The organism is Pseudomonas sp. P7779, from assembly GCF_013386315.1.
Lineage (GTDB): Bacteria > Pseudomonadota > Gammaproteobacteria > Pseudomonadales > Pseudomonadaceae > Aquipseudomonas.
This window is the reverse complement of sequence record NZ_JACARZ010000056.1, coordinates 1-57,495: the sequence shown is the minus strand read 5'-3', so window position 1 is coordinate 57,495 and position 57,495 is coordinate 1. Positions and strand designations below refer to the sequence as shown.

Genomic DNA, 57,495 nt, shown 5'->3' with positions numbered 1-57,495 from the left:
ATGACCCGCAGAACCTGCTGCTGACCCAGGCCGGGGAAGAAGTCCTGCGGGATGAGCTGGATATTCGTCGCCTGGAAGAGACCTTGCGCCACCTGTCTGGGTTGAAGCTGGACCTGCATCGCATCAAACGGCCTACGCCGTTGGCCTTTCCGCTGCTGGTGGAACGTTTTCGGGAAAGCCTGAGCTCGGAAAAACTCTCGGAGCGGATTGCGCGGATGGTCAAGGATCTGGAAAAAGTCGCCGATAACGGGAAGCCCTGATGCCCGCTCATTACCCGATACATCTGGCGGAAGAAGCGCTGTGGTTGCTGGCGGACAAGGCGGTGTACTGGCCTGCGAGAAAGTGCCTGCTGATCGCCGACGCGCATTTTGGCAAGGCGTCGGCCTATCGCAGCCTGGGCCAGCCAGTGCCACAGGGCACGACGACGGCCAACCTGCAGCGCCTGGACCGGTTGTTGGCGGCTTTCCCCGGCGCGCAGGTGATCTTTCTCGGCGACTTTCTCCACGGGCCCGGCTCTCACGCCAGCGGCACCCTGAACGCCCTGAGAGCCTGGCGTGAGCGTCATGCAGGCGTGGCGCTCACGCTGATTCGCGGCAACCACGACAAACGCGCTGGCGACCCGCCCGGCGATCTGAACATTGAGGTGGTGACCGAACCCTTGCTGATGGGCCCGTTTGCCTTGCAGCACGAGCCCGCCCCCCATGCCAGCCACCATGTGCTGGCCGGGCACGTGCATCCGGTGTATCGCCTGCGGGGCAAGGGCCGGCAAAGCTTGCGCCTGCCGTGCTTCCTGATCGGCAACCAAGTCAGCCTGCTACCGGCGTTCGGCGCTTTTACCGGGGGTTATTCAGTGACGCAGGAAGAAGGCGGCCGGATCTTCGTGATCGGAGACCAGGAAGTATGGCCAGTGCGTTGAGCAACTGACCATTGGCGACACGTGCAGGAAGTCAGGCCACAGGGGCGGGAGGCGGTTCGTCAGGGAGAGTGGGTTCGCCAGGCTCTTCAGGCTGGTTGGGCCAGGGATCATCGGGACCTGGCTGGCCGGGAATGCCGCCTGCGGCGGGATCGGCCATCAAGGACCAGGCCATCACACCAATCTGGTTGGGTTCAAGCCGGGCGAGTTCGGCGCTGATTCGCGGATCGAGCTTCATAGGGGACTCCTCAAGCGTGGCCCGGCGCGTTGTGCACGCGTCGGGGCAGTACACCCAATAGAGTGCATGCCCGCTGACAAATTCCCTTAGCCTGTAAGACGATTCGATCAAGTGCGTGGGAGAGTGACGCCGCGCTGGCCCTGATACTTGCCGCCACGGTCCTTATAGGACACTTCGCACTCTTCGTCGGATTCGAAGAACAGCATCTGCGCCACGCCTTCGTTGGCGTAGATTTTTGCCGGCAAGGTGGTGGTGTTGGAGAACTCCAGGGTGACGTGCCCTTCCCATTCCGGCTCCAGCGGCGTCACGTTGACGATGATGCCGCAGCGCGCGTAGGTGCTTTTGCCCAGGCAGATAGTCAGGACATTACGCGGGATACGGAAGAATTCGACGGTGCGCGCCAGGGCAAAGGAGTTTGGCGGGATGATGCAGACGTCGCTCTTGACGTCGACGAAGCTTTTTTCGTCGAAGTTTTTCGGATCGACGGTTGCCGAGTTGATGTTGGTGAACACCTTGAACTCATCGGCGCAGCGTACGTCGTAGCCGTAGCTGGAAACCCCGAACGAGATCAGCCGCTCAGCGCCTTCGCCACGCATCTGGCGCTCCACGAAGGGCTCGATCATGCCGTGCTCTTGCGCCATGCGGCGAATCCACTTGTCCGATTTGATGCTCATGGCGGGTGTCCTGAATAGCGAGGTGAAAAAATTCTGTTGGGCATCTTACCGGGGCTGGCCCCGTGGTTCAAAGGGGCGGCTGTTTTTCTTGGCGCCGCGCAGCCCCTGCTGGGCGGGGCGCACCTTCAATTGTGGGGTGTTGGTGCGGTATCAGGGTGCCGCCAGTCACGAAAATAGAGAAACCTTCGGAAATACCATTGGCACGTTCCGGAAAAAGGGTTAAGGTGGCGCCACTGTGCTGCTTGTGTCACTGAGAATCTCTACACGATATGTTGAATTTCGATCCAACCATCTCCAAGAATTTTTCCTGCTCTTTGCACTCAGTCTCGGCCAGGGCTTTTCCTGAGTCGCAGTTAACTTTGTCCAAGGAGATACACCATGTCTAATCGCCAAACTGGTACCGTTAAGTGGTTCAACGATGAAAAAGGCTTCGGCTTCATCACTCCACAATCCGGTGACGACCTGTTCGTTCACTTCAAAGCTATCCAATCCGACGGCTTCAAAAGCCTGAAAGAAGGCCAACAGGTTTCTTTCATCGCTACCCGCGGTCAGAAAGGCATGCAAGCTGAAGAAGTTCAAGTTATCTAACTTGTACTGATTTAGTCGAAAAGCCCCGCCCTCAAAAGCGGGGCTTTTTTTGTGCTCGGGATTTGCCAATCACACGATGTAATTCCATGCACAAAAAAATGTGGGAGCGGGCTTGCTCGCGAAAGCGGTGAATCAGTCGCCAGATAGGCTGACTGAAACACCGTATTCGCGAGCAAGCCCGCTCCCACATTTCATCCTGCGTCGCTTATTGAAACAACGACTCACTCGACAAGCCATTCTTCTCGAGGATCTCGCGCAAGCGCTTGAGGCCCTCGACCTGGATCTGCCGCACCCGCTCACGGGTCAAGCCAATCTCCAGGCCAACATCTTCCAGGGTGCTGCTTTCGTGGCCGCGCAGCCCGAAGCGGCGAATCACCACCTCACGCTGTTTGTCCGTCAGCTCCGAAAGCCACTGGTCGATGCTTTGCGACAGATCGTCGTCCTGCAGCAACTCACATGGGTCCGTAGGACGATCATCGGTCAGGGTGTCCAGCAGGGTTTTATCCGAATCCGGACCCAGCGAGACATCGACGGAAGACACCCGCTCATTGAGACCGAGCATGCGCTTGACCTCTCCCACCGGTTTTTCCAGCAGGTTGGCGATTTCTTCAGGCGAAGGTTCATGATCGAGTTTCTGTGTCAGCTCACGCGCCGCCCGCAGGTAGACGTTGAGCTCCTTGACCACATGGATCGGCAACCGGATCGTACGGGTCTGATTCATGATCGCCCGTTCGATGGTCTGACGAATCCACCAGGTGGCGTAGGTCGAAAAGCGGAAGCCCCGCTCAGGGTCGAACTTTTCCACCGCCCGGATCAGGCCGAGATTGCCCTCTTCGATCAAGTCCAACAGGGACAGCCCACGATTGACGTAGCGTCGGGCGATTTTCACCACCAGTCGCAGGTTGCTTTCAATCATGCGCTTGCGCCCAGCCGGATCGCCCTTTTGCGACAAGCGCGCAAAATGGACTTCTTCTTCGGGAGTGAGCAGAGGGGAAAAGCCGATTTCATTGAGGTACAACTGAGTCGCGTCGAGCGCCCGTGTGTAATCAATGTACTTGTGTTGCTTTAACGCGGTGGAGTTCTTGGATTTGGTGCGAACTGAAGGTACAGCAGGTCCCTCATTCGACATCGATTCCGTATCGATGACAGTCTCCATAAGGAGAACCTCATCGTCGATGTCAAACTCCGGCGCTTCTTTACTGAGAGCCATTGTTATAGTCCTTTGGTGAGTTCGACCTCAAGCTCAAGCGACGCCTTTATCCTTGGCAACGCTGGAGCCTGTTCCTACTACGTGAGGAACAGGCTGTGCAACACATCAACGACGGGGAAGGAATTGCAGCGGATCAACAGGCTTCCCTTGGCGGCGAATCTCAAAGTGCAGTTTCACCCGGTCTGTACCAGTTGACCCCATTTCGGCAATTGTCTGTCCGACTTTGACCTGCTGCCCCTCCCGAACCAACAGCCTGCGGTTGTGACCGTAGGCACTGACGTAGGTATCGCTGTGTTTGATGATGACCAGCTCGCCGTAGCCCCGTAAACCACTCCCGGCGTATACCACTGTCCCATCAGACGCAGCTAAAACAGGCTGTCCCAAATCCCCGGCGATATCAATGCCTTTATTCAAACTACCGTTTGAAGAGAATTTTCCAATAAGGATGCCATTTGAGGGCCATCCCCAGCCGGTCGGTGCGGGCCCCGCCGGCGGCATCGGCGCAGGTGCCGGCTTGCTCGCAACGCTAGGTGCGGCGGTGCCTGCAGGCCGGGTGATGATGGTGGTCTTGCTCGAAGACGACGGCGAAGAAGCCGTGTTTGTGACTACCGCGGTCGGTGTTGAACCGGTTCGTCCATCGAAACGAATGGTCTGACCTGGATGTATCGTGTATGGCACAGGGATGTTGTTACGGGCGGCGAGCGCCTTGTAATCCCAGCCATAACGAAAGGCGATCGAGAACATCGTATCGCCCTTGCGCACGACGTATTGGCCTGTGGTAACGGTAGGTTTCTGCGGTACCGCGTTATTGCGGTCGACCACCCGCGCACCACCGGATGGCGTGCTTGAACAAGCCGCCAGCAAGGAACTCAAGACAAGGCCAATCACCAGTCGCTGAAAGCTTGTTTGACTCATACGCTGTGCAATGACCGTGAGACTCACCCGCCGCTCCCTTTGTGGTGGCTGACTATGAACGCCTGTATCAGGCTTGAAATATGACGCAAGTATAACTGGCCGTTGGGTTTTTACTGGAAACACGATTCTAAAGAAAATTTCATCATGTTTAGCTCCTACGGCTGATCATGTGGACTCAACAGACCCCGCTGTAAGACACATACCCGGCAATAGAATTCAGTACGCAGAAATAATTGATCAGGCCAGCGGACCGTTGAGCAGCGGGACAAAACGCACGGCGCCGAGCACATGCCGGGAAAAGCCCTCTTCCTCGCGAATGATCAACATTAATTGTTGCACTTCGCCGGAGCCCACCGGAATCACCAGGCGCCCGCCGGGAGCCAGTTGATCGAGCAAGGCCTGGGGCACGTCGGTCGCCACCGCGGTGACGATAATGCCGTTGTATGGCGCCAGTGCCGGCCAGCCTTCCCAGCCATCACCCCAACGGAACACCACGTTGCGCAGGTTCAACTCCACCAGGCGTTCCTTGGCCCGGTCTTGCAACACCTTGATGCGCTCCACGGAAAACACCCGCTCCACCAGCTGCGACAACACGGCCGTCTGGTAGCCGGAGCCGGTGCCGATTTCCAGCACCTTGTCCAGCGGGCCCGCCGCCAGCAGCAACTCACTCATCCGCGCCACCATATAGGGCTGGGAGATGGTCTGGTTGTGGCCGATGGGCAAGGCTGTGTCTTCATAGGCGCGGTGCGCCAGGGCTTCATCGACAAACAGATGCCGCGGGGTACGCCGGATGACTTCCAGCACCTGGGCATTGGACAGCCCTTCTTCATACAGGCGCTGGATCAATCGCTCGCGGGTGCGCTGGGAGGTCATCCCGATGCCCCGGCGCAGCAGGTCGTCTTGTTCACGAGCCATCAGCGCAGCCCCTCCAGCCAGCCATCGAGGCTACTGAAGGCATCACTGAAGGTGCGATCGAGTTGCAACGGGGTAATCGAGACATAACCTTGCATCACCGCATGAAAGTCCGTGCCCTCGCCACCGTCCTCGGCATCGCCGGCAGCGGCAATCCAGTACCCTTCCCTGCCACGCGGGTCGACCACCTTCAGCGGCGCTGCCGCACGGGCACGGTGGCCGAGGCGGGTCAGCTGGATACCGCGAATGTGGTCCAGGGGCAGATTGGGAATATTGACGTTGAGCACCGTGCGCGGCGGCAGGACCAGGGTGTCATGGGCCTCCACCAGCTTGCGGGCGAAATACGCCGCAGTCGCCAGGTTGTCCAATTGACGGGACGCAAACGAAAAAGCGAACGAGGTCCGACCGAGGAAGCGCCCTTCAAGGGCTGCCGCCACCGTACCGGAATACAGCACGTCGTCACCCAGGTTGGCGCCCAGGTTGATCCCGGAAACCACCAGGTCCGGCTCGCGGTCCAGCAGGCTGTTGATCGCCAGGTGCACGCAGTCGGTCGGCGTGCCATTCACGCTGATAAAGCCGTTGGGCAACGTCTGTGTATGCAACGGACGGTCGAGCGTCAGCGAGCTGCTGGCGCCGCTTTTGTCCTGGTCCGGGGCAACCACCACGCACTCGGCGTAATCCGCCAGCGCAGCATGAAGCGCGGCAAGGCCGGGTGCAGTGACCCCGTCGTCGTTAGATATCAGAATACGCATGGGCTGTCCGTCTGCCCCACCGGCACCAGATCTACAAGCTCGCGCACCAAGACAGTGGCGAAGCATCCAGCCGGCAGGACGAATTCCAATTGCAGAATGTCAGGTTCGGGATAATGCCACGTCAACCCGCCAATGGGCAGTCGAAGAATGCGACGTTCCTGGCTCATGCCGGCATTCACCAGCCAATCCCGCAGTTCGGCTTCACCGTCGGCAATCGCCTGTTCCAGCGCGAAGGTTGCTCCCGCCGCCGGCGAATCACCTTCGCCCCACTGCGGGCCGGTGGGATGCAGATCGAGGATTGCCAGGCGCGGGTCGCTGCATTCAGCCTCCCCCGCCGGGAAAAAGCTGCGGCTGTCGGTAAACGCCAGCAAGTCACCGACCTGGGCGCGCTGCCAGGAACCGTCGGCCACCCGCGCCGCCAGCACTTTATTGAACAGGAAGCTGCGGGCCGTCGAGAGCAGGCGCGAACGCACATTGCGCTGCTCCGGCAAGGCCTTGCGCGCCGCCCAGTCACGGGCATCGACGACGTTGCCGCCGTTATGGCCGAAACGCTGGGCGCCGAAATAGTTGGGAATGCCTTGCCGGGCGATCAGTTGCAGGCGGGCGTCGATGGCCGCCGCATCCCCGGCAAACTGGGTCAGGCGCAAGGTAAAGCCGTTGGCCGAATGCGCGCCGCGCTGCAGCTTGCGCTTGTGACGGCCGGTCTTGAGGATCTTCAGGGTGTCGTTTTCAGCCGCGCTCAGGTCCGGGTCCGCCTTGCCCGGCAACTGCACGCTGAACCACTGGCGTGTCAGCGCCTGGCGGTCCTTGAGCCCGGCGTAGCTGACGGTACGCAACGGCACGCCCGCCGCCTTGGCAATCCGCCGCGCCGCCTCTTCGGTATTCAGGCCGCGCTTTTCCACCCACAACCACAGGTGTTCACCCTCGCCGGTCAGCGGGATATCCAGCACTTCATCCACCTGGAAGTCTTCAGCGGTGGCCTTTAGAACAGCGCTGCCCAAGGCCTCGCCATAGGCACGCGGGCCCAGCAGTTGCAGATCATTCATGCGCGCAGCAACAAGGCAACGGAGTGCACGGCAATGCCCTCTTCGCGACCGGTAAACCCGAGCTTTTCGGTGGTGGTGGCTTTTACGTTCACTTGATCCAACTCAACTTGAAGATCCGCGGCAATCAGCGCGCGCATCGTTTCGATATGCGGGGCCATCTTGGGCGCCTGGGCGACGATGGTGTTGTCGACGTTGCCGACCTTCCAGCCCTTGGCATGGATCAAGCCGACCACGTGACGCAACAGCACACGGCTGTCCGCGCCCTTGAAGGTCGGGTCGGTGTCCGGAAAGTGCTTGCCGATGTCGCCCAACGCAGCTGCGCCGAGCAAGGCATCGCTCAAGGCATGCAGCACCACGTCGCCGTCGGAATGAGCCAGCAACCCGTGGTGGTGCGCGATCCGCACGCCGCCCAGGGTGATGAAATCGCCTTCGGCGAAACGGTGCACATCATAGCCGTGGCCAATACGCATAAAAAAACGCCCCGATTTAATTCAGGGCGTGATTCTACCTACTTTTGCCTCACATTAACCGAGCAAAGCGCGCGCGTGATGGCGTAAATGGTCTTCGATGAAGCTGGCGATAAAGAAGTAGCTGTGGTCATAGCCCGGTTGCAGGCGCAGCTCCAGCGGATGGTTCGCCGCCCTGGCCGCTTGTTGCAACGCTTCAGGCTTGAGCTGCACCGCGAGGAAATCGTCGCGGTCGCCCTGGTCCACCAGCAATGGCAGCTTTTCCGAGGCTTCGCTGATCAACACGCAGGCATCCCATTCGCGCCATTTCGAGCGCTCTTCGCCGAGGTAGCGGGAGAATGCCTTCTGGCCCCACGGGCAATCCATCGGGTTGTTGATCGGCGAGAACGCCGACACCGACTGATAACGCCCCGGGTTGCGCAAGGCACACACCAGCGCGCCGTGGCCGCCCATGGAGTGGCCGCTGATCCCGCGTTTGGCCGACGCCGGGAAATGCGCCTCGACCAATGCAGGCAACTCCTGCACCACGTAGTCATGCATCCGATAGTGCTGGGCCCAGGGCTCCTGGGTGGCGTTCAGGTAGAAACCGGCGCCCAGGCCAAAGTCCCAGGCGTTGTCCGGATCACCCGGCACACCGGGGCCGCGCGGGCTGGTGTCCGGCGCAACAATGATCAACCCCAGCTCGGCTGCCATGCGTTGCGCGCCGGCCTTCTGCATGAAGTTCTCATCGGTGCAGGTCAGGCCCGATAGCCAGTACAGCACCGGCAATTTGCCGCCCTGCTCCGCTTGCGGCGGCAGGTACACGGCGAAGGTCATGTCGCAACCCAGCACGTCGGAATGATGCTTGTAGCGTTTATGCCAGCCGCCGAAGCTTTTCTGGCACGACAGGTTTTCCAGACTCATGGCCGACCTCAGAAGTGAATGACGGTGCGGATGCTCTTGCCTTCATGCATCAGGTCAAACGCCTTGTTGATATCTTCCAGGCCCATAGTGTGGGTGATGAACGTATCCAGCGGGATTTCACCGGTCTGGGCCATTTCCACATAGCTTGGCAACTCGCTGCGACCGCGCACGCCGCCGAACGCCGAACCGCGCCAGACGCGGCCGGTGACCAGTTGGAACGGACGGGTCGCGATTTCCTGGCCGGCACCGGCCACACCGATGATCACCGACTCGCCCCACCCCTTGTGGCAGCACTCAAGGGCCGCACGCATCAGCTGGACATTGCCGATGCACTCGAAGGAAAAGTCGACGCCGCCATCGGTCAAATCGACGATCACGTCCTGGATCGGGCGGTCGTAGTCTTTCGGGTTGATGCAGTCGGTGGCACCCAGCTGCCTGGCGATTTCAAACTTGGCCGGGTTGATGTCGATGGCAATGATGCGGCCGGCCTTGGCTTTCACCGCGCCGATCACCGCCGACAGGCCGATGCCGCCCAGGCCGAAGATGGCCACGGTGTCGCCTGGCTTGACCTTGGCGGTGTTGATCACTGCACCGATACCGGTGGTGACGCCACAGCCCAGCAGGCAGACTTTTTCCAGCGGCGCTTCTTTGGGAATCTTCGCTACGGAGATTTCCGGCAGCACGGTGTATTCGGAGAAGGTCGAAGTGCCCATGTAGTGGAAAATCGGCTGGCCCTTGTAGGAAAAGCGCGAAGTACCGTCGGGCATCAGGCCTTTGCCCTGGGTGGCGCGAATCGCCTGGCAGAGGTTGGTCTTGCCCGACAGGCAGAATTTGCACTTGCCGCATTCCGGGGTGTACAGCGGGATCACGTGGTCGCCCACCGCCACCGAGGTCACGCCTTCGCCGATGGCTTCAACCACGGCGCCGCCTTCGTGGCCGAGGATCGACGGGAAAATGCCTTCCGGGTCCGCGCCCGACAGGGTGTAGGCATCGGTATGGCACACACCGGACGCCACCACCCGCAACAGCACCTCGCCCGCCTTGGGCATGGCCACATCCACTTCAACGATCTCGAGGGGTTTCTTGGCTTCGAAGGCTACGGCCGCGCGGGACTTGATCATCCGGTTTCTCCATCGGGTTAAAAACGTAAGGCCGGCAGTGTAAAACATGCTCATCTGATTAATAATCCAGACAAAAGCAAAACATTATTGCCGTACAGGGACAATCAGCATGCTGGAAAACCGCTGGGAGGGCATCGACGAGTTCGTCGCCGTGGCCGAATGCAGCCAATTCACCGCGGCCGCCGAGCGCCTGGGCGTGTCGTCGTCCCATATCAGCCGCCAGGTCGCGCGACTGGAAGAGCGCCTGCAAACACGCTTGCTGTATCGCAGCACGCGCAAGGTGACACTGACCGAAGCCGGCCAGACCTTCCTGCAACATTGCCAGCGATTGCAGGACGGTCGCGAAGAAGCCTTGCGCGCCGTGGGCGACCTGGCCAGCGAGCCCAAGGGAATGTTGCGCATGACCTGCGCAGTGGCTTACGGCGAGCGTTTTATCGTGCCGCTGGTGACGCGGTTCATGGCGCTTTATCCGCAATTGCGCGTGGACGTGGAATTGACCAACCGCCAGCTGGACCTGGTGCACGAAGGCCTGGACCTGGCGATTCGCCTCGGGCGCCTGGCGGATTCGCGCATGGTTGCCAGCCGCCTCGCGCCGCGGCGTATGTACCTGTGCGCGTCACCGTCCTACCTGGCCAGGTACGGGCGGCCACATAGCTTGTCGGAGTTAAGCCGGCATAACTGCCTGATCGGCAGCTCGGATATTTGGCAACTGGCCCAGGACGGGCGCGAATTTTCCCAGCGGGTACAGGGAAACTGGCGCTGCAACAGCGGGCAAGCGGTGCTGGATGCGGCCCTGCAAGGTGTCGGTCTTTGCCAGTTGCCGGACTATTACGTGCTGGAGCATTTGCACAGCGGCGCACTGGTGTCGTTACTCGAAGCCCATCAACCGCCCAACACCGCGGTTTGGGCGCTGTACCCACAACAACGCCACCTTTCGCCCAAGGTGCGAAAACTGGTGGACTTTCTCAAGGAGGGCCTGGGCAACCATCCCGTCTACCTGCGATAGACAGCTACCGCCCATGCAGCGCCTGAGTGCCGGTAAATAGCCTTTTTTACTGCGTAACCAGGCACCCCCATGATAACCAACGGCCCGCAACTCCAGCGCATCAGTCATTTCGTTCGCAAGGTCCTGGCGGATTTCCCCGTACCTTCGCAAATCGCCGCCCAGTTGATCCGCGAGCGGGTACAGCCCCTCAGCCAGGTCGAGTTCGACCCGGATACCACCCTCCTCGCCACCCTCGAATACAACACCGACAATCCCAATGCGGCCTTCACCGCCGTGGTGATCCAGTCGATGTCGCTGACCGAGGCCATGATCTGCAATGCGCCCCAGCCCCCGGGCGGCATGCTCAATACCACCGGGTTTTCCACCACTGCACCTTATTTCAATATTGTCAGCGAGCTGCCGCGCTTGATGGATAACCGGATTCCGGCAATGTTCAACGAAGAGTTCATCGTCTCGGGCTGGATCCCGCCAAGGCGTTATGAGGCGCTGTATCTGCAAAGCCAGCCCCAGGTTTACGACCCGAGCACGCAGCTGCAGATTTCACCAAAAACCTTCAGGCTCATCGTTAACTCAAGCCATTTCGAACAAACCTACGACGAGGCGATCGGCAAGTTCTGGAACAACCACCGGGAAAACTACAACACCCTGATGCGCATCGCGTTCACCAAAGCCTATCTGGAACAGTTCCATGAGTTCACCCTGACCGTGGCAGAGAGACAGCTGGCGGCACGGGCGGCGGGAATCGGCATGGACAAGAACCACGACAACCTCACCCTGGAGGATTTCCAGGAGCCCTATCGCCTCGACCCAAACCTGTCCCTGCGGCTATTGCGCGTTCACAACAGCGAATCCACCGACATCCTGACCATCACCGATAACCAAAGCCAGGTGACCCTGCTCTATATCCCGGGCAACTCCTCGCCCTTCCATGGGTTCAATAACCCGGCAGACATGCGCAGTTGGCTGGTGGAAACGGCAAGGGACGCCACTCAACGCAAGGCGCTGACCCAACACTTCGACGAGGACGCCATCGACTCCGGCCTGATCTACAGCGGCGTGGAGGAGGCACTGGTGGGGATGGCGGTGTTTCCGAAGCCGGCAACCTCCCCGGGTTTGTTCAACAGCCTGCGGGCCGATAACTACTGGGATCCCGAGCAGTACATCAATAACCCGATGTATCCGGCACTGGGCAGTAACCCGTTTGAGTTCATCGCCCGGCAGATCAGGGTACGCCTTGCAAAAGTAGCGGCGCGAAGCTTTATTTCGCCCCTGGATACGCTCAAGGCCGACACCCTGGATGCCCTGGAAAAAGCCTGCATCCTGGCGGTTCCCGTAGCACTGGCCATGGGCAACGCACTACTGGCGGAATTTTGCTTCCTGACCTCCGGCGCGACTGAAATGGTGGTGGGTGCCGACGACATGCTGCGCGGCAAACCCCACGCGAAGGAGCGCATTGTATTCGGCGCCCTTAACGCGCTGCCGGTGGTCGCCCATGGCGTGTCCAAGGGGCTCAAGGGCCTCGAAAGCCTGCGCCCCACCCTGGGCCCGGCAGTACGCCAGGATGCGGGCCGGATCAGCGTCAGCGCCATCAACGAAACCTCCATGGCGGCCAACACCGAGACGCGCACCCTGAGCCCACGGATGACTCCCGGCGGCCTGCAGACCATCCGGATTCACGGCGACCTGTACCTGACCTACAAGACCCCCAATGAATCAGGCTTCTTCGAACTGTTCGTAATGGCTCCCAACGCGCCAAACACGCTGCAATCCACCGGCCTGTATGCCATCCAGAGCGCCGACCTGAAGTGGCGCACGGCCGGGCTGGCCGGCGGAGGCGCATTTCGCAATGCCTGGCAAAGGGTCTACACGCTGTTCGGCGGCCCGCAACACTCGACGTTCTACAGTGCCTACGAGATGCCACCCCCCGCACGCGAGACCGTTTCGGAGATGCTCACCGACACCAGTTCGTTTTCGGAAAACCTTGAACCCGTGGGCAGCGGTGCCCAGCCGGTGAAAGACACCCGCAAGTTGTTTTTCGAGAAAAGAACCAAGCTGTCTGAAGATGCCACGATATTCTTTGCCAACTTGTCGTTTTCACCGATGCGGCCGGTGCTTCCAAGGCTCAGCCTGAATGAATCGCAGCCGACCATCATTCAAAAACTGCTGCACGCCAGCGACGGCCTGGTGATCGGCGAAAGCCATGGAGCCCTGTCGAGCAAGGCGTTCCTGATCAACAACATGCCGCTGTTGGCCAGCGAGGGGGTCAAACGCCTCTATTTCGAGCATCTGCTGACGGATGTACACATGCCCTTGCTCAAGGCGTTCTACCGTACCCGAAGCGCGGTGATGCCCGAGGAACTCAAGGGCTTCCTCAACAACATCTACCCGCCGTTGCGCGACCGGCACTACTCGTTCGTCAACATCGTCATCGCAGCCCGTGACGCCGGGATCAAAATCCAGCCGATCGACTGCACTGTCAGCTACATGCTGCGCGACCTGCCCGACACCGCCGACAACTTGCGCCAGCGCATGATGAACTACTACGCCACCGAGGTGATTCAATGGATCCAGACCACCAAGCCGCGCCCGGGAAAATGGGTCGCACTGGTGGGTGACAGCCATACCAATACCTACAAAGGGATTCCGGGGATCGCCGAACTCACCGGCAGCATCGGCCTGCGGATCGAGGATGCAGCGGCTGGCGGGCACCTCGGCGTCGAAGTGGACACGGGACGCACCGCCAGCCTGGGCATCGGCAAGGGTGAGGGAACGGTCAAGGCCAACCTGGTCCTGCGGGTGGACCGCGCCAGCTTGCAACGCCCGGCGCAACCGGCGCCCGCCCCCTCCCAGCCCCAGGCCAGGACGCCACAGACGCTGCTGACCAAGCCAGGCCAGTTCATGCTGACCCCGGCCACCGTCACGACACCGGCACACCTTCACTACCGTTCACGGCGAGGCGACGTACGCCATTTCAGGATCGATCAACAGGGCGGCCGATACGCCATCAGCGCGCCCGGTTGGGCCGTGGACGGCAAACCGTTCGACAGCATTCAGGCACTGGTGGATGAGTTCAAGACCCCGGCCGGGGTTGAACAGATGACGGTGTGAGCGTCAGGAAGACTGGAAAGTCCGACGCTGGCGCAGCCATTCAAGGTCTTCCGGGCGCGTGACCTTGAGGTTGTCGGAACGGCCTTCGATCAGGCGAGGCGCATGCCCGGCCCATTCCATGGCCGAGGCTTCGTCGGTGATGACCACGTCCGAGACCAGGCTGTCGGCCAAGGCCCGGTGCAGCGCGCCAAGGTGGAACATCTGCGGGGTGTAGGCCTGCCAGATCGGCGTGCGATCAACCGTTTCCAACACACGCCCGTGTTTGTCGGCGCGCTTGAGGGTGTCCCGCGCCGGCACGGCCAGCAGCCCACCCACGCTGTCGTCGGCCAGTTCAAAGAGCAACTTGTCCAGGTCATCGCGGCTGAGGTTCGGCCGGGCGGCGTCATGCACCAGCACCCAATCGTCATCGCTCGCGCCCTGGCCGTGCAGGTAAAGCAAGGCATTGAGGACCGAACCCGAGCGCTCTTCGCCGCCGTCAACGCGCACAATGCGTGGGTCGGTGGCGCAAGCCAGGGTCGGCCAGTAAGGGTCATCCATCGCAACGCTGACCACCAGCCCCTTGAGGCCCGGATGATCGAGGAAACAGCCAAGGCTGTGTTCGAGAATAGTGCGCCCACCCAATTGCAAGTACTGCTTGGGACGGTCCGCAGCCATACGGGCCCCCACGCCCGCGGCAGGAATCACGGCCCAGAAGGCCGGTGACGAAATGCTCATTGGGCCAACTGGTAGAGGGTTTCGCCCTCCTTGACCATGCCCAACTCATGGCGAGCCCGCTCTTCAACGGTCTCCATGCCTTTCTTCAATTCAAGTACTTCGGCATCGAGCACGCGATTGCGCTCCAGCAACACCTCGTTTTCGGCGTGCTGTGCGGCAATTTGCTGGGTCAGTTCGGTGACCTGCGCCAAGCTGCCATTCCCCACCCAAAGGCGGTACTGCAGGCCAGCCAGCAGCAAGAGCAAGACGAGGAACAACCAATTGGGACTGCGCATCGAATATCGGGTATCCAGTGAAAAAAGACAGCCATGCAAAACTTTTGCAGCAACTGATAGCACGAAGCCTGGAAAAACCAGGCTTGTGCTTGTTAGTCATGAGATTAGCGCCGAAATTCACGCTGCCGTGATTTTTCCGACGTAATCCGCTGACCTTTTACCATTTAACAATCAGCCGCGAAACTCGCTGCGACCGTTGTACTTGGCTTTGCCGCCCAGTTGCTCTTCGATACGCAGCAATTGGTTGTACTTGGAAACGCGATCGGAACGGCACAGGGAACCGGTCTTGATCTGCCCAGCCGAAGTGCCCACGGCCAGGTCGGCAATGGTCGAGTCTTCGGTTTCGCCGGAACGGTGGGAGATCACGGCGGTGTAGCCCGCAGCCTTGGCCATCTGGATGGCTTCCAGGGTTTCTGTCAGGGTGCCGATCTGGTTGAACTTGATCAGGATCGAGTTGGCGATCTTTTTGTCGATGCCTTCTTTCAGGATCTTGGTGTTGGTCACGAACAGGTCGTCGCCCACCAGCTGGATCTTCTCGCCGATCTTGTCGGTCAACACTTTCCAGCCAGCCCAGTCGGACTCGTCCAGGCCGTCTTCGATCGAGATGATCGGGTAGCGCTCGGTCAGGCCCTTGAGGTAGTCAGCAAAACCTTCCGAGGTGAACACGTGGCCTTCGCCGGACAGGTTGTACTTGCCGTCTTCGTAGAATTCGCTGGCCGCGCAGTCCAGGGCCAGGGTCACGTCGGTGCCCAGCTTGTAGCCAGCGTTGGCCACGGCTTCGGAGATCACTTTCAGTGCGTCTTCGTTGGACGCCAGGTTCGGCGCGAAACCACCTTCGTCACCCACTGCAGTGCTCAGGCCACGGGCCTTCAGCACAGCCTTGAGGTGATGGAAAATCTCGGTGCCCATGCGCAGGCCTTCGGAGAAGGTCTTGGCGCCAACCGGCTGCACCATGAATTCCTGGATGTCGACGTTGTTATCAGCGTGCTCGCCACCGTTGATGATGTTCATCATCGGAACCGGCATCGAGTAGACACCCGGAGTGCCGTTCAGGTTGGCGATGTGGGCGTACAGCGGCAGGTCCTGGTCCTGTGCAGCGGCCTTGGCAGCGGCCAGGGACACGGCGAGGATGGCGTTGGCGCCCAGGCTGCCTTTGTTTTCGGTACCGTCGAGCTTGATCATCGCGTGATCGAGGGCTTTCTGGTCAAGTGGATCCTTGCCCAGCAGCAGGTCGCGGATCGGGCCATTGATGTTGGCCACCGCCTTGAGTACACCCTTGCCCAGGTAACGGCTCTTGTCGCCATCACGCAGTTCCAGTGCTTCGCGGGAACCTGTGGAAGCACCGGACGGCGCGCAGGCGCTGCCGATGATGCCGTTATCGAGAAGCACGTCGGCTTCGACGGTAGGGTTGCCACGGGAGTCGAGAACTTCACGACCTTTGATGTCGACGATTTTTGCCATTGTTGTAAACACTCCAAAGTTGACGAAAACGACGCAGCTGAAGGAAATCTTTTGACCGACCGCAAGGGTGGAACAACGGGCAGGCTTGCAGGCGACAAGGCTCAGGCCTGCGGGCCTGAGCGTAAAGCGAGGGAAAGTCTACCGGAGAAATGGCGCTTACGCGGTCTCTACCGTCGGAAAACTCTTGACCAGGTCGTCCAACTGCTTCAACTGGGCCAGGAATGGCTCCAGCTTGTCCAGGCGCAGGGCGCATGGGCCGTCGCACTTGGCGTTGTCCGGGTCCGGGTGGGCTTCCAGGAACAAACCTGCCAGGGACTGGCTGATGCCGGCCTTGGCCAGGTCCAGTACCTGGGCACGGCGCCCGCCAGCGGAATCGGCGCGACCACCGGGCATTTGCAGCGCGTGGGTCACGTCGAAGAACACTGGGTATTCGAACTGTTTCATGATGCCGAAACCGAGCATGTCCACCACGAGGTTGTTGTAGCCGAAGCTCGAACCACGCTCGCAGAGGATCAACTGGTCGTTACCCGCTTCCACGCACTTGTTCAGGATATGTTTCATTTCCTGAGGCGCGAGGAACTGGGCTTTCTTGATATTGATCACAGCGCCGGTCTTGGCCATCGCGACCACGAGGTCGGTCTGGCGCGACAGGAAGGCCGGCAACTGGATGATGTCGCACACCTCGGCAACCACGGCAGCCTGCTCAGGCTCGTGGACGTCGGTGATGATCGGCACGCCGAAGGCTTGCTTGATGTCCTGGAAGATCCGCATGCCTTCTTCAAGGCCCGGGCCGCGGTAGGAGGTCACGGACGAACGGTTGGCCTTGTCGAAGCTGGCCTTGAATACGTAGGGGATACCGAGTTTCTCGGTCACCTTCACGTACTCTTCACAGACCTGCATCGCCATGTCGCGGCTTTCCAGCACGTTCATGCCGCCGAACAGCACCATGGGCTTGTCGTTGGCAATCTCGATGTCGCCTACGCGAATGATCTTCTGGGCCATCAGGTTTACGCCTTCTTCTGATGTTGCGTCAGTGCTGCTTTAACGAAGCCGCTGAACAACGGGTGACCGTCGCGCGGGGTCGAGGTGAACTCCGGGTGGAACTGGCAAGCCACGAACCATGGATGATCCGGTGCTTCAACCACTTCAACCAGCGCGCCATCACCGGAACGACCGGAGATTTTCAGGCCGGCTTCCATGATTTTCGGCAGCAGGTTGTTGTTCACTTCGTAGCGGTGACGGTGACGCTCGACAATCACGTCCTTGCCGTAGCAATCGTGAACCAGGGACCCCGGCTCCAGCAGGCAATCCTGCGCGCCGAGGCGCATGGTGCCGCCCAGGTCGGAGGCTTCGGTACGGGTTTCGACGGCGCCGGTGGCATCTTCCCACTCGGTGATCAGGCCCACGACCGGATGGCCGCTGGTGCGATCGAACTCGGTGGAGTTGGCGTCTTTCCAGCCCATTACGTTACGGGCGAACTCGATGACCGCCACTTGCATGCCCAGGCAGATACCCAGGTACGGCACCTTGTTCTCACGAGCGTACTGGACGGCAGTGATCTTGCCTTCCACGCCACGCAGACCGAAGCCGCCCGGAACCAGGATGGCATCAACGCCTTCCAGCAGCGCGGTGCCCTGGTTCTCGATGTCTTCGGAGTCGATGTAGCGCAGGTTGACCTTGGTACGGTTGCTGATGCCCGCGTGGCTCATCGCCTCGATCAGCGACTTGTAGGCGTCCAGCAGCTCCATGTACTTGCCGACCATGGCGATGGTGACTTCATGCTCAGGGTTGAGCTTGGCGTCGACCACGGCTTCCCACTCGGACAGATCGGCGCCGCCACATTGCAGGCCGAAGCGCTCGACGACAAAATCATCCAGGCCCTGGGAATGCAGGATGCCCGGGATCTTGTAGATGGTGTCGGCGTCTTCCAGGGCGATTACCGCACGTTCTTCAACGTTGGTGAACTGGGCGATCTTGCGACGGGACGCGATGTCGATCGCGTGGTCGGAGCGGCACACCAGCACGTCCGGCTGCAGGCCGATGGAACGCAGTTCCTTGACCGAGTGCTGGGTAGGCTTGGTTTTGGTTTCGCCGGCGGTGGCGATGTACGGCACCAGCGTCAGGTGCATCAGCATCGCGCGCTTGGCGCCGACTTCGAAACGCAACTGGCGGATGGCTTCGAGGAACGGCTGGGATTCGATGTCACCCACGGTGCCACCGATCTCGACCATTGCCACGTCGGCATCGCCTGCACCCTTGATGATGCGGCGCTTGATTTCGTCGGTGATGTGCGGGATCACCTGGATGGTTGCACCCAGGTAGTCACCACGGCGCTCCTTGCGCAGCACGTGCTCGTAGACACGGCCGGTGGTGAAGTTGTTGTTCTGGGTCATGGTCGTGCGGATGAACCGCTCGTAGTGGCCCAGGTCCAGGTCGGTCTCGGCGCCGTCGTGGGTGACGAACACCTCACCGTGCTGGAACGGGCTCATGGTGCCCGGGTCAACGTTGATGTACGGGTCCAGCTTGAGCATGGTGACCTTAAGTCCCCGCGCCTCCAGGATGGCCGCCAATGAAGCGGAGGCAATGCCTTTCCCCAATGAAGAAACAACACCGCCCGTGACGAATATGTAGCGCGTCATGAAAAACCCTAGAAGTCTGCGTTAAAGCGGTCCGAGCCGCCGGGGAAAGCGAAGGAAGGCCGAAGCCCCCGATCACCTGCATTAATCACAGTGCACCTTTCAAAAAAACCGCCGCGTTGTGACAGACCAGCAATGAAACACCGGTACGTTGATCGCTACACATTTTTTGGAATCGCCCAGCAAAGACTGCTTGGTAATCGGCAACTGCTGCGATTCAGGCGAATCCACAGAAGTTGTATCAAGAAGGGAGCGTAGTCTACCGGAAAGGCTCTATCAGCTCAAACCTTGATCGCAGGTTGGTGGCATCCAATGTAATTGCCAGCCGGTACCGCCACCCGCCGCAAGCCCCGGCAGGTTGGCCACAGCCAGCAATTGCTGGCCCTGATACAGCAGCGGCAATCTGCCACGGATGAAACCTGGCACCGCACTTTCGTTAAGCAAGCGCTTCAGGTCGCGCCGGCCCCGGCCTGGCAATTCCATGATTTCACCGCCCTGGCGATAACGGATGCTCAGGGGGCCTTCGGGTGCACTGCCGCTGAAGCGCACTTGGCCGTTACCGGGTAACTGTAGTGGGTTTTGCGGGTGCGGCCAGCTCACCGATGCGTCAGAAAATTCCGACCAACTGGCAGGTAACCACCAGATAAGCCCACCACAACGGTGCAATTGACCGTCGGCCAGGCGCCACAGTGGCTGTGCATCGTGTTTGGCGTCGCGCAAGGTCGCCCAGCCGGTCCAGTGGTCGCTGTCGGGCAAGCGTGTCAACGGTGTCAGCCAGTGCCTAAGTGCGTTGCGCTGGCGGGCATCGGAGAGCGCGGCAAGCGGTTCAAGGGTCAGCGAAGGCAATGCCAGCCAGGGAAACACCGGGTGCTGGCTGGCGGCCAGCAGGTCCATCTGCGCCAGTTCGTCGAGCAGCCCCTGGGCTTCGCTCAAATGTTCAGCGCCACGGGCCATGGTGCTGACGGCCTGGGGCCACCGCTCGGTCAACTGCGGGAAAACATGGTGGCGCAGGTAATTGCGGGAGAAACGCGGATCAGCGTTCGACGGGTCTTCGATCCAGGTCAATTGATGTTCACGGGCGTAGGCTTCAAGCTCGGCGCGAGACACATCCAGCAAGGGTCGCACCAGATAGCCATCTGCCAAAGGGCGCTGCGCGGGCATTGCCGCCAGGCCACGCACGCCAGCCCCACGCAACAGCCGAAACAGTAAGGTTTCTGCCTGATCGTCACGGTGCTGGCCCGTGACCAGCAACTCCCCTGCCCCGGTGACCTCGGCAAACGCCTGATACCGCGCGTCACGGGCCGCGCGCTCCAGGCTTGCACCTTGTTGCACTTGCACGCGGATCACCCGCAGAGGCACGCACAATGCGTCGCACACGGACTGGCAATGGGCCGGCCACGCATCCGCCGCAGCTTGCAGCCCATGATGAACATGAATAGCGCTGAGTGGCGGAAGCTTGTCGGTTTTGGCCAGAGTGGCCAGGAGGTGCAGCAAGACGGTGGAGTCGAGGCCGCCGGAGAAGGCGATGTGCCAGGCCGGGGCGTTGCGCCAGGGGGCGAGGATTTGCAGGAGCTTGGCGGTTAAGGTGGGCTTCATAGCAAAGTACGCCATCAAACTGGAATGCGGTAACCAGCATACACAAGGCAAATGTGGGAGCGGGCTTGCTCGCGAATGCAGTGTGTCAGTCGCCAACTATCTTGACTGAATCACCGCCTTCGCGAGCAAGCCCGCTCCCACACAAGCCAGCTCCCGCATTTAGTAACGCGTCGGCTTAGAGACCGTAGCTCATCAGGCGCTCGTAACGACGGGCCAGCAGCGCCTCGTTGTCGAACTTCTTGAGCATCGCCAGCTGCGAGCTGAGTTCGGCACGAATGGTCGCGGCAGCGGCAGCCGGGTCACGGTGGGCGCCGCCCAATGGCTCGGCGATCACTTTATCCACGATACCCAGGCCTTTCAGGCGATCGGCAGTGATGCCCATGGCTTCCGCGGCATCCGGTGCCTTCTCGGCGGTTTTCCACAGGATCGAGGCGCAACCTTCCGGCGAGATCACCGCGTAGGTGGAATATTGCAGCATGTTCAGCTGGTCGCAGACGCCAATCGCCAATGCGCCGCCGGAACCGCCTTCGCCGATCACGGTAGCGATGATTGGCGTCTTCAGGCGAGCCATCACCCGCAGGTTCCAGGCAATCGCTTCGCTCTGGTTGCGCTCTTCAGCGTCGATACCCGGGTAGGCGCCCGGGGTGTCGATGAAGGTCAGGATCGGCATCTTGAAGCGCTCGGCCATTTCCATCAGGCGACAGGCCTTGCGGTAGCCTTCAGGGCGCGGCATGCCGAAGTTGCGGCGGACTTTCTCGCGCACTTCACGGCCTTTCTGGTGACCGATGACCATCACTGGCTGGTCGTCCAGGCGAGCGATACCGCCCACGATGGCGGCGTCGTCGGAGAAGTGACGGTCGCCGTGCAGCTCATCGAACTCGGTAAAGATATGGTCGATGTAGTCCAGGGTGTACGGACGGCGCGGGTGGCGGGCCAGGCGCGCGATCTGCCAGCTGGTCAGCTTGCCGAAGATGTCTTCGGTAAGCGTGCTGCTCTTGTCTTGCAGGCGAGCGATTTCATCGCCGATATTCAGCGAATTGTCATTGCCGACCAGGCGCAGCTCTTCGATCTTGGCTTGCAGGTCAGCGATCGGCTGTTCGAAATCAAGAAAATTCGGGTTCATAAGCGTCCGTCTTGGGTCGACGGCCAAGGAGTGCCTGGCCAGCCGGTTGTCTATTCGCGCCCTACCTTAAGGGAGAGGCGCGGTTAGGTCGAGATTAAATGTTCGGTCGAGATCAGGCGTTCTTTGTACTGCCTGACCGTCAACGGTATTGGAGGAAGACGTTGTCACGCCCGAACTGGTCACGCAATGCTTGAATCAAGCCATCGGCGGGGTCAATTCGCCACGTCTCACCAAACTGCAACATCGCCTTGGCGTCGTTGCCGGTGTACTCCATGGTCACCGGGCAGGCGCCACGGTGGCGTTTAAGCAAGTCACCCAACCAGCGTAGCTGATCACCTTTGAGCGCATCGGTCTTGACCTTCAGGCGCAGGCTTTCGGCCAGGTTGGTACGAGCATCTTCCATGCTCATCACGCGCTTGATCCGCAGGCGCAGGCCGCCGGAGAAGTCGTCGTTGCTGACCTCCCCTTCCACCACCACCATCGCGTCGGTCTGCAACAGCGACTGGGCGGAATGGAAGGCATCGGCAAACAGCGAGGCTTCGATCCGGCCCGAGCGGTCGTCGAGGGTGATGAAACCCATCTTGTCGCCCTTTTTATTCTTCATCACCCGCAGCGCGATGATCATGCCTGCGACGGTCTGGGTATCCCGCGCCGGCTTCAGGTCGATGATGCGCTGGCGGGCGAAACGCCGGATTTCACGTTCATATTCGTCAATCGGGTGACCGGTGAGGTACAGGCCCAGGGTGTCTTTCTCACCCTTGAGGCGCTCCTTGAGGGTCAGGTCCTTGGCCTTGCGATGGTTGGCGTAGACGTCGGCATCTTCTTCGACGAACAGCCCGCCAAACAGGTCGGCGTGGCCGCTGTCGTGGGTGCGTGCGGTCTGCTCGGCGGCCTTGATCGCTTCTTCCATGGCGGTCAGCAATACCGCGCGGTTGCGGTCGATATTGGCCTGGTACGCCTTCGGCTCATCGTGGAAGTACGGGCCCAGGCGATCCAGGGCGCCGCTGCGGATCAAGCCATCCAGAGTACGTTTGTTGATGCGCTTGAGGTCGACCCGGGCGCAGAAATCGAACAGGTCCTTGAACGGCCCGTCCTGACGCGCTTCGGTAATCGCCTCCACCGGGCCTTCGCCCACGCCCTTGATCGCGCCGAGGCCATAGATGATGCGGCCTTCGTCGTTCACCGTGAACTTGAACTCGGAAGTGTTCACGTCCGGCGCGTCGAGGCGCAGCTTCATGGTGCGCACTTCCTCGATCAAGGTCACGACCTTGTCGGTGTTGTGCATATCCGCAGACAGTACCGCCGCCATGAACGGCGCCGGGTAGTGAGCCTTCAGCCACGCAGTCTGGTAAGACACCAGGCCATAGGCGGCAGAGTGGGATTTGTTGAAGCCGTAACCGGCGAACTTTTCCACCAGGTCGAAGATGTTACCGGCCAGGTCGGCATCGATGTTGTTGGTGGCGCAACCTTCAATGAAGCCACCGCGCTGCTTGGCCATTTCCTCGGGCTTTTTCTTACCCATGGCTCGACGCAGCATGTCCGCGCCGCCGAGGGTATAGCCGGCCATGACCTGGGCAATCTGCATCACCTGTTCTTGATACAGGATGATGCCGTAGGTCGGTGCCAGTACCGGCTTGAGACCTTCGTACTGGTAGTCGGAGTGCGGGTAAGCCAGCTCGGCACGCCCGTGCTTACGGTTGATGAAGTCATCCACCATGCCCGATTGCAGCGGGCCCGGACGGAACAGGGCCACCAGTGCGATCAAGTCTTCCAGGCAGTCGGGCTTGAGCTTTTTGATCAGCTCTTTCATGCCGCGGGATTCAAGCTGGAACACGGCCGTGGTTTCGGCTTTTTGCAGCAGGCTGTAGGTCGGCTTGTCATCCAGCGGGATAAACGCGATATCCAGCGGTGGCTCATTGACCTTGGCGCGGTCGCGGTTGATGGTCTTCAGCGCCCAGTCGATGATCGTCAGGGTACGCAGGCCGAGGAAGTCGAACTTCACCAGGCCGGCCGCCTCCACGTCGTCCTTGTCGAACTGGGTTACCAGGCCGTCGCCTTCTTCGTCGCAATAGATCGGCGAAAAGTCGGTCAGCTTGGTAGGCGCGATTACTACACCACCGGCGTGTTTACCGACGTTACGCACCACGCCTTCGAGCTTGCGCGCCATGTCCCAGATTTCAGCCGCTTCTTCATCGACCTTGATGAAGTCCCGCAGGATTTCTTCCTGCTCGTAGGCTTTTTCCAGGGTCATGCCGACTTCAAACGGAATCATCTTCGACAGGCGGTCAGCCAGGCCGTAGGACTTGCCCTGTACCCGGGCCACGTCGCGAATTACCGCTTTCGCCGCCATGGAACCGAAGGTGATGATCTGGCTTACCGCGTTACGGCCGTATTTCTCGGCCACGTACTCAATAACTCGGTCGCGACCATCCATGCAGAAGTCGACGTCGAAGTCGGGCATCGATACCCGTTCCGGGTTAAGGAAACGTTCGAACAGCAGGTCGTATTCCAGCGGGTCGAGGTCGGTGATCTTCTGCACATAGGCCACCAGCGACCCGGCACCCGATCCACGGCCAGGCCCCACCGGCACGCCGTTGCTTTTGGCCCACTGGATAAAGTCCATTACGATCAGGAAGTAACCGGGGAACCCCATCTGGATAATGATATCCAGCTCGAAATTCAGGCGGTCGACGTAGACCTGGCGCTTGGCTTCATAATCTTCAGTGGTGTCCTTGGGCAGCAGGACGCTCAGGCGTTCCTCCAAACCGTCGAACGAGACCTTGCGGAAATACTCGTCGATGGTCATGCCATCGGGAATCGGGAAGTTGGGCAGGAAGTGCTTGCCCAGCTTCACTTCAATATTGCAGCGCTTGGCAATTTCGACGGAGTTTTCCAGGGCCTCGGGCAGGTCACTGAACAGCTCGGCCATTTCATCGGCGCTTTTGAGGTACTGCTCTTCGCTGTAGTTTTTCGAGCGGCGCGGATCGTCCAGCGCCCGGCCTTCGCCGATGCATACGCGGGTTTCGTGGGCCTCGAAGTCTTCCTTCTTGATAAAGCGCACATCGTTGGTCGCGACCAGCGGCGCGCCAAGCTTTTCAGCCAGGGCCACAGCGGCGTGCAACTGCTCTTCATCGTTGGGGCGGTTGGTGCGCTGGATTTCCAGGTAGAAACGGTTGGGGAACACCTCCATCCACTCACGGGCGAGCACTTCAGCCTCATGAGGATTGCCGCCCAACAGCGCGATACCGATTTCACCCTCTTTGGCCGCCGAGAGCATGATCAGCCCTTCGCTGGCTTCGGCCACCCACTCGCGCTCGATGATGATCGAGCCATTGCGCTGGCCATCGATAAAGCCACGGGAAATCAGTTCGGTGAGGTTGCGATAACCCACGCCGTTCATCGCCAACAGGCTGATGCGGCTCAGTGGGTTATCCGGGTCCTTGTTCGACAGCCACAGGTCGGCACCGCAGATCGGCTTGATGCCGGCGCCCATGGTGGCCTTGTAGAACTTGACCAGGGAACACATGTTGTTCTGGTCGGTCACCGCCACGGCAGGCATGTTCATGCCCACCAGCGTTTTGACCAGGGGTTTGATCCGTACCAGGCCGTCGACCAGGGAGTATTCAGTGTGCAGGCGCAGGTGAACGAATGAAGCCGGCATAGTGATCCTGTACAAAACGTGGAGACAACAAGGCCCGGATTGTACCGGGCCTTGGCAAAAACATCAGCCTTGCTGCTAAACCTCGATCAGGCTTTCCCGAGCCTCGAAAGCCTGGCGAACCGGGGCAAACGAGCGGCGGTGGATCGGGGTCGGGCCCAGGCGAGCCAAAGCTTCCAGATGAACGGGCGTTGGATAGCCTTTGTGCCCGCCGATGCCGTAGCCGGGATAGATCAATTCGAAAGCCGCCATTTCACGGTCACGGCTGACCTTGGCCAGGATCGATGCAGCGGCAATCGCCGGCACTTTGCTATCACCCTTGACCACCGCTTCTGCGGGCATCGTCAGCTTCGGGCAGCGGTTGCCGTCGATCATCGCCATTTTTGGCGTGATATGCAGGCCTTCAATGGCGCGCTGCATGGCCAGCATGGTGGCGTGCAGGATGTTCAGTTTGTCGATCTCTTCGACTTCAGCGCGGGCGATGTGCCAACTCAGGGCTTTCTCGCAGATCTCGTCGTAGAGTTTTTCGCGACGGGCTTCGGTGAGTTTCTTCGAATCGTTGAGGCCAAGGATCGGACGGTTTGGATCGAGAATCACCGCGGCGGTGACGACTGCGCCGCACAGCGGGCCGCGTCCGACTTCGTCAACACCGGCAACCAGGTCAAGGGCATCGGCGACCAGGCTGAAATCCAGGCCCATTTGCGTCTTCATAGGGCTTCCTGCTTATGACCGATCAACGTCAGCACGGCATCCGCCGCCTGGTTCGACGCATCACGGCGCAAGGTGCGGTGAATTTCGTCGAAACCACGGGTCTGCTCTTCGCCACCGTCGATCAACGGGAAAAGGGTTTGCGCCAGGGCTTCAGGCGTCGCATCGTCCTGCAACAACTCGGGCACCAACAGACGCTGGGCCAGCAAATTCGGCAGGGAGATGTAGGGGCTTTTGACCATACGCTTGAGAATCCAGTAGGTCAGCGGCGCCAGGCGATAGGCCACGACCATCGGGCGCTTGTAGAGCAAGGCCTCCAGGGTCGCAGTGCCGGAGGCGATCAGCACCGCATCGCACGCCGCCAGTGCCAGGTGCGAGCCGCCGTCGAGCAGGGTCAACGGCAAGTCGCGCCCTACCAGCAGCTCTTCAATTTGTGCACGGCGCTGAGGGCTGGCACATGGCAATACGAAGCGCACACCCGGCTTCAGCGCCTGCAGGCGTTCGGCAGCATCAAAAAACAGCGCGCCGAGACGACCGACTTCGCCGCCACGACTGCCCGGCATCAAGGCCACCAGCGGACCTTCGGGCAAACCCAGTTCGGCACGCGCGGCAGCACGGTCGGCCTGCAGAGGAATGGTATCGGCCAGGGTGTGCCCGACAAACCGCACCGGCACGCCCTTCTCTTCGTAGAACCTGGCCTCGAAGGGCAGCAGGGTCAGCATCAGGTCGCAGCCTTCGCGAATCTTGAGCACGCGCTTTTGCCGCCACGCCCACACTGACGGGCTGACGTAATGCACGGTCTTGATCCCGGCCTGACGCAATTTGAGTTCGATATTGAGGGTGAAGTCCGGCGCGTCGATTCCGATAAAGACGTCGGGCTTTTCTTCGATCAGGGTCTGGATCAGCTTTTTGCGACGGGCCAGCAGCTCGCGCAAACGGCCCAGCACCTCCACCAGCCCCATGACCGACAAGCGTTCCATAGGGAAGTAGGACGTCAGGCCTTCAGCCTGCATCAACGGACCGCCGACACCGATGAATTCAACCGCCGGATGCTGGAGCTTGAGGGCCCGCATCAGGCCTGCACCGAGAATATCGCCGGAAGCTTCTCCGGCCACCAACGCTATACGCAGCCTGGCCATGATCAGCGGGTGATGCCGCGAGTCGACGACTGGATAGAGTCACGGAATATCGCGACTTCCGGAAACAATGCGGCTGGCTCCGTCAGCTCGATCAAGGCCTGGTCGACCGTCAGCCCCTGGCGGTAAACCACCTTGTAGGCGCGGCGCAGGGCGTGGATCGCGTCTTCGCTGAAGCCCCGACGGCGCATGCCTTCGAAGTTCATGCTGCGGGCCTCGGCCGGGTTGCCGAACACGGTGACGAACGCCGGAACGTCCTTGCCGATGGCGGTACCCATGCCGGAAAAGCTGTGGGCGCCGATATGGCAGTACTGATGCACCAGGGTAAAGCCGGACAGGATCGCCCAATCGTCAACGTGCACATGGCCGGCCAACGCAGTGTTGTTGACCAGGATGCAATGGTTGCCGATTACGCTGTCATGACCGATATGCGCATAAGCCATCACCAGGTTGTGGTCACCCAGGGTGGTCTCGGCACGGTCCTGGACAGTACCGCGGTGAATGGTCACGCCTTCACGGATGATGTTGTGATCACCGATTACCAGACGTGTTTCTTCACCCTTGTACTTCATGTCCGGGGTGTCTTCGCCTATCGATGAGAACTGATAGATACGATTGTGTTTGCCAATCCTCGTCGGGCCTTTGAGGATCACATGCGGCCCGATGACTGTCCCCTCGCCGATTTCCACACCTGCGCCGACGATCGACCAAGGGCCGACCTCAACGTCGGCGGCCAGTACGGCCGTCGGATCGATGATTGCGCGAGGGTCAATCAAACTCATAGTTTGCGTTCCGCACAGATGATTTCAGCCGAGCACACCGGCTTGCCGTCGACCGAGGCCTGGCATTCGAACTTCCAGATCTGGCGCTTGCAGCTGATGAACTTGGCTTCAAGGATCAACTGGTCACCCGGAGTTACCGGGTTGCGGAAGCGCAGTTTGTCAGAGCCCACGAAATAGTAGAGCGTGCCATCGGCAGGCTTCAGGTCGAGCATTTTGAAACCAAGGATACCGGCAGCCTGGGCCATCGCTTCGATGATCAATACGCCTGGCATGATGGGATGCGCAGGGAAGTGACCGTTGAAGAACGGTTCGTTGATGCTGACATTCTTGTAGGCACGAATGCGCTTTTCCTCAACATTGAGGTCCGTGACCCGGTCCACCAGCAGGAACGGGTAACGGTGAGGCAGGTATTCGCGAATCTCGTTGATGTCCATCATTTCGGGGGGAAGCCTGTAATAAAGATTGGGAGCGTGCGGACTAAGGCACGCCCCTCTAGCAAATCAAGGAGGCAGTCTAGCGGCTGTGCACACTTGATATGGAAATGGTATCAGCCATCTGATGAAGCATTACCGTCAGGGGTCACGTCCCCAACACGCTTTTCCAGATGTTTCAGGCGCCGAGCGATATCGTCGAGCTGCCTCAGACGCGCCGCGCTCTTGCGCCATTCGGCCGCAGGCTGCATGGCCGTACCGGATGAGTAGGACCCAGGCTCGGTAATCGAATGGGTCACCATGGTCATGCCGGTGATGAATACGTTGTCGCACACTTCGATATGGCCCACCAGGCCAACACCCCCGGCGAGCATGCAATGCTTGCCGATCCTGGTGCTGCCGGAGATCCCCACGCAGGCGGCCATGGCGGTGTGATCGCCAATCTGCACGTTGTGGGCGATCTGAATCTGGTTATCCAGCTTCACGCCGTTACCAATGACGGTATCGGCCAGGGCCCCGCGGTCAACGGCAGTGTTGACGCCAATTTCAACGTCATCGCCGATCAACACGCCGCCCACTTGGGCAATCTTGTGCCAGACACCCTTCGAGTTGGCGAAGCCGAAGCCCTCGCCGCCAATCACGGCACCGGACTGAATCACCACACGCTCACCGATACGCACATCGTGGTACAGGGTCACACGCGGAGCCAGCCAGCCACCGGCACCAATCTCGCTGCGCGCGCCGATAAAACACTGGGCACCCAGCGTTACACCCGCCCCGATGCGTGCACCGCTTTCAATCACCACAAAAGCACCGATGCTCGCGGCAGGGTCAACCTGAGCGTCATCGGCGATCACCGCCGTCGGATGGATACCGGCGGGGGCCTTGGGTTTCGGATCGAACAGGTGCGACACCCGGGCATACGCCAGGTACGGATCGGCAACAACCAGCGCGTCCCCGGCAAAACCTTCGGCGTCAGCGGCCTTCAGCAGCACGGCTGCGGCGCGGCTTTCGCCCAGGTATTTACGGTATTGGGGGTTTGCCAGGAAGCTCAACTGAGCTGGGCCAGCCTCCTGCAAGGTGGCTAGCCCAGTGATTTCCTTCTCCGCGGAGCCACGCAAGGTGGCTCCCAGGAACTCGGCCAATTGGCCGAGCTTGATAGTCGCAGTCATGGCTTACTTCAGCTGATTCATGCGCTCGATCACCTGACGGGTGATGTCGTACTGAGGTTTAACGTCGATGACTGCACCGCGTTCGAATACCAGGTCAAAGGCACCTTTCTTGATGACTTCTTCCACAGCGCTGTCGAGTTTCGGCTTCAGCTGCTTGAGCATTTCGCGGTCGGCAACAGCCTTGGCTTCGTTCAGTTCCTTGGACTGGAACTGGTAGTCACGGGCCTTTTGCTTGAATTCAAGCTCCAGACGCTCGCGCTCGCCTTGCTGCATCTTGTCGCCACCGGCTACCAGACGATCCTGGATGCCCTTGGCGCTGCTTTCCAGCGTCTTGAGCTTGGTCAGTTGAGGACCGAATTTCTTCTCGGCATCTACGGCATATTTCTTGGCCGCATCGGATTCCAGCAGCGCCATCTGATAGTTCAGAACGGCAATTTTCATTTCGGCAAAGGCCGGGGTCGCTACCAGGACAGTCGCCAGGAGAACCAATTGAGTCAACTTACGCACGATGCACTCCTACAGAATCCGTTGTCGTTATCTTGGGTCAGACGCTTAGAACGTCTGGCCGAGGGAGAATTGGAAAATCTGGGTTTCAGCGTTATCCGGTTTCTTGACCGGCATGGCCAGAGCAAAGCTCAATGGGCCAAGCGCGGTAACCCAGGTCACACCGACACCGACAGAGCTTGCCAGGTTGCTGAAGCTCACGTCGTTGCACTGCGTGTTGGACTTCGAGCCATTCGGGTTGGTGACCTGTTCGCACTTGGAGTCGAATACGTTACCCACATCCCAGAAGACCGAAGTACGCAGGGAACGTTGATCTTTAACGAATGGCAGCGGGAACAGAATCTCAGCACCACCCTGGATCAGCACGTTACCACCGAATGGCAGCGGGTCGTTGTCCGAGTCAGCCACAGTCCCCTGGTTACCGGTCACACCCACGCCACGGCTTGGGGTACCACGAGGACCCAAGGTGCTGTCCTTGAAACCACGTACCGAGTTGAAACCACCCGCATAGTAGTTCTCATAGAACGGCAAGCCGCTGGTCGAACCGTAACCGTCGCCATAACCCAGCTCGGTGTGCAGGCGCATGGTGTAGTTTTCGCTCAAAGGCTGGAACAACTGGCCACGGTAGTCGAGTTTGAAGAACGACAGGTCGCTGCCCGGCGTGGTGGCTTCCAGGGTCAGGCTCTGGGAATGGCCGCGGGTCGCGAGTACGCCTTTGTTCAGGGTCGATTCCGACCAACCGGCCGAAGCCTTGAAGTTCAGGAACTGGTCGCCTTCTTTACGCACGAAGTTGAAGATCTCATCCACGGTGTACACACCGGTCTTGATCTTGTCCTGCTGCGCGGTCAGGCCGAAGGTCAGACGCGAGGTCTCACTGATCGGGTAACCAATGTTGGCACCAACACCGAAGCTGTCGATTGCATAGCTTGCAACGTCAACGTCGAGGTCTTTGTAGTCGGTTGTGCGATAGAAGGCGTTGTAGCCCAGGCTCACGCCGTCAGCAGTCCAGTAGGGGTCGACATAACCGAAGTTATAGCGGCTCTGGTATTCGCTTCGGGTCAGGCCGATGGAAACCTTGTTACCGGTACCGAGGAAGTTGTTCTGGGTGATCGAACCACCGAGGATCAGGCCGGCACTCTGGGCGAAACCGACACTGGCGGTAATCGAACCGGAGGCTTGCTCTTCTACGGCGTAGTTCACGTCAACCTGGTCATCCACACCCGGTACAGCCGGGGTTTCAACGTTGACTTCCTTAAAGAAGCCCAGGCGCTCGAGGCGAACCTTGGACTGGTCGATCAGGTAAGTCGACGCCCAGCCACCTTCCATCTGACGCATTTCGCGGCGCAGCACTTCGTCGGCAGACTTGGTGTTGCCACGGAAGTTGATGCGGTTCACGTAGGCACGCTTGCCCGGGTCTACAACGAAGGTGATGTCCACGGTGTGGTCTTCGTCGTGCGGGGTCGGTACGCCGTTGACGTTGGCGAAGGTATAGCCTTCGTTACCCAGGCGACGGGTGATCAGCTCGGAGGTGGTGGTCATCAGCTTGCGCGAGAACACCTGGTCCTTCTGCACCAGCAACAGGGACTTGACCTGGTCTTCAGGCACTTTCAAGTCGCCGCTGAGCTTGACGTCACGAACCTTGTACTTCTCGCCTTCGTTGACGTTGACAGTGATATAGACGTGCTTCTTGTCCGGGGTGATGGACACCTGGGTCGAAGCGATATCCATGTTGATATAGCCGCGGTCCAGGTAGTAGGAACGCAGGCGCTCCAGGTCACCGGAGAGTTTTTCACGGGCATACTTGTCATCGTTCTTGAAGAACGACAGCCAGTTGGTGGTCTTGAGTTCGAACAGGTCGATCAGGTCGTCATCAGCAAACTTGGTGTTACCCACCACGTTGATGTGCTGGATGGCCGCCACGGTGCCTTCGTTGATGTTGACCTTCAGGCCGACGCGGTTACGCGGTTGCGGCACCACTTCGGTCTCGACGGTAGCCGAGTAACGACCCTGGGCAACGTACTGGCGTTGCAGTTCGTTACGCACGCCTTCGAGGGTGGCACGCTGGAAGATCTCGCCTTCGGCAAGGCCGGATTGCTTGAGGCCTTTCATCAAGTCTTCAGTGGAGATCGCCTTGTTGCCTTCGATCTCGATACTGGCGACAGAAGGTCGCTCGACGACAGTAATGACGAGGACGTTACCTTCGCGACCCAGTTGGATATCTTGAAAGAACCCGGTTTTGAACAGCGCACGAGTGGATTCCACCAGGCGACGGTCATCAGCCTGTTCCCCGACGTTCAACGGCAAGGCACCAAAGACGCTACCCGCGGAAACCCGCTGGAGGCCGTTGACGCGAATATCGGAGATGGTGAAGGACTCGGCGTGAACTTCGGCGATCATCAATACGGTGAGAACCGCAGTTAGCAGCAGACGTTTCATGAAGTCCTTTCTTATTCCAACTGGCAATAAACAAACTGCCGCAAAATGCGGCAGATTCGCAATTCAGCGAAGCGTTACAGTCGTCCCAGATCGTTGACCAGGGCTAATAACATCACCCCGACCACCAAACTGATACCGATCTGTATCCCCCAACCCTGCACCCGATCCGACAAGGGGCGACCACGCGCCCACTCGACCAGATAAAACAACAGATGCCCCCCATCCAATACTGGAATGGGCAACAAATTCAGAACCCCAAGGCTAATACTCAGATAAGCCAGGAAATTCAGGAAATCTACAACGCCCGACTGGGCAGAAGCGCCCGCCACTTTAGCAATGGTTATCGGTCCACTCAAGTTTTTTACCGAGAGCTCGCCGAACAACATTTTCTTGAGGGAATCGAGGGTCAGCACACTCATGGTCCAGGTGCGTCTCGCACCCTCGCCAATCGCTGCCAACGGCCCGAAGCTGACCTCTCGAACCATCGAAGGTGGCCAATCGACACCTTTGACGCCGGCCCCCAGGTAACCCCCGGCCGCCTTGGCTTCCCCACGAACCGCCAGGGTCACAGGGACGTCGATTTGAGCACCATCGCGCTCAACTTTCAGCACAATTTTGGTATCAGGGCGTACACGCACTAGGTCGACCACCTGCTGCCAGTCACTCAGCGCCTGGCCATCGAGGGCCAGCAGGCGATCACCGGTTTTCAGACCCGCGGCCTGGGCCGGCCCCTTCGGATCCAGCTCCGCCAGCACCGGCGGCAAGGCCGGACGCCATGGGCGAATGCCCAGGGATTTGATCGGGTCAGGCTCATCGGAGCCTTTCAGCCAGTGGTCCAGGGCCAGCTCGCGCGAGGTTTCGGTGGTGGAATCCTGATCGCGCACCACCAGTTTTACGATGCCGCTTTCACCCAGGCGACGCACCAACTGCAAATTGACGGCACCCCAGCCGGTGGTTGGCTCGCCATCAACTGCAACAATTTCTTGCCCGGCAGTCAGGCCGGCCTTCGCCGCCATGCTGTCGGCCTCGACGGCACCGATCACCGGACGCACCTGCTGGCTACCCAACATGGCCAGGACCCAGAAGAACACCATCGCCAACAGGAAATTCGCGATCGGGCCTGCCGCGACGATGGCGATGCGCTGACGAACGGTCTTGCGGTTGAAGGATTGATCCAACTGATCAGCCGGCACTTCGCCTTCGCGCTCGTCGAGCATCTTGACGTAGCCGCCCAATGGAATGGCCGCAATTACGAACTCGGTGCCACGACGGTCGTGCCAGCGCAGCAACGGCATGCCGAAGCCTACGGAAAAGCGCAGTACCTTGACGCCGCAACGACGCGCGACCCAGAAATGGCCGAACTCGTGGAAGGTAACCAGCACACCCAGAGCAACCAGGGTGCCGACAATCATGTAGAGCGCACTCATCTAATTTCTCCGCATTTCAATCCAGTGCCTGAAGGCTTGAACACACCCAGAGGCTAACGCGTATTGCGGCTCAACCACTGCTCGGTCAAGGCCCGGGCCTTTGCATCCGCTTCGAACACCGCGCCCAGATCATTCACCGGGACGACGGGCTCAAGGCTCAAAACGTCCTCGATGATACCCGCGATCTGCGGAAAGCGGATGCGCCGGTCCAGAAACGCCGCCACAGCCACTTCATTGGCCGCATTCAGCATCGCCGGGGCACTGTTACCCGCCTCCGCAGCTTGCCGCGCAAGACGCAGGCAAGGGAAGCGTTGCTCGTCGGGCGCTTCGAAGTCCAGACGGGCAATGGCAAACAGATCCAGCGGCGCAACACCCGAGTCAATCCGCTCAGGCCATGCCAGGGCATTGGCGATCGGCGTACGCATGTCCGGATTGCCCAGTTGGGCCAATACCGAGCCATCCACATAGTCCACCAGGGAATGAATCACACTTTGCGGGTGGATCACCACCTCGACCTGGTCCGGCCGGGCATCGAACAACCAGCAGGCCTCAATCAGCTCCAGGCCCTTGTTCATCATGCTCGCTGAATCCACCGAGATCTTGCGCCCCATGGACCAGTTCGGGTGAGCGCACGCCTGATCGGGAGAAACATGTTCCAGATCGGCCAGCGGCGTCTGCCGGAACGGGCCACCGGAGGCTGTCAGCAGAATCCGGCGCACGCCGACCTGGCTCAACCCGCGGGCGAAATCACCCGGCATGCATTGGAAAATCGCGTTGTGCTCGCTGTCGAGCGGCAACAGCACGGCGCCGCTCTTGCGCACCGCCTGCATGAAGAGTGCCCCGGACATCACCAGGGCTTCTTTGTTGGCCAGCAGAATCTTCTTGCCCGCATCAACGGCCGCCAGGGTCGGGCGCAAGCCGGCAGCGCCGACAATCGCCGCAACCACGGTGTCGACCTCAGGGTCTGCCGAAACCTGGCACAACCCCTCCTCCCCCACCAATACCTGAGTCGCCAGGCCCGCAGCGCGCAAGTCATCCTGCAAACCACGTGCAACTGCCGCTTCGGGCACTACTGCGTATTGCGGCGCGTGCCGCACACACAGTGCCAGCAGTTCACTCAGGCGACTGAAACCGGTCAAGGCGAATACTTGATAACGCTCGGGATGACGGGCAATCACATCCAGGGTGCTTAGCCCCACCGAGCCGGTAGCGCCCAGCACGGTTACCTGTTGCAGGCGGCTCACGAGGCAGCCATCCACAGCAATACGGCAAAGATCGGGATCGCGGCAGTCAGGCTGTCGATACGGTCCAGCACGCCACCGTGACCCGGCAGCAGGTTACTGCTGTCCTTGATCCCGGCCTGGCGCTTGAACATGCTTTCGGTCAGGTCACCGACCACCGAGATGAACACCACCACGGCTGCGCCCACCAGGCCCAGTAGCATTTCCTTGACGGTCCAGCCACGCACCACACCGACCACCACGGTAATCACCAGGGTCAACGCCAGGCCGCCATACACGCCTTCCCAGCTTTTGCCCGGACTGACCGCCGGCGCCAGCTTGCGCTTGCCGAAGGCACGCCCGGAGAAATAGGCGCCGATATCGGCACCCCACACCAGAACCATCACCGCCATGATCAGCCAGTTACCCAGTTGCATGTGCTTGATGTAGACCAGGCCCTGCCAGGCAGGCAACAGAATCAAAAGGCCAATCACCAGCTTGCAGGCAACACTGGACCAGTGACTGCTGGTGCCCGGATAGGTCAGCACCAGATAGGTCGCCAACGCCCACCACAACACCGCCGCACCCAGCACCCAGGGCGCCACGTCCGGCAGGATGTACATCAGGAACATCAACAACGCCACGACAGCGGCATACATCACACGAGGCAACTGCGCGGCGAAACCCGCCAGGCGCGCCCATTCCCAGGCACCCAGGGTCACAACCAGGCCGATGAACAGCGCGAAGTTCGCACCTTCAAGCAGGAAAAACCCGCACAGGGCAATAGGCAGCAGGATCAGCGCCGTGATGATTCGTTGTTTAAGCATTAAACCCGGGCTCCAGCTTCGATCTGCTCGCTCGTTTTACCGAAGCGACGCTGACGGGAAGCGAAATCGGCCAGCGCATTGCGCATGGCATCGTGTTTGAAGTCCGGCCAGAACAGGTCGGAGAAGTACAGTTCGGTATAGGCCAACTGCCACAACAGGAAGTTGCTGATGCGATGGTCGCCACCGGTACGAATGCACAGGTCCGGCAACGGCAGGTCGCCGGTCACCAGGCAGGTTTGCAAGAGTTCGGGGGTGATGTCTTCCGGGCGCAGATGGCCGGCCTGCACTTCCCGCGCTAGACGCTGCGCGGCCTGGGCAATATCCCACTGGCCGCCGTAGTTGGCTGCGATCTGCAGCACAAAACGGTTGCTGCCGGCAGTGATCGCCTCGGCTTCGCGCATGGCCGCCTGCAGCTCCGGATGAAACCGCGAACGGTCACCGATGATACGCAGGCTGATGTTGTTCTCGTTCAGGCGCTTGGCCTCGCGGCGCAGGGCCTTGAAGAACAGGTCCATCAAGGCACTGACCTCCTCGGCCGGGCGCTGCCAGTTTTCACTGGAGAACGCGAACAGGGTCAATACTTCGACCTTGGCCTCGGCGCACACCTCAATCACGGCTCGTACAGCGTCGACACCCGCCTTATGCCCGGCAACGCCCGGCATAAAGCGCTTCTTCGCCCAGCGATTATTCCCGTCCATGATGATCGCGACATGGCGCGGCACCACGGAGGGCACAGTCTGCTTGGTCTTTTCCATGAAGGCGTCCTGACCCCTTATACGGCCATCAGGTCCTTTTCTTTATCTTCCGTGGCCTTGGTGATCTGGGCCTCGGCATCTTTAGTCAGCTTGTCGATATCAGCAACGGCACGGCGCTCTTCGTCTTCGCTGATTTCCTTGTCCTTGACCAGCTTCTTCAGGTCACCCAAGGCATCACGACGGATGTTGCGCACGGCAACACGTGCGTCTTCCGCTGCACTGCGCGCCTGCTTGGTGAAGCCCTTGCGGGTTTCTTCGGTCAGGGCAGGCATGGAGATCAGCAGCAATTCGCCCAGGTTGGTCGGATTGAGGTTCAAACCGGCGCTCTGGATGGCCTTGTCGACGGCGCCGAGCATGTTGCGCTCGAAAGCAACGACTTGCAGGGTGCGCGAATCTTTTACAGTGATGTTGGCCACTTGGGTGATCGAGGTATCAGCGCCGTAGTAAGGCACCATCACGCTACCCAGGATGCTTGGGTGGGCCTTGCCGGTACGAATCTGGCCAAACGCATGGTTCAGGGATTCCAGGGATTTTTGCATGCGCTCTTGAGCGTCTTTTTTGATTTCGTTGATCATTGTTCGATTTCCTCGATCAGAGTCCCTTCCGCGCCGCCGTGTACGATGTTCAGCAGGGCGCCGGGCTTGTTCATGTTAAATACGCGCAGCGGCATCTTGTGGTCGCGGCACAAGCAAATTGCCGTCAGGTCCATCACGCCCAGCTTGCGATCCAGTACTTCATCATAAGTCAGATGATCGAACTTCTCGGCATGCGGGTCTTTGAATGGGTCTGCAGTGTAGACACCGTCAACCTTGGTGGCCTTGAGCACCACGTCCGCGTTGATCTCGATACCACGCAGGCAAGCTGCCGAATCGGTGGTAAAGAATGGGTTGCCGGTACCGGCCGCAAAAATCACGACTTCCTTGGCATCCAGGTGACGCATGGCCTTGCGACGATCATAGTGATCCGTTACGCCAACCATGGAAATAGCCGACATCACGATCGCGGTGATATTGGCGCGCTCCAGCGCATCACGCATGGCCAGGGCGTTCATCACAGTGGCCAGCATGCCCATGTGGTCGCCTGTCACCCGATCCATGCCGGCAGCGCTGAGTGCCGCGCCACGGAACAGGTTGCCGCCGCCGATCACCAGACCGACCTGGACACCGATACCGACCAGTTGGCCGACTTCCAGCGCCATGCGATCGAGTACTTTGGGATCGATCCCAAACTCTTCCGAGCCCATCAGGGCCTCGCCGCTAAGCTTGAGTAGAATGCGTTTATAGCGAGCCTGATGACCACTGCCCTGCTGAGCCATTGCGAATCTCTCCTGCGGCGTATTTTTTGAAAATTCTTGGCAAGCCGTTTACGGCCTGCGTTCACTCTAGCTTGACGCTGTCACAGCGCCATCGGAACACGGCTTTGTAAGCCAGTTCCAAAGGGAAACCAATAAAAATCGATCACCCCATTTGAAAAGAGGCTGCGCGCGTAAGCGGGCAGCCTCTTTTGGGCGACAGTTAAAAACTGTCTTACTTCTTGGTGGCAGCCAGCTGGGCAGCAACTTCTTCAGCGAAGTTGTCGACCGGCTTCTCGATGCCGTCGCCTACTTTGTAGTAGGTGAAGGAAACGATTTCAGCACCGGCTTTCTTGGCCAATTCGCCAACCTTGATTTCAGGGTTCTTGACGAACGCCTGCTCAACCAGGGAAGCCTCAGCCAGGAACTTGCTGATACGGCCCTTGACCATGTTTTCAACGATGTTTTCAGGCTTGCCTTTGATTTTCTCTTCGTTCAGCTGCAGGAACACGGCTTTCTCGCGTTCGATGGCTTCAGCAGAAACTTCCGATGGCAGCAGGAATTCAGGGTTGCTGGCCGCTACGTGCATAGCGATGTCTTTGGCCAGTTCAACGTTGCCGCCTTTCAGGGCAACCACAACACCGATCTTGTTGCCGTGCAGGTAAGCACCCACAACGTCACCTTCAACGCGGGTCAGGCGACGAATGTTAACGTTCTCGCCTACTTTACCCACCAGAACCAGACGATCAGCTTCTTGAGCTTCGATCAGCGGAGCGGCGTCGGTCAGCTTGTCAGCGAATGCTTTTTCAACGCTGGCAGCGACGAAGTTCTTGAAGTCGTCTTGCAGGGCCAGGAAGTCGGTCTGCGAGTTAACTTCCAGGATAACGGCCGATTTGCCGTCTTCCTTGATTGCGATGGCGCCTTCAGCAGCGACGTTGCCTGCTTTCTTGGCAGCCTTGATGGCGCCCGAAGCACGCATGTCATCAATGGCTTTTTCGATGTCGCCGCCGGCCTTGGTCAAGGCCTTTTTGCAATCCATCATGCCTTCGCCGGTACGCTCACGCAGTTCTTTAACCAACGCTGCAGTAATCTCTGCCATTTTCAAAATCCTCTTGGATAGGTTTTCAACCATTCCACCCGATTGAACGGGCGATCAATTCTTCCCGAACCACCCTTGTAGGCCGCTGCACGTTACAAATGTTGTAGCTGCGCTGCCGACAAATGGTTTTCGAGGTGGCAAAAAGGGGGCCAAGCCCCCTTTTTGCTTACTGAGTCAACGCCAAGGCGTCAGTTACTCAGCTGCAGCTACCGGAGCTTCTTCAACGAACTGCTCGGTACCGCCAGCAACGTGGTTGCGACCACGGATTACAGCGTCAGCCATCGAACCCATGTACAGCTGGATAGCGCGGATTGCGTCATCGTTGCCTGGGATGATGTAGTCAACGCCTTCCGGGCTGCTGTTGGTATCGACTACGCCGATAACCGGGATGCCCAGCTTGTTGGCTTCGGTGATCGCGATGCGCTCGTGATCAACGTCGATAACGAACAGTGCGTCAGGCAGACCGCCCATGTCCTTGATACCACCCAGGGAACGATCGAGCTTTTCCAGGTCGCGAGTGCGCATCAGCGCCTCTTTCTTGGTCAGCTTGGCGAAAGTACCGTCTTCGGCTTGCACTTCAAGGTCACGCAGACGCTTGATGGAAGCACGGATGGTTTTGAAGTTGGTCAGCATGCCGCCCAACCAGCGGTGATCGACGTACGGCGAACCGCAACGTGCTGCTTCTTCAGCAACGATCTTGCCAGCGGAACGCTTGGTGCCGACGAACAGAATCTTGTTTTTGCCCTGGGCCAGGCGCTCTACGAAAGTCAGAGCTTCGTTGAACATTGGCAGGGTTTTTTCAAGGTTGATGATGTGGATCTTGTTACGCGCGCCGAAAATGTATTTACCCATTTTCGGGTTCCAGTAACGGGTCTGGTGACCGAAGTGCACACCGGCCTTCAGCATATCGCGCATGTTGACTTGGGACATGATAGTTCCTTAATAAGTCGGGTTTGGCCTCCACGTATCCCAATGACCAACCAGCGGCATTCGCCTCCGGCACCCAGGTCATCGTGTCGACACGTGTGTGGATTTAAGCTTTGCGGGGTATCCCCGGAAAGCGGCGCATTTTATACCACAGAGCTTGCAAAAACGAAACCCGCAATCACATTTGCCGTCAGTCGCTTTTGCCTAAGCCTTTGAATAGAGCCAGAATGCCCCCATCCTTATAGACAGAAGCGATCGCCAGACGCTCATGGTTTCACCCTTGCGTCTGCTAGAATCGCGTTTTTTGGGCTTGTGCGAATTCTGCAACCTTTTGTCGCACACCCGTAAACCGTATTGATTTCAGCGCGTCGCGCTAGAGAGAGCCTGTATGACCGTCACCCTCAAAACCGCCGAAGATATCGCTGGCATGCGTGTTGCCGGCAAACTGGCTGCCGACGTCCTGGAAATGATTGCCGAACACGTCAAGCCCGGCGTCACCACCGAAGCGCTGGACCGCATTTGCCACGACTATATCGTCGACGTGCAAAAGGCCATCCCTGCGCCGCTGAACTACAAGGGTTTCCCCAAGTCGATCTGCACCTCGATCAACCACGTGGTGTGCCACGGGATTCCCGGCGACAAGCCGTTGAAGGACGGCGACACCCTGAACATCGACGTCACCGTCATCAAGGACGGCTACCACGGCGACACCAGCCGCATGTTCCACGTCGGCACCGTGCCAGTCTGGGCCGAGCGCCTGTCGCAAGTCACCCAGGAATGCATGTACAAGGCCATCGAGATCGTCAAGCCTGGCTGCCGCCTGGGCGACATCGGTGAAATCATCCAGAAGCACGCTGAAAAGAACGGCTTCTCGGTGGTGCGCGAGTTCTGCGGCCACGGCATCGGCAAGGTGTTCCACGAAGAGCCACAGATCCTGCACTACGGCCGCGCCGGCACCGGCATGGAACTCAAGGCAGGCATGACCTTCACCATCGAGCCGATGATCAACCAGGGCAAGGCCGACACCAAGGTGCTGGGCGACGGCTGGACCGCCATCACCAAGGACCGCAAGCTCTCGGCGCAGTGGGAACACACCCTGCTGGTGACCGACACCGGCTACGAGATCTTCACCCTGCGTGCCGACGACACGATTCCCCGCGTTTCGGCGTAATGTTTGCACCGGTTTTCTAATAGCGACGCTGTGACCCATAGATAGAAAGGAAAACCGATCGATGCCCCAGGTGGATCCCGAACTCTTCGACCGTGGCCAGTTCCAGGCGGAACTGGCACTGAAGGCCAGCCCCATCGCCGCCTTCAAGAAGGCCATTCGTCAGGCCCGCGAGGTGCTCGACGGGCGCTTTCGTACCGGCCGCGATATCCGCCGGCTGATCGAGGACCGCGCCTGGTTCGTCGACAACATCCTGCAAAAGGCCTGGGAACAGTTCAGCTGGAGTGAAGACGCCGATATCGCCCTGGTGGCGGTCGGCGGCTACGGCCGTGGCGAACTGCACCCCTACTCCGACATCGACCTGCTGATCTTGCTGGACAGCGCCGATCACGAGATCTTTCGCGACTCCATCGAGCGTTTTCTGACGCTGTTGTGGGACATCGGCCTGGAAGTCGGCCAAAGCGTACGCTCGGTGGACGAGTGTGCCCAGGAAGCCCGCGCCGACCTGACGGTGATCACCAACCTGATGGAAAGCCGCACCATCGCCGGCCCCGAGCGCCTGCGCCAGCGCATGCTGGAAGTCACCAGCACCGCGCACATGTGGCCAAGCAAGGACTTCTTCCTGGCCAAGCGTGCCGAGCAGAAAGCCCGGCACCACAAGTACAACGACACCGAATACAACCTGGAACCCAACGTCAAAGGCTCACCGGGCGGGCTGCGGGACATCCAGACGATTTTGTGGGTCGCCCGTCGCCAGTACGGCACCCTGAACCTGCGCGCCCTGGCCGGGGAAGGCTTCCTGGTGGAGAGCGAAAACGCCCTGCTGGCCTCCTCCCAGGAATTCCTCTGGAAAGTGCGCTACGCGCTGCACATGCTGGCCGGGCGCTCCGAGGACCGCCTGCTGTTCGACCACCAGCGCTCCATCGCCACCCTGCTGGGGTTTGAAGGCGAAGACGCGAAGACCAGCATCGAAAGTTTCATGCAGCAGTACTACCGCGTGGTGATGAGCATTGCCCAGCTCAGCGACCTGATCATCCAGCACTTCGAAGAAGTGATCCTGGCCCCGGAAGACGAAGCACCGCCGCAGCCGATCAACGCGCGCTTCCAGCTCCACGATGGCTATATCGAGGCACGCAACGACAACGTGTTCAAACGCACGCCGTTCGCCATGCTGGAAATCTTCGTGTTGATGGCCCAGCAGCCGGAAATCAAGGGCGTACGCGCCGACACCATTCGCCTGCTGCGGGAAAACCGTCACCTGATCGACGACGATTTCCGCCACGACATCCGCAATACCAGCCTGTTTATCGAGCTGTTCAAGTGCAAGATCGGCATCCACCGCAACCTGCGGCGCATGAACCGCTACGGGATCCTGGGGCGCTACCTGCCGGAGTTCGGTTTTATCGTCGGGCAGATGCAGCACGACCTGTTCCACATCTACACGGTGGACGCCCACACCCTGAACCTGATCAAGCACCTGCGTAAGTTGCAGTACACCCAGGTGTCAGAGAAATTCCCGCTGGCCAGCAAGCTCATGGCGCGTCTGCCCAAGCCGGAATTGATCTACCTCGCCGGCCTGTACCACGACATCGGCAAGGGCCGGCATGGTGATCACTCGGAAATTGGCGCAGTGGACGCCGAAGCGTTCTGCCAGCGTCACCAGTTGCCGCTGTGGGACAGCCGCCTGATCGTGTGGCTGGTGCAGAACCACCTGGTGATGTCCACCACCGCCCAGCGCAAGGACTTGTCCGACCCGCAGGTGATCCACGATTTTGCCCAGGCCGTCGGCGATGAAACCCGCCTCGACTACCTGTACGTGCTCACCGTGTCCGACATCAACGCCACCAACCCGACGCTGTGGAACTCCTGGCGCGCCAGCCTGTTGCGCCAGCTCTACACCGAGACCAAGCGCGCGCTGCGTCGCGGCCTCGAGAACCCGGTGGACCGCGAAGAACAGATCCGCCGCACCCAAAGCGCGGCCCTGGATATTCTGGTGCGTGGCGGCAATGACCCGGACGACGTCGAGCAACTCTGGTCGCAACTGGGAGACGACTACTTCCTGCGCCACACCGCCGGCGACGTGGCCTGGCACAGCGACGCGATCCTGCAGCAGCCGGCCGATGGCGGCCCACTGGTGCTGATCAAGGAAACCACCCAGCGCGAGTTCGAGGGTGGCACCCAGATCTTCATCTACGCGCCCGACCAGCACGACTTCTTCGCCGTGACCGTGGCGGCGATGGACCAGCTCAACCTGAACATTCACGACGCCCGGGTCATCACCTCCAGCAGCCAGTTCACCCTCGACACCTACATCGTGCTCGACACAGAAGGCGAGTCCATCGGCGACAACCCGGAGCGGGTGAAAAAGATCCGCAAAGGCCTCACCGACGCGCTGCGCAATCCTGACGACTACCCGACCATCATCCAGCGTCGGGTGCCGCGCCAGCTCAAGCACTTTGCTTTTGCCCCCGAGGTGACCATCCACAACGACGCCCAGCGCCCGGTGACGGTGCTGGAACTCAGCGCGCCGGACCGCCCGGGCCTGCTGGCACGGATCGGCACGATCTTCCTGGAGTTCGACCTGTCGTTGCAGAACGCCAAGATTGCGACCCTGGGCGAGCGGGTGGAAGACGTGTTCTTCATTACCGATGCCGACAACCAGCCGCTTTCCGACCCTGAACTGTGCCGACGCTTGCAGGAAGCCATCGTCCAGCAGTTGAGCGTCAATCAGGAGACCGGCGTCGAGATGTCACGCTTGAGCATCTGACCGACCGCCCATTTTCAGCTTCCAATGAATTGAACGAGATTTATCGATGAACAACGCCCTGAACCAACTGCAGCCCTACCCGTTCGAGAAATTGCGCGTCCTGCTGGGCAGCGTCACGCCGAACCCGGACAAACGCCCCATCGCCCTGTCCATCGGTGAGCCGAAGCACAAATCCCCGCAGTTTGTCGCCGAGGCGCTGGCCAACAACCTGGACCAGATGGCGGTGTACCCCACCACCCTGGGCATTCCCGCCCTGCGCGAAGCCATTGGCGCCTGGTGTGAACGCCGTTTCAGCGTGCCCAAGGGCTGGCTTGACCCGGCGCGCAACATCCTGCCGGTGAACGGCACCCGTGAAGCGCTGTTCGCCTTCACCCAGACCGTGGTCAACCGCGGCGACGACGCGCTGGTGGTCAGCCCGAACCCGTTCTACCAGATCTACGAAGGGGCTGCGTTCCTCGCCGGGGCCAAGCCGCATTACCTGCCGTGCCTGGATGAAAACGGCTTCAACCCGGATTTCGACGCGGTATCGCCGGACATCTGGAAACGCTGCCAGATCCTGTTCCTGTGCTCGCCAGGCAACCCCACCGGTGCACTGATTCCCGTCGACACCCTGAAAAAGCTGATCGCCCTGGCTGACGAATACGACTTCGTGATCGCCGCCGACGAGTGCTACAGCGAGCTGTACTTCGACGAACAAACCCCGCCGCCAGGCCTGCTCAGCGCTTGCGTGGAACTGGGCCGCCAGGACTTCAAGCGTTGCGTGGTGTTCCACAGCCTGTCCAAGCGCTCCAACCTGCCGGGCCTGCGCTCGGGCTTTGTGGCCGGCGATGCCGAAATCCTCAAGGGCTTCCTGCTGTACCGCACCTACCACGGTTGCGCGATGCCGGTGCAAACCCAACTGGCGAGCATTGCTGCCTGGCAGGACGAAGCCCACGTGCAGGCCAACCGTGACCTGTACCGGGAGAAGTTCGATGCGGTGCTGGCGATCCTGAAGCCGGTGCTGGACGTGCAAAACCCGGACGGCGGCTTCTACCTGTGGCCGAATGTGAAGGGCGACGATGCGGCGTTCTGCCGGGACTTGTTCGTGGAAGAACACGTGACCGTGGTACCGGGCTCGTACCTGTCGCGGGAAGTGGACGGGGTCAACCCGGGCGCCGGGCGTGTGCGCCTGGCGCTGGTCGCGCCGCTGGCGGAGTGCGTGGAAGCGGCGACGCGGATTCGCGACTTTATTACCCGCAATAAATAACTGCGCTGAATGTGGCGAGGGAGCTTGCTCCCGCTGGAGTGCGCAGCGCTCCCGCTTTTTTGGGGCCGCTACGCAGCCCAGCGGGAGCAAGCTCCCTCGCCACAAGCAAGCACCGCAGTGTTATTTGATATGACCCAGATTCGCCTCGCTCATATCCAGATCCGCCAACACCTCCCGTAGCACATCATCACCAATCTGATGGTGACGGCTCAGGCTATACAGTTCCAGACGCTGCGCCCGCAGGGCCTTGAGCCGCAACTTGCGCTCCAGTTGATCCATCTGCAACGCCAGCGCCTGGGCTTCGGCCGAATCGTTGAACACTTCCAGTTGATGACGATACTCCGACATCAACCGCGCCTTGAGCTCGGTGGCCAAGGCTGCCTGGGCGGCATCCTGGGGTGCAGCTTCAGCGGGTTCTTCGGCTTCCAGGGCATGGATAGCAGCCACAGCGGTCTTCTTCCAGGCCTCGCGCACTTCATTGTGGCGTTTCTCATCCGGGCTCTTCTCGATGCCGCGCAACAGCAGCGGCAAAGCGATGCAGGCCGCGACGAGCGAAAGCAGGATCACACCGGCGGCGATGAAGATCAGCAGGTCGCGCTCGGGAAAATCCCGCCCCGGTGCAAGCAGTAACGGTACCGACATCACACCCGCCAGGGTCACGGCACCGCGTACGCCACCGACGGTCAGCAACCAGCAGGACCGCGCGGTGGGCACCAGCGTCAGCTCACTTTTCCCACGAATCCGGCGCAATAAACCCGACAGTCGCCAGATGCTTTGCACCCAGATAAACCGCAACACCACCAGCACCAGGAAAATCGCGATCACGTCCAGGCAGCGATACAACAAGGTCGGCCACAGCGTCGGCTCATGGCTGACCACCGCCTTGATGATGTCCGGCAGTTGCAGGCCCAGCAGCAGGAAGATCAAGCCGTTGAACGCAAACTCCAGCAGCGACCAGACGCTGCGGTTGAGCAACCGGGTGCTGGTCTGGCGCGGCAGCAGGTCGAGCCAGCTTTGCATCATGCCCGCAGCCACCGCCGACAGGATGCCCGAGGCGCCAAGGCGTTCGGCCAGCACGTAGGCGGCGAATGGCAGCAACAACATGAACACCACGTGCGTCGCCGGGTCGTCCCAGCCCCGGGCGATCATCCAGGCACGCAGGCGGCCGACCAGCCAGCTCAACGCCACACCGACCGCCAGGCCACCCACGGCCACCAGCACAAAGGTGAGGCTCGCATCCGCCAGCGAGAACACGCCGGTCAGCGCCGCCGCCAGGGCGAACTTGAAGGTCACCAGGCCCGAGGCATCATTCATCAACGCCTCGCCCTGGAGCATGTGCATCAGTGGCGTCGGCAAGCGGTTCTGGGAAATGGCCGACACCGCCACGGCATCCGTCGGCGACAACACGGCCGCCAGGGCGAAGGCCACCGGCAGGGGAATACTCGGCAACAACCAGTGAATGAAGTAACCGGCCCCCACCACCGTAAACAGCACCAACCCCACCGCCAGCGTCAGGATCGGCCCGCGCAGGCGCCACAATTCACGCTTGGGCATGCGCCAGCCATCAGAGAACAGCAGCGGCGGCAGAAACAGGAAAAGAAACAACTCAGGGTCCAGGGCGACATGCAGCCCCAGGGTCGGCCAGGCCAGCAACGCACCGGCGGCGATCTGCACCAGTGGCAACGGCAGTGGGATGATACGCCCGACAAGGCGCGAAACGCTGACCAGCATCAGCAGGATAAGTACGGTGTAGGCGGTTTGCATAACGCGGGATTCCCAGACAATCAACTTGCAACAACACACATCAGGCAACAACTCGCCGTTGAAGTGCCATATTAGCCGCCTATGCTGCGCGATGGCCTTTGCACAAAAGTCGCACACGAGCAAAACGTAAGTGTGACGAGCGGCGCCGAAAGCCGCTGGCCATGGCATAATCCGTGACCTTTAATCTGCGTGAGCCCAAAGGGGGGCAATTCCTTGACCGCTTCAAGCAAAACGTTGCACCTTTTCGGCATCAAAGCCTGCGACACCATGAAAAAGGCGCGCACCTGGCTCGATGAGCACGCTATCCAGTATGAGTTTCATGACTACAAGACGGCCGGTATCGACCGCGAACACTTGACCCAATGGTGCAATGAGCACGGTTGGCAGGTGGTTTTGAACCGTGCGGGCACCACCTTTCGCAAACTCGAAGACGAACGCAAAGCCGATCTCGACCAAGCGAAAGCCATTGAATTGATGCTCGCGCAACCCTCGATGATCAAGCGCCCGGTGCTTGATCTCGGTGACAAAACCCTGATTGGCTTCAAGCCAGATAGCTATTCGGCGGCCCTCAAGTAGGCCAGCCCACTCCATTTTTGTAGAGGTAACAGCATGTCCAATTCCCTGTTCAGCCTGGGCTTCGGCGTCGGCACTCAGAACCGCCAAGGTGCTTGGCTGGAAGTGTTTTACGCACAACCGCTGCTCAATCCATCGGCTGAAATCATCGCGGCCATCGCGCCGATCCTCGGTTACACCGAAGGCAACCAGGCGATCACTTTCACCGTCACCCAGGCCCTGCAACTGGCTGACGCGCTCAAGGGCGTCGACGCTGCCCAAGCCGCCCTGTTGAGCCGCCTGGCTGAAAGCCACACGCCGCTGGTCGCCACCCTGCTGGCCGAAGACGCCGCACTGACCTCCACGCCTGAGGCCTACCTCAAGCTGCACCTGCTGTCCCATCGCCTGGTCAAGCCTCACGGCCTGAGCCTGGCCGGTGTGTTCCCGCAGTTGCCGAACGTGGCCTGGACCAGCCAGGGCGCAATCGACATCAATGAGCTGGCCGAGCGTCAACTGGAAGCGCGCCTGCGTGGCGACCTGCTGGAAGTGTTCTCGGTGGACAAGTTCCCGAAAATGACCGACTACGTGGTGCCGAGCGGCGTGCGTATCGCTGATGCCGCGCGCATCCGCCTGGGCGCCTACGTAGGCGAAGGCACCACCGTGATGCACGAAGGTTTCGTCAACTTCAACGCCGGTACCGAAGGCCCGGGCATGATCGAAGGCCGCGTGTCGGCTGGCGTGTTCGTCGGCAAGGGTTCGGACCTGGGCGGCGGTTGCTCCACCATGGGCACCCTGTCGGGTGGCGGCAACATCGTGATCAAGGTCGGCGAAGGCTGCCTGATCGGCGCCAACGCCGGTATCGGTATCCCGTTGGGCGACCGCAACACCGTGGAGTCGGGCCTGTACGTGACCGCCGGCACCAAGGTTGCGCTGCTGGACGAGCAGAACCAGCTGGTCAAGGTGGTCAAGGCCCGCGAGCTGGCCGGCCAACCGGACCTGCTGTTCCGCCGCAACTCCGAGACCGGTGCCGTGGAGTGCAAAACCCACAAATCGGCCATCGAACTGAACGCAGCGCTGCACGCTCACAACTAAGCAGCGACTCGATGCCACTAACGGCCCGCGCCTGACCGGTGCGGGCCGTTTATACGAGTCTTGATCACCATGCTTGTGCCCTCTCCCTGGCGCGCCGATTTTCCGGCCATCGCCACCCTGCAACGGCAAGACCAGACCTATCTGGACAACGCCGCCACCACGCAAAAACCTCAAGCCCTGCTGGACGCCATCAGCCATTACTACGCCAATGGCGCAGCCAATGTGCACCGTGCCCAGCATTTGCCGGGCGCCCACGCGACCCAGGCTTTCGAGGACAGTCGCAGCAAGGTGGCACAGTGGCTGAACGTCGGTGACGAGGGGCAAATCATCTTCACCCACGGCGCGACATCGGCGCTGAACCTCCTGGCTTATGGCCTTGAGCACCTATTCAACCCGGGCGACGAGATTGTCATCAGCGCCCTGGAGCACCACGCCAACCTGCTGCCGTGGCAGCAACTGGCCAAGCGTCGCGAGCTGGCGCTGGTGGTACTGCCGCTTGACGCTGGCGGCTTGATCGACCTGCAAGCCGCCGCCCAACTGATCGGCCCGCGCACCCGCCTGCTGGCGGTGAGCCAACTGTCCAACGTACTTGGCGCCTGGCAGCCGTTGCCGCAACTGCTGGCGCTGGCCAAGGCCCACGATGCACTGACGGTGGTCGATGGCGCCCAGGGCATCGTACATGGTCGCCATGATATGCAGGCCCTGGGCTGCGACTTCTACGTGTTTTCCAGCCATAAACTCTATGGGCCGGACGGCGTCGGCGTGCTGTATGGCCGCACCGAAGCCCTGCATCACCTGCGCCACTGGCAGTTTGGGGGCGAGATGGTGCAGCAGGCTGATTATCAAAGCGCCAGTTTCCGCCCGGCGCCCCTCGGTTTCGAAGCCGGGACTCCGCCGATCGCCAGCGTGATCGGCCTGGGGGCAACCCTGGATTACCTGAGTTCCCTGGACCAGCAGGCGGTGACGGCTCACGAAGCCGCCCTGCACGACTACCTGTTGCGTGGCTTGCAAGCGCGCAATGGCGTGCGCTTGCTGGGGTCGCCGCACGTCGCCCTGGCCAGCTTCGTGGTGGAAGGCGTGCACAACGCCGACCTCGCCCACTTGCTGACCGAACAAGGGATTGCGGTGCGCGCCGGCCATCATTGTGCGATGCCGCTGCTCAAGCAGATGGGATTGTCGGGGGCGATTCGGGTGTCATTGGCGCTGTACAACGACTCCGATGACCTGGAGCGCTTTTTTGAAGCGCTGGATCAAGCCCTGGATATGTTGCGATGAGCTTGCCGACTGAGGCCGTTGTCGCGCTGGAAGCGTTCCAGGCAGTCGGCAGTTGGGAGCAACGAGCCCGCCTGCTGATGCAATGGGGCGAGCGGCTGCCCGCCTTGCCGGATGAAGACAAGGTCGACGCCAACCTGGTGCAGGGCTGTGAAAGCCTGGTGTGGCTGGTGGGGCGCTTGCAGGATGGGCATTGGCAGTTTGCCGCCAGCAGCGATGCACGGCTGATACGCGGGCTGGTGGCGTTGTTGCTGGCGCGGGTCAACGGTGTGTCTGCCGCCGAACTGCAAGCCGTCGACTTGCCCGGCTGGTTTGAACAACTGGGCCTGTCGCGGCAGTTATCGCCGTCGCGCAGCAATGGGTTGAATGCGGTGCTGCAGCGCATGCGGCATCTGAGCCTCACACAAAACTAAATGTGGGAGCGGGCTTGCTCGCGAAGGCGGCGTGTCAGTCACCGGAGATGTCGACTGATACACCGCTTTCGCGAGCAAGCCCGCTCCCACATTTTGATCCTCATTCCAGACTGAGATCTAAGGGGCCTTGACCCTGTCAGCAGGCCGGCGCACCCCGGCCACTATCTTGTCCACCGCCTTGGTCGCGGCCACCATGCCGAAGGTCGCAGTCACCATCATCACCGCGCCAAACCCGCCGGCACAGTCCAGCTTCACGCCATCCCCGACAAAACTCTTCTGCAAACAGATGCTGCCGTCCGGCTTCGGGTAACGCAGCTGTTCGGTGGAGAACACGCAGGGCACGCTGTAGTGGCGGGTCACAGTGCGGGAGAAGCCATAATCGCGACGCAACGTGGAGCGCACCTTCGACGCCAGCGGGTCATTGAACGTACGGTTCAAGTCACACACCTGAATCAACGTCGGATCAATCTGCCCGCCCGCGCCGCCGGTGGTGATGATCTGGATCTTGCGCCGCTTGCACCAGGCAATCAGTGCGGCCTTGGCGTTCACACTGTCGATGCAGTCGATCACACAGTCGATGTTCGGCGTGATGTACTCGGCCATCGTCTCGCGGGTCACGAAATCCGCCACCGCGTGCACGGTGCAATCCGGGTTGATGCCTTTCAGGCGCTCGGCCATGACCTCGACCTTGGCCTTGCCCACCGTGCTGTCCAGCGCATGCAGCTGACGGTTGCTGTTGCTGACGCACACATCATCGAGGTCAAACAGCGAAATCTCGCCCACGCCGCAGCGAGCGATGGCTTCCGCCGCCCACGAACCCACCCCGCCCACGCCGACGATGGCCACATGGGCCGCCTTCAGGCGCTCCAGGCCTTCAATGCCATACAAGCGGGCGACGCCGGCAAACCGTGGATCTTCTGTACTCATGACCATTACCCCAAAAACCGGCGCGCATTATAGGGCTACACAGCGACAAGTTTTAAACTACAAGCTACAAGTAAGAGAACTTACGACGAGTTGCACTGCCCAATGTCCGGTTTTTCCCGGCTTGCTGTACGGTCGGTGAAAGGCCAGTGTAGGATGCGCGCCGTTCGGCGCAGGCCGACACCTCTTTTCGTTCCACACCCTTTGGAACCCGAAATAGCCATGTCATCGCGTAAATTTGGACTCAACCTGGTGGTGGTGCTGGCAATTGCCGCGCTGTTCACCGGCTTCTGGGCGCTGATCAACCGCCCGGTCAATGCCCCTAACTGGCCCGAGCAGATCTCCGGTTTTTCGTACTCGCCGTTCCAGCAAGGCCAGTACCCACAGAAAGACCAGTATCCGACCGACGATCAAATGCGTCAGGACCTTGCGATCATGAGCAAGCTGACGGACAACATCCGTACCTACTCGGTCGACGGCACCCTGGGGGATATCCCCAAGCTGGCGGAAGAATTCGGCCTGCGGGTGACCCTGGGGATCTGGATCAGTCCGGACCTCGAGCGCAACGAGCGCGAGATCCAGCGCGCCATCGAAATCGCCAACAGCTCCCGCAGCGTAGTGCGGGTAGTGGTGGGCAACGAGGCGCTGTTCCGCGAGGAAATCACTCCGGAAGCGCTGATCGTGCTGCTGGATCGGGTACGGGCCGCCGTCAAGGTGCCCGTAACCACCTCCGAGCAATGGCACATCTGGGAACACAACCCGCAACTGGCCAAGCACGTCGACCTGATCGCCGCGCACATCCTGCCGTACTGGGAACATATCCCGGTGGACAAGGCCGGCCAGTTCGTCCTCGATCGCGCCCGGGACCTGAAGAAGACCTTCCCGAAAAAGCCGCTGTTGCTGTCGGAGGTTGGCTGGCCGAGCAACGGACGGATGCGTGGCGGTGCTGACGCCTCCCCCGCCGACCAGGCGATTTACCTGCGCACGCTGGTTAACACGCTGAACCGCCAGGGCTACAACTACTTCGTGATCGAAGCGTTTGACCAGCCATGGAAAGCCAGCGACGAAGGCTCTGTAGGGGCCTATTGGGGCGTGTTCAACGCCGCACGCCAGCAGAAATTCAACTTTGATGGCCCGGTGGTCGCGATTCCGCAATGGCGAGTGCTGGCGATCGGCTCGGTGGTGCTTGCGCTGCTGTCCCTGACCCTGCTGATGATCGACGGCTCGGCCTTGCGCCAGCGCGGCCGTACGTTCCTGACCTTTATCGCGTTCCTGTGCGGGTCGGTATTGGTGTGGATCGGTTATGACTACAGTCAGCAATACAGCACCTGGTTCAGCTTGACGGTGGGCTTCCTGCTGGCACTCGGCGCCCTGGGCGTATTTATCGTGTTGCTGACCGAAGCCCATGAGCTGGCCGAAGCAGTCTGGACCCACAAACGCCGGCGTGAATTCCTGCCGGTTGAAGGGGATTCGGACTACCGCCCGAAAGTCTCGATCCACGTGCCGTGCTACAACGAGCCGCCGGAGATGGTCAAACAGACCCTCGACGCCCTGGCCGCCCTCGATTATCCGGACTACGAAGTCCTGATCATCGACAACAACACCAAGGACCCGGCCGTGTGGGAGCCGGTGCGCGACTACTGCGAAACCCTCGGCCCGCGCTTCAAGTTCTTCCACGTCTCGCCCCTGGCCGGTTTCAAGGGCGGCGCACTGAACTACCTGATCCCGCACACCGCCAAGGATGCCGAAGTGATCGCGGTGATCGACTCCGATTACTGCGTGTCGCCAAACTGGCTCAAGCACATGGTGCCGCACTTCGCCGACCCGAAAATCGCCGTGGTGCAGTCGCCACAGGATTATCGCGACCAGAACGAAAGCACCTTCAAGAAGCTCTGCTACGCGGAATACAAAGGCTTCTTCCATATCGGCATGGTCACCCGCAACGACCGTGACGCGATCATCCAGCACGGCACCATGACCATGACCCGCCGCTCGGTGCTGGAAGAGCTGGGCTGGGCCGACTGGTGCATCTGTGAGGATGCCGAGCTGGGCCTGCGGGTCTTCGAGAAGGGCCTGTCGGCGGCGTACTACCACGACAGCTACGGCAAGGGCCTGATGCCCGATACCTTTATCGACTTCAAGAAACAGCGTTTCCGCTGGGCCTACGGCGCGATCCAGATCATCAAGCGCCACACTGCGAGCCTCTTGCGCGGCAAGGACACCGAGCTGACCCGTGGCCAGCGCTACCACTTCCTCGCGGGGTGGTTGCCGTGGGTGGCCGACGGCATGAACATCTTCTTCACCGTGGGCGCCTTGTTGTGGTCGGCGGCGATGATTATCGTGCCGACGCGGGTTGACCCGCCGCTGCTGATTTTCGCGATCCCGCCACTGGCGTTGTTCGTGTTCAAGGTCGGCAAGATCATCTTCCTCTACCGTCGTGCGGTGGGTGTGAACCTGAAAGATGCGTTCTGCGCGGCACTGGCCGGGCTGGCGTTGTCGCACACCATCGCCAAGGCGGTGCTGTACGGGTTCTTCACCACCAGCATTCCGTTCTTCCGTACACCGAAGAACGCCGATAACCACGGTTTCTGGGTGGCGATTTCCGAAGCCCGGGAAGAGATGTTCATCATGCTGCTGTTGTGGGGTGCGGCACTGGGGATTTACCTGGTGCAGGGCCTGCCGAGCAATGACATGCGCTTCTGGGTGGTGATGTTGCTGGTGCAGTCTCTGCCGTATGTGGCGGCGCTGATCATGGCGTTCCTGTCGTCGCTGCCGAAACCGGCATCGAAGCAAGAGCCTGTGGCCGCTGCTTAAAATCCTGCGCAATGCACTAAACGGCGGCCTCTGGCCGCCGTTTTGCTATAAGATAACGGCCATTTTGTGAGACTTGGCCCAGGCCATTGCTTTGTGTGGGAGCGGGCTTGCTCGCGAATGCGCCGGGTCAGTTCATACATTGTTGACTGACACTCCGTATTCGCGAGCAAGCCCGCTCCCACACAAGCCCCCCTCCCACATAAGCCTTGCGCCCTGACATGCTTCTGGAGTTTTTACATGACGGCCCACGCCGACCTTTCGCCGACCCTCCAACTCGCTATCGACCTGATCCGCCGCCCGTCGGTGACGCCGGTCGACGCCGATTGCCAGAAGCTGATGATGCAGCGCCTGGGCGACGCCGGTTTTGCGCTTGAGCCGATGCGCATCGAGGATGTGGATAACTTCTGGGCCACCCACGGCAAACACGAAGGTCCGGTATTGTGCTTCGCCGGCCACACCGACGTGGTGCCGACCGGCCCGGTCAAGGCCTGGCAGAACGACCCGTTCGACGCGCTGATCGATGAAAACGGCATGCTCTGCGGCCGTGGCGCAGCCGACATGAAAGGCAGCCTGGCGGCGATGCTGGTCGCTTCCGAGCGCTTTGTGACCGACTACCCGGACCACAAGGGTTCGGTCGCATTCCTGATCACCAGTGACGAAGAAGGCCCGGCGCACCACGGCACCAAGGCCGTGATCGAACGCCTGGCAGCCCGCAAGGAGCGCCTGGACTGGTGCATCGTCGGCGAACCGTCGAGCACCACCCTGGTGGGCGACGTGGTCAAGAACGGCCGTCGCGGCTCCCTCGGCGCCACCCTGACCGTGCGCGGCGTGCAAGGCCATGTGGCCTACCCGCACCTGGCGAAGAACCCGATCCACCTGGCGGCTCCGGCCCTGGCCGAACTGGCCGCCGAGCACTGGGACGATGGCAACACCTTCTTCCCGCCTACCAGCTTCCAGATTTCCAACCTCAACTCCGGCACCGGCGCCACCAACGTGATCCCGGGCGACCTGACGGCGGTGTTCAACTTCCGCTTCTCCACCGAGTCCACCGTCGAAGGCCTGCAGCAGCGGGTCGCGGCGATTCTCGACAAGCATGGCCTGGACTGGCATGTGGAGTGGGCGCTGTCGGGCCTGCCGTTCCTCACCGAACCGGGCGCGTTGCTCGATGCGGTCTCCGCCAGCATCAAGGCCGTCACCGGTCGCGAGACCCAGGCGTCGACCAGCGGCGGCACCTCCGATGGGCGCTTCATCGCGACCCTCGGCACTCAGGTGGTGGAGCTGGGCCCGGTCAACGCGACGATCCATCAGGTCAACGAGCGCATCCTCGCCAGCGACCTCGATGTGCTGACCGAAATCTACTACCAGACCCTGATCAAGTTGCTCGCCTGATGCTCGCTTGCCCCATTTGCAGCGCACCGCTACAGGAAGTGGACAACGGTGTAGCCTGCCCGGCCGGGCACCGTTTCGACCGGGCGCGCCAGGGTTACCTGAACCTGTTGCCGGTGCAGCACAAGAACAGCCGTGACCCAGGCGACAACCTGGCGATGGTGGAAGCGCGCCGCGACTTTCTCAACGCCGGGCATTACGCCCCGGTGGCCAGGCGCCTGGCCGAACTGGCCGCTGAACGCAAACCCCAGCGCTGGCTCGACATCGGCTGTGGCGAGGGTTACTACACCGCACAGATCGCCGACGCCCTGCTGCGCGCCGATGGTTATGCCCTGGATATTTCCAGGGAAGCGGTCAAGCGCGCCTGCAAGCGCAACCCCACGGTGACCTGGTTGATCGCCAGCATGGCCCGGGTGCCGTTGGCCGATGCCAGTTGCCAGTTCCTGGCCAGCGTGTTCAGCCCACTGGACTGGCTGGAGGCCAAGCGCCTGCTCAGCCCGGGTGGTGGTTTGATGAAAGTCGGCCCGACCCGCGGCCACCTGATGGAGCTGCGTGAGCGTTTGTACGACGAAGTGCGCGAGTACACCGACGACAAGCACCTGGCGCTGGTGCCGCAGGGCATGAGCCTGCAACACAGCGAAACCCTGGAGTTCAAGCTCAGCCTGGCCGACCCCAAGGATCGCGCCAACCTGCTGGCGATGACGCCCCACGGCTGGCGCGCCAGTGCCGAACGCCGGGCCCGGGTGATCGAAGCCGCCGAACCGCTGCTGGTCACTGTGTCGATGCGCTACGACTATTTCGTGCTTCAATAACCCATTATTTTTGTGGGCCTCGGGGCCCACACCGAATCCGCGAATGGATTTTCAAAATCCCGCAACGAGGAACATCCATGCGCCAACCTGATATCGAGATTTACCTCAAGGACGCCGACGTCGACCACAAGGCCATCGCCGCCTGGTTGGGCGCCGCCCTGGGCCCGTGCACCGACTGGGTCCAGCGCGGCCAGACCTACAAGTGCAAAGCCGGCAGCGTACCGGTCACCTGGCTGCCGAAAGCCGTAGGCAAATGGAACAGCCTGTACCTGGAAAGCGACCAGACCCCGTGGGAAGACGACATCGCCTGCGCCCGCGCAGCCTTTGCCGCGCTGAACGTCGAAGTGCGTTGCGCGCCGGGCAGTTGGGTAGAGGAAGAAGGTGAAGAAAGCGCGGATACCTGGATTCGTATCAGCGCAGACGGTGAAGAGCAGATCACCTGGAAAACAACCTGAGGGATCGTTCCCACGCTCTGCGTGGGAATGCAACCTGTGACGCTCCGCGTCACNNAGAGCGTGGGAACGATCACGCCAAGGTTACAGGCCCACCACATCCTCAGCCTGCAAGCCCTTCTCGCCCGTCACCACTGCGTATTCCACCTGCTGGCCTTCGGCCAATGAACGATGCCCTTCACCGCGAATGGCGCGGTAGTGCACAAACACATCCTTGCCATCTTCCCGCTGGATAAAGCCATAGCCCTTGGCGTCGTTGAACCACTTCACATTGCCGGTTTCGCGCGTTGCCATCTGTTTTGCTCCCACATGCTTTTTATAAGTACGTTTATTGTTGAGTCGTCGCAGTTGAACTGCCGAGTATAAGACAGGCTCAAAAAGCTTCAACTCAAGATTACTTCGCCGCTTTTTTGCCGATTTTCGGCTAATACTGCACACTAGCGCCCCGAGCACCTGCCCGGTTTTTTTCCCCACTCAAAGCAGAAGCCGTATGACCCGTTCTCCCTTTCGCCGTCTGGTATTTGGCACCTTGCGCCGGCTGTTGTACCTCTGGGTTCGCTCAGAGACGATCAACCAGTCGTCCCTTACCTTGAACCTCGACCGCAGTCGTCCGGTGTTTTACGTCCTGCAATCTCCATCCCTCACCGAATTGGCGGTGGTTGATACCGAATGTACCAAGGCCGGCCTGCCGCGCCCGGTGCTGCCGGTGTCGGTCGGCCCGCTGATGGAGCCGGCAGCCTTCTTCTACCTGACGCCCGACCCCGACTGGCTGGGGCGCCAGGACAAGCGTGGGGCCCCACCC

The 57,495-nt window shown here is 60.4% G+C and carries 52 protein-coding genes and 1 pseudogene (1 of these 53 only partly in view); 17 read left to right on the top strand and 36 right to left on the bottom strand.

Annotated features, from left to right (window positions below; genetic code table 11):
• Positions 1-260: the end of a ligase-associated DNA damage response DEXH box helicase gene (locus HX869_RS17105; protein WP_178903383.1), read on the top strand. 2,218 nt of this gene lie to the left of the window's left edge; 260 of the gene's 2,478 nt are visible here — the last part of the coding sequence; its start codon lies off the left edge, out of view; it ends in the stop codon at positions 258-260.
• Positions 260-916 (top strand): ligase-associated DNA damage response endonuclease PdeM, encoded by a 657-nt coding sequence (pdeM, locus tag HX869_RS17100; protein ID WP_177036972.1) that lies wholly within the window; start codon positions 260-262, stop codon positions 914-916. The genes HX869_RS17105 and pdeM overlap by 1 nt, the downstream gene beginning before the upstream one ends.
• A 31-nt stretch (positions 917-947) precedes the next feature.
• On the opposite strand, the gene HX869_RS17095 is transcribed toward pdeM, so the two are convergent.
• Entirely contained in the window at positions 948-1,151 is a 204-nt protein-coding gene (locus HX869_RS17095; protein ID WP_003219272.1) for a hypothetical protein, read from the bottom strand.
• A 107-nt stretch (positions 1,152-1,258) separates the two neighbouring features.
• Positions 1,259-1,825, bottom strand: coding sequence for a dCTP deaminase (gene dcd / locus HX869_RS17090; protein ID WP_003219273.1), 567 nt, complete (start codon positions 1,823-1,825; stop codon positions 1,259-1,261).
• Positions 1,826-2,203: 378 nt separating this feature from the next.
• On the opposite strand from dcd, the gene HX869_RS17085 reads away from it, so the two are divergent.
• On the top strand, positions 2,204-2,413 hold the full coding sequence (locus HX869_RS17085; RefSeq protein WP_002554837.1) for a cold-shock protein: 210 nt from the start codon (positions 2,204-2,206) through the stop codon (positions 2,411-2,413).
• Between the two features lie 205 nt (positions 2,414-2,618).
• Here HX869_RS17085 and rpoS read toward each other — a convergent pair whose 3' ends face one another.
• The 8 genes from rpoS to HX869_RS17045 all read right to left on the bottom strand — a co-directional run bounded on the left by rpoS (position 2,619) and on the right by HX869_RS17045 (position 9,739).
• Positions 2,619-3,623, bottom strand: coding sequence for an RNA polymerase sigma factor RpoS (gene rpoS / locus HX869_RS17080; RefSeq protein ID WP_003219274.1), 1,005 nt, complete (start codon positions 3,621-3,623; stop codon positions 2,619-2,621).
• 105 nt (positions 3,624-3,728) lie between these two features.
• Entirely contained in the window at positions 3,729-4,565 is an 837-nt protein-coding gene (locus HX869_RS17075; RefSeq protein WP_032898924.1) for a peptidoglycan DD-metalloendopeptidase family protein, read from the bottom strand.
• Positions 4,566-4,775: 210 nt separating this feature from the next.
• Positions 4,776-5,411, bottom strand: a complete 636-nt coding sequence (locus HX869_RS17070) for a protein-L-isoaspartate(D-aspartate) O-methyltransferase (RefSeq protein WP_010176736.1) — start codon at positions 5,409-5,411, stop codon at positions 4,776-4,778.
• A 41-nt stretch (positions 5,412-5,452) separates the two neighbouring features.
• Complete coding sequence (gene surE / locus HX869_RS17065; protein WP_003219278.1) at positions 5,453-6,202, bottom strand: 5'/3'-nucleotidase SurE; 750 nt, start codon at positions 6,200-6,202, stop codon at positions 5,453-5,455.
• Entirely contained in the window at positions 6,190-7,248 is a 1,059-nt protein-coding gene (truD, locus tag HX869_RS17060; RefSeq protein ID WP_003219280.1) for a tRNA pseudouridine(13) synthase TruD, read from the bottom strand. The genes surE and truD overlap by 13 nt, the downstream gene beginning before the upstream one ends.
• Entirely contained in the window at positions 7,245-7,718 is a 474-nt protein-coding gene (ispF, locus tag HX869_RS17055; RefSeq protein WP_003219282.1) for a 2-C-methyl-D-erythritol 2,4-cyclodiphosphate synthase, read from the bottom strand. Before ispF ends, truD begins: the two co-directional genes overlap by 4 nt.
• Before the next feature lie 54 nt (positions 7,719-7,772).
• Complete coding sequence (fghA, locus tag HX869_RS17050) at positions 7,773-8,618, bottom strand: S-formylglutathione hydrolase (RefSeq protein WP_003219284.1); 846 nt, start codon at positions 8,616-8,618, stop codon at positions 7,773-7,775.
• 8 nt (positions 8,619-8,626) lie between these two features.
• Entirely contained in the window at positions 8,627-9,739 is a 1,113-nt protein-coding gene (locus tag HX869_RS17045) for an S-(hydroxymethyl)glutathione dehydrogenase/class III alcohol dehydrogenase (RefSeq protein WP_003219285.1), read from the bottom strand.
• A 109-nt stretch (positions 9,740-9,848) separates the two neighbouring features.
• Between HX869_RS17045 and HX869_RS17040 the strand changes: the two genes are divergently transcribed.
• Both HX869_RS17040 and HX869_RS17035 read left to right on the top strand, forming a co-directional pair.
• Entirely contained in the window at positions 9,849-10,745 is an 897-nt protein-coding gene (locus HX869_RS17040) for a LysR substrate-binding domain-containing protein (protein WP_003219287.1), read from the top strand.
• A 69-nt stretch (positions 10,746-10,814) separates the two neighbouring features.
• Positions 10,815-13,853 carry a dermonecrotic toxin domain-containing protein gene (locus HX869_RS17035; RefSeq protein ID WP_178903382.1) on the top strand — a complete coding sequence of 1,013 codons (3,039 nt, stop codon included), beginning with the start codon at positions 10,815-10,817 and terminating at the stop codon, positions 13,851-13,853.
• 3 nt (positions 13,854-13,856) lie between these two features.
• On the opposite strand, the gene ispD is transcribed toward HX869_RS17035, so the two are convergent.
• From ispD to rpsB, 23 genes are all read right to left on the bottom strand, one after another.
• Positions 13,857-14,567 carry a 2-C-methyl-D-erythritol 4-phosphate cytidylyltransferase gene (gene ispD / locus HX869_RS17030; RefSeq protein WP_003219291.1) on the bottom strand — a complete coding sequence of 237 codons (711 nt, stop codon included), beginning with the start codon at positions 14,565-14,567 and terminating at the stop codon, positions 13,857-13,859.
• The gene (gene ftsB / locus HX869_RS17025; RefSeq protein WP_003219292.1) at positions 14,564-14,842 is read right to left on the bottom strand and encodes a cell division protein FtsB; all 279 of its coding nucleotides are present in this window, start codon (positions 14,840-14,842) and stop codon (positions 14,564-14,566) included. The genes ispD and ftsB overlap by 4 nt, the downstream gene beginning before the upstream one ends.
• A 171-nt stretch (positions 14,843-15,013) precedes the next feature.
• Positions 15,014-16,303 carry a phosphopyruvate hydratase gene (gene eno / locus HX869_RS17020; RefSeq protein WP_003219294.1) on the bottom strand — a complete coding sequence of 430 codons (1,290 nt, stop codon included), beginning with the start codon at positions 16,301-16,303 and terminating at the stop codon, positions 15,014-15,016.
• Positions 16,304-16,459: 156 nt separating this feature from the next.
• Positions 16,460-17,305 carry a 3-deoxy-8-phosphooctulonate synthase gene (kdsA, locus tag HX869_RS17015; protein ID WP_003219295.1) on the bottom strand — a complete coding sequence of 282 codons (846 nt, stop codon included), beginning with the start codon at positions 17,303-17,305 and terminating at the stop codon, positions 16,460-16,462.
• A 5-nt stretch (positions 17,306-17,310) separates the two neighbouring features.
• Complete coding sequence (locus HX869_RS17010) at positions 17,311-18,942, bottom strand: CTP synthase (RefSeq protein WP_003219298.1); 1,632 nt, start codon at positions 18,940-18,942, stop codon at positions 17,311-17,313.
• Positions 18,943-19,215: 273 nt separating this feature from the next.
• The gene (tilS, locus tag HX869_RS17005; RefSeq protein ID WP_178903381.1) at positions 19,216-20,535 is read right to left on the bottom strand and encodes a tRNA lysidine(34) synthetase TilS; all 1,320 of its coding nucleotides are present in this window, start codon (positions 20,533-20,535) and stop codon (positions 19,216-19,218) included.
• 175 nt (positions 20,536-20,710) lie between these two features.
• The gene (locus tag HX869_RS17000) at positions 20,711-21,658 is read right to left on the bottom strand and encodes an acetyl-CoA carboxylase carboxyltransferase subunit alpha (protein WP_003219302.1); all 948 of its coding nucleotides are present in this window, start codon (positions 21,656-21,658) and stop codon (positions 20,711-20,713) included.
• A 139-nt stretch (positions 21,659-21,797) separates the two neighbouring features.
• Complete coding sequence (gene dnaE / locus HX869_RS16995) at positions 21,798-25,319, bottom strand: DNA polymerase III subunit alpha (protein ID WP_178903380.1); 3,522 nt, start codon at positions 25,317-25,319, stop codon at positions 21,798-21,800.
• 75 nt (positions 25,320-25,394) lie between these two features.
• Positions 25,395-26,027, bottom strand: a complete 633-nt coding sequence (rnhB, locus tag HX869_RS16990) for a ribonuclease HII (RefSeq protein WP_003219305.1) — start codon at positions 26,025-26,027, stop codon at positions 25,395-25,397.
• A complete protein-coding gene (gene lpxB / locus HX869_RS16985) occupies positions 26,024-27,163 on the bottom strand; it encodes a lipid-A-disaccharide synthase (RefSeq protein WP_218646293.1) in 1,140 nt (379 codons plus the stop codon). The genes rnhB and lpxB overlap by 4 nt, the downstream gene beginning before the upstream one ends.
• A 2-nt stretch (positions 27,164-27,165) precedes the next feature.
• A complete protein-coding gene (lpxA, locus tag HX869_RS16980; protein WP_003219308.1) occupies positions 27,166-27,942 on the bottom strand; it encodes an acyl-ACP--UDP-N-acetylglucosamine O-acyltransferase in 777 nt (258 codons plus the stop codon).
• Complete coding sequence (gene fabZ / locus HX869_RS16975; protein WP_003219309.1) at positions 27,939-28,379, bottom strand: 3-hydroxyacyl-ACP dehydratase FabZ; 441 nt, start codon at positions 28,377-28,379, stop codon at positions 27,939-27,941. Before fabZ ends, lpxA begins: the two co-directional genes overlap by 4 nt.
• A gap of 110 nt (positions 28,380-28,489) precedes the next feature.
• Complete coding sequence (gene lpxD, locus HX869_RS16970) at positions 28,490-29,545, bottom strand: UDP-3-O-(3-hydroxymyristoyl)glucosamine N-acyltransferase (protein WP_008432224.1); 1,056 nt, start codon at positions 29,543-29,545, stop codon at positions 28,490-28,492.
• A 3-nt stretch (positions 29,546-29,548) separates the two neighbouring features.
• The gene (locus HX869_RS16965) at positions 29,549-30,052 is read right to left on the bottom strand and encodes an OmpH family outer membrane protein (protein WP_003219314.1); all 504 of its coding nucleotides are present in this window, start codon (positions 30,050-30,052) and stop codon (positions 29,549-29,551) included.
• Between the two features lie 45 nt (positions 30,053-30,097).
• Positions 30,098-32,485: an outer membrane protein assembly factor BamA gene (gene bamA / locus HX869_RS16960; protein WP_008432225.1), complete on the bottom strand. Its 2,388-nt coding sequence runs from the start codon at positions 32,483-32,485 to the stop codon at positions 30,098-30,100.
• Positions 32,486-32,559: 74 nt separating this feature from the next.
• Complete coding sequence (gene rseP / locus HX869_RS16955; RefSeq protein ID WP_008432227.1) at positions 32,560-33,912, bottom strand: sigma E protease regulator RseP; 1,353 nt, start codon at positions 33,910-33,912, stop codon at positions 32,560-32,562.
• Positions 33,913-33,965: 53 nt separating this feature from the next.
• Positions 33,966-35,156 carry a 1-deoxy-D-xylulose-5-phosphate reductoisomerase gene (ispC, locus tag HX869_RS16950; RefSeq protein ID WP_087694925.1) on the bottom strand — a complete coding sequence of 397 codons (1,191 nt, stop codon included), beginning with the start codon at positions 35,154-35,156 and terminating at the stop codon, positions 33,966-33,968.
• Positions 35,153-35,959 carry a phosphatidate cytidylyltransferase gene (locus HX869_RS16945; RefSeq protein WP_177022984.1) on the bottom strand — a complete coding sequence of 269 codons (807 nt, stop codon included), beginning with the start codon at positions 35,957-35,959 and terminating at the stop codon, positions 35,153-35,155. Before HX869_RS16945 ends, ispC begins: the two co-directional genes overlap by 4 nt.
• Positions 35,959-36,714, bottom strand: a complete 756-nt coding sequence (uppS, locus tag HX869_RS16940) for a polyprenyl diphosphate synthase (protein WP_003219323.1) — start codon at positions 36,712-36,714, stop codon at positions 35,959-35,961. The genes HX869_RS16945 and uppS overlap by 1 nt, the downstream gene beginning before the upstream one ends.
• A gap of 17 nt (positions 36,715-36,731) precedes the next feature.
• Positions 36,732-37,289, bottom strand: a complete 558-nt coding sequence (gene frr, locus HX869_RS16935; RefSeq protein ID WP_003219325.1) for a ribosome recycling factor — start codon at positions 37,287-37,289, stop codon at positions 36,732-36,734.
• Positions 37,286-38,029 (bottom strand): UMP kinase, encoded by a 744-nt coding sequence (gene pyrH, locus HX869_RS16930; RefSeq protein ID WP_003219327.1) that lies wholly within the window; start codon positions 38,027-38,029, stop codon positions 37,286-37,288. Before pyrH ends, frr begins: the two co-directional genes overlap by 4 nt.
• 211 nt (positions 38,030-38,240) lie before the next feature.
• Positions 38,241-39,104 carry a translation elongation factor Ts gene (gene tsf / locus HX869_RS16925; RefSeq protein ID WP_008432237.1) on the bottom strand — a complete coding sequence of 288 codons (864 nt, stop codon included), beginning with the start codon at positions 39,102-39,104 and terminating at the stop codon, positions 38,241-38,243.
• Between the two features lie 192 nt (positions 39,105-39,296).
• On the bottom strand, positions 39,297-40,034 hold the full coding sequence (rpsB, locus tag HX869_RS16920; RefSeq protein WP_003219330.1) for a 30S ribosomal protein S2: 738 nt from the start codon (positions 40,032-40,034) through the stop codon (positions 39,297-39,299).
• 385 nt (positions 40,035-40,419) lie between these two features.
• On the opposite strand from rpsB, the gene map reads away from it, so the two are divergent.
• The 3 genes from map (at position 40,420) to dapC (ending at position 45,212) form a co-directional block, all read left to right on the top strand.
• Positions 40,420-41,202, top strand: a complete 783-nt coding sequence (gene map, locus HX869_RS16915) for a type I methionyl aminopeptidase (RefSeq protein WP_003219332.1) — start codon at positions 40,420-40,422, stop codon at positions 41,200-41,202.
• A 61-nt stretch (positions 41,203-41,263) separates the two neighbouring features.
• Positions 41,264-43,966: a [protein-PII] uridylyltransferase gene (locus tag HX869_RS16910; protein WP_003219334.1), complete on the top strand. Its 2,703-nt coding sequence runs from the start codon at positions 41,264-41,266 to the stop codon at positions 43,964-43,966.
• A gap of 46 nt (positions 43,967-44,012) precedes the next feature.
• Positions 44,013-45,212, top strand: coding sequence for a succinyldiaminopimelate transaminase (gene dapC, locus HX869_RS16905; RefSeq protein WP_177069008.1), 1,200 nt, complete (start codon positions 44,013-44,015; stop codon positions 45,210-45,212).
• Between the two features lie 120 nt (positions 45,213-45,332).
• Here dapC and HX869_RS16900 read toward each other — a convergent pair whose 3' ends face one another.
• A complete protein-coding gene (locus tag HX869_RS16900; RefSeq protein ID WP_178903379.1) occupies positions 45,333-46,976 on the bottom strand; it encodes a Na+/H+ antiporter in 1,644 nt (547 codons plus the stop codon).
• A 213-nt stretch (positions 46,977-47,189) separates the two neighbouring features.
• Between HX869_RS16900 and HX869_RS16895 the strand changes: the two genes are divergently transcribed.
• From HX869_RS16895 to HX869_RS16880, 4 genes are all read left to right on the top strand, one after another.
• Entirely contained in the window at positions 47,190-47,552 is a 363-nt protein-coding gene (locus HX869_RS16895; RefSeq protein WP_003219341.1) for an ArsC family reductase, read from the top strand.
• Between the two features lie 33 nt (positions 47,553-47,585).
• Positions 47,586-48,620: a 2,3,4,5-tetrahydropyridine-2,6-dicarboxylate N-succinyltransferase gene (gene dapD / locus HX869_RS16890; RefSeq protein WP_003219342.1), complete on the top strand. Its 1,035-nt coding sequence runs from the start codon at positions 47,586-47,588 to the stop codon at positions 48,618-48,620.
• A gap of 69 nt (positions 48,621-48,689) precedes the next feature.
• Positions 48,690-49,895 (top strand): aminotransferase class V-fold PLP-dependent enzyme, encoded by a 1,206-nt coding sequence (locus HX869_RS16885; RefSeq protein ID WP_008432246.1) that lies wholly within the window; start codon positions 48,690-48,692, stop codon positions 49,893-49,895.
• Positions 49,892-50,305 (top strand): SufE family protein, encoded by a 414-nt coding sequence (locus tag HX869_RS16880; protein ID WP_177069010.1) that lies wholly within the window; start codon positions 49,892-49,894, stop codon positions 50,303-50,305. The genes HX869_RS16885 and HX869_RS16880 overlap by 4 nt, the downstream gene beginning before the upstream one ends.
• A 117-nt stretch (positions 50,306-50,422) precedes the next feature.
• Here the strand turns inward: HX869_RS16880 and tcdA are convergent, their stop codons facing one another.
• Positions 50,423-51,232 (bottom strand): tRNA cyclic N6-threonylcarbamoyladenosine(37) synthase TcdA, encoded by an 810-nt coding sequence (gene tcdA, locus HX869_RS16875; protein WP_003219345.1) that lies wholly within the window; start codon positions 51,230-51,232, stop codon positions 50,423-50,425.
• Positions 51,233-51,451: 219 nt separating this feature from the next.
• Here tcdA and HX869_RS16870 point away from each other — a divergent pair, with 219 nt between their 5' ends.
• The 4 genes from HX869_RS16870 to HX869_RS16855 all read left to right on the top strand — a co-directional run bounded on the left by HX869_RS16870 (position 51,452) and on the right by HX869_RS16855 (position 56,696).
• Positions 51,452-54,043 carry a glycosyltransferase gene (locus HX869_RS16870; protein ID WP_178903378.1) on the top strand — a complete coding sequence of 864 codons (2,592 nt, stop codon included), beginning with the start codon at positions 51,452-51,454 and terminating at the stop codon, positions 54,041-54,043.
• A 237-nt stretch (positions 54,044-54,280) separates the two neighbouring features.
• Positions 54,281-55,432: a succinyl-diaminopimelate desuccinylase gene (dapE, locus tag HX869_RS16865; protein WP_008430488.1), complete on the top strand. Its 1,152-nt coding sequence runs from the start codon at positions 54,281-54,283 to the stop codon at positions 55,430-55,432.
• Positions 55,432-56,241 carry a putative RNA methyltransferase gene (locus tag HX869_RS16860; RefSeq protein ID WP_102368224.1) on the top strand — a complete coding sequence of 270 codons (810 nt, stop codon included), beginning with the start codon at positions 55,432-55,434 and terminating at the stop codon, positions 56,239-56,241. The genes dapE and HX869_RS16860 overlap by 1 nt, the downstream gene beginning before the upstream one ends.
• A 77-nt stretch (positions 56,242-56,318) precedes the next feature.
• Positions 56,319-56,696 carry a hypothetical protein gene (locus HX869_RS16855; protein ID WP_008430491.1) on the top strand — a complete coding sequence of 126 codons (378 nt, stop codon included), beginning with the start codon at positions 56,319-56,321 and terminating at the stop codon, positions 56,694-56,696.
• A gap of 81 nt (positions 56,697-56,777) precedes the next feature.
• Here the strand turns inward: HX869_RS16855 and HX869_RS16850 are convergent, their stop codons facing one another.
• Entirely contained in the window at positions 56,778-56,987 is a 210-nt protein-coding gene (locus HX869_RS16850) for a cold-shock protein (protein WP_003219353.1), read from the bottom strand.
• Between the two features lie 196 nt (positions 56,988-57,183).
• Between HX869_RS16850 and HX869_RS16845 the strand changes: the two are divergent.
• Positions 57,184-57,495, top strand: a pseudogene (locus HX869_RS16845) (glycerol-3-phosphate 1-O-acyltransferase); the annotation flags it as partial.

Excerpts from the sequence above, each read along its gene's own strand:
- dapE (WP_008430488.1), top strand. The coding sequence starts at position 54,281 with ATGACGGCCCACGCCGACCTTTCGCCGACCCTCCAACTCGCTATCGAC.
- dnaE (WP_178903380.1), bottom strand. The coding sequence starts at position 25,319 with ATGCCGGCTTCATTCGTTCACCTGCGCCTGCACACTGAATACTCCCTG.
- bamA (WP_008432225.1), bottom strand. The coding sequence starts at position 32,485 with ATGAAACGTCTGCTGCTAACTGCGGTTCTCACCGTATTGATGATCGCC.
- HX869_RS16900 (WP_178903379.1), bottom strand. The coding sequence starts at position 46,976 with ATGCAAACCGCCTACACCGTACTTATCCTGCTGATGCTGGTCAGCGTT.
- HX869_RS17040 (WP_003219287.1), top strand. The coding sequence starts at position 9,849 with ATGCTGGAAAACCGCTGGGAGGGCATCGACGAGTTCGTCGCCGTGGCC.
- HX869_RS16910 (WP_003219334.1), top strand. The coding sequence starts at position 41,264 with ATGCCCCAGGTGGATCCCGAACTCTTCGACCGTGGCCAGTTCCAGGCG.
- dcd (WP_003219273.1), bottom strand. The coding sequence starts at position 1,825 with ATGAGCATCAAATCGGACAAGTGGATTCGCCGCATGGCGCAAGAGCAC.
- tilS (WP_178903381.1), bottom strand. The coding sequence starts at position 20,535 with ATGAAGCCCACCTTAACCGCCAAGCTCCTGCAAATCCTCGCCCCCTGG.
- lpxB (WP_218646293.1), bottom strand. The coding sequence starts at position 27,163 with ATGGCCAGGCTGCGTATAGCGTTGGTGGCCGGAGAAGCTTCCGGCGAT.
- dapC (WP_177069008.1), top strand. The coding sequence starts at position 44,013 with ATGAACAACGCCCTGAACCAACTGCAGCCCTACCCGTTCGAGAAATTG.
- HX869_RS16945 (WP_177022984.1), bottom strand. The coding sequence starts at position 35,959 with ATGCTTAAACAACGAATCATCACGGCGCTGATCCTGCTGCCTATTGCC.
- HX869_RS16885 (WP_008432246.1), top strand. The coding sequence starts at position 48,690 with ATGCTTGTGCCCTCTCCCTGGCGCGCCGATTTTCCGGCCATCGCCACC.
- surE (WP_003219278.1), bottom strand. The coding sequence starts at position 6,202 with ATGCGTATTCTGATATCTAACGACGACGGGGTCACTGCACCCGGCCTT.
- truD (WP_003219280.1), bottom strand. The coding sequence starts at position 7,248 with ATGAATGATCTGCAACTGCTGGGCCCGCGTGCCTATGGCGAGGCCTTG.
- tcdA (WP_003219345.1), bottom strand. The coding sequence starts at position 51,232 with ATGAGTACAGAAGATCCACGGTTTGCCGGCGTCGCCCGCTTGTATGGC.
- ispF (WP_003219282.1), bottom strand. The coding sequence starts at position 7,718 with ATGCGTATTGGCCACGGCTATGATGTGCACCGTTTCGCCGAAGGCGAT.
- HX869_RS17085 (WP_002554837.1), top strand. The coding sequence starts at position 2,204 with ATGTCTAATCGCCAAACTGGTACCGTTAAGTGGTTCAACGATGAAAAA.
- HX869_RS16850 (WP_003219353.1), bottom strand. The coding sequence starts at position 56,987 with ATGGCAACGCGCGAAACCGGCAATGTGAAGTGGTTCAACGACGCCAAG.
- uppS (WP_003219323.1), bottom strand. The coding sequence starts at position 36,714 with ATGGAAAAGACCAAGCAGACTGTGCCCTCCGTGGTGCCGCGCCATGTC.
- tsf (WP_008432237.1), bottom strand. The coding sequence starts at position 39,104 with ATGGCAGAGATTACTGCAGCGTTGGTTAAAGAACTGCGTGAGCGTACC.
- HX869_RS17045 (WP_003219285.1), bottom strand. The coding sequence starts at position 9,739 with ATGATCAAGTCCCGCGCGGCCGTAGCCTTCGAAGCCAAGAAACCCCTC.
- frr (WP_003219325.1), bottom strand. The coding sequence starts at position 37,289 with ATGATCAACGAAATCAAAAAAGACGCTCAAGAGCGCATGCAAAAATCC.
- HX869_RS16880 (WP_177069010.1), top strand. The coding sequence starts at position 49,892 with ATGAGCTTGCCGACTGAGGCCGTTGTCGCGCTGGAAGCGTTCCAGGCA.
- HX869_RS16860 (WP_102368224.1), top strand. The coding sequence starts at position 55,432 with ATGCTCGCTTGCCCCATTTGCAGCGCACCGCTACAGGAAGTGGACAAC.
- HX869_RS17070 (WP_010176736.1), bottom strand. The coding sequence starts at position 5,411 with ATGACCTCCCAGCGCACCCGCGAGCGATTGATCCAGCGCCTGTATGAA.
- rnhB (WP_003219305.1), bottom strand. The coding sequence starts at position 26,027 with ATGAAGACGCAAATGGGCCTGGATTTCAGCCTGGTCGCCGATGCCCTT.
- pdeM (WP_177036972.1), top strand. The coding sequence starts at position 260 with ATGCCCGCTCATTACCCGATACATCTGGCGGAAGAAGCGCTGTGGTTG.
- ftsB (WP_003219292.1), bottom strand. The coding sequence starts at position 14,842 with ATGCGCAGTCCCAATTGGTTGTTCCTCGTCTTGCTCTTGCTGCTGGCT.
- rpsB (WP_003219330.1), bottom strand. The coding sequence starts at position 40,034 with ATGTCCCAAGTCAACATGCGCGATATGCTGAAGGCCGGTGTGCACTTC.
- HX869_RS16855 (WP_008430491.1), top strand. The coding sequence starts at position 56,319 with ATGCGCCAACCTGATATCGAGATTTACCTCAAGGACGCCGACGTCGAC.
- ispD (WP_003219291.1), bottom strand. The coding sequence starts at position 14,567 with ATGAGCATTTCGTCACCGGCCTTCTGGGCCGTGATTCCTGCCGCGGGC.
- dapD (WP_003219342.1), top strand. The coding sequence starts at position 47,586 with ATGTCCAATTCCCTGTTCAGCCTGGGCTTCGGCGTCGGCACTCAGAAC.
- HX869_RS17095 (WP_003219272.1), bottom strand. The coding sequence starts at position 1,151 with ATGAAGCTCGATCCGCGAATCAGCGCCGAACTCGCCCGGCTTGAACCC.
- HX869_RS17000 (WP_003219302.1), bottom strand. The coding sequence starts at position 21,658 with ATGAACCCGAATTTTCTTGATTTCGAACAGCCGATCGCTGACCTGCAA.
- pyrH (WP_003219327.1), bottom strand. The coding sequence starts at position 38,029 with ATGGCTCAGCAGGGCAGTGGTCATCAGGCTCGCTATAAACGCATTCTA.
- map (WP_003219332.1), top strand. The coding sequence starts at position 40,420 with ATGACCGTCACCCTCAAAACCGCCGAAGATATCGCTGGCATGCGTGTT.
- HX869_RS16870 (WP_178903378.1), top strand. The coding sequence starts at position 51,452 with ATGTCATCGCGTAAATTTGGACTCAACCTGGTGGTGGTGCTGGCAATT.
- lpxD (WP_008432224.1), bottom strand. The coding sequence starts at position 29,545 with ATGACTGCGACTATCAAGCTCGGCCAATTGGCCGAGTTCCTGGGAGCC.
- fghA (WP_003219284.1), bottom strand. The coding sequence starts at position 8,618 with ATGAGTCTGGAAAACCTGTCGTGCCAGAAAAGCTTCGGCGGCTGGCAT.
- eno (WP_003219294.1), bottom strand. The coding sequence starts at position 16,303 with ATGGCAAAAATCGTCGACATCAAAGGTCGTGAAGTTCTCGACTCCCGT.
- rseP (WP_008432227.1), bottom strand. The coding sequence starts at position 33,912 with ATGAGTGCGCTCTACATGATTGTCGGCACCCTGGTTGCTCTGGGTGTG.
- HX869_RS17010 (WP_003219298.1), bottom strand. The coding sequence starts at position 18,942 with ATGACGCGCTACATATTCGTCACGGGCGGTGTTGTTTCTTCATTGGGG.
- fabZ (WP_003219309.1), bottom strand. The coding sequence starts at position 28,379 with ATGATGGACATCAACGAGATTCGCGAATACCTGCCTCACCGTTACCCG.
- kdsA (WP_003219295.1), bottom strand. The coding sequence starts at position 17,305 with ATGGCCCAGAAGATCATTCGCGTAGGCGACATCGAGATTGCCAACGAC.
- rpoS (WP_003219274.1), bottom strand. The coding sequence starts at position 3,623 with ATGGCTCTCAGTAAAGAAGCGCCGGAGTTTGACATCGACGATGAGGTT.
- HX869_RS17035 (WP_178903382.1), top strand. The coding sequence starts at position 10,815 with ATGATAACCAACGGCCCGCAACTCCAGCGCATCAGTCATTTCGTTCGC.
- lpxA (WP_003219308.1), bottom strand. The coding sequence starts at position 27,942 with ATGAGTTTGATTGACCCTCGCGCAATCATCGATCCGACGGCCGTACTG.